The organism is Kaistella yananensis (genome assembly GCF_026107505.2).
Lineage (GTDB): Bacteria > Bacteroidota > Bacteroidia > Flavobacteriales > Weeksellaceae > Kaistella > Kaistella yananensis.
On sequence record NZ_JAPCHZ010000004.1, the window covers coordinates 230685 to 288355 of the forward strand.

Genomic DNA, 57671 nt, shown 5'->3' on the forward strand with positions numbered 1-57671 from the left:
AAAAGAGAAGGCGAAAAACTTACTTATATGCCGATTTTTGTGAAAGCAATCGTGAAGGCTATTCAGGATTTCCCATTGATCAACGTTTCGGTGGACGGTGATAAAATCATCAAAAAGAAAAACATCAACATCGGAATGGCAACTGCACTTCCGGATGGTAACCTAATTGTTCCGGTGATTAAAAATGCTGATCAGCTCTCACTTTCCGGTCTTGCTAAAGCAATCAACGATTTGGCTTACCGCGCAAGAAACAAAAAACTCAGACCTGAAGATACACAAGGTGCGACGTACACCATCTCGAATGTCGGAGGATTCGGAAACCTGATGGGAACACCGATTATTCCCCAGCCACAGGTGGCAATTCTTGCCGTTGGCGCAATCGTTAAGAAACCTGCAGTTTTGGAAACTAAAGACGGCGATGTAATTGCGATCCGCAACCTGATGTTCATGTCACATTCTTACGACCACCGTGTGGTAGATGGTTCGCTGGGCGGTATGTTCCTGAAACATGTTCACGATTATCTGCAGAACTGGGATCTGAATACCGAGATTTAAAATTAAACCTCTTCATGATAAGCAATAACCTTCGGCGTGTTCCGGAGGTTTTTTTTAGAAGTTATTTCCCGCTTTCACCACTCGTTTTTCTCTTTTGCTTCCCAATATTTCCTGATAAATGAAAGAGATATTACACAGACCGCTAAAGTGGGGCTTGGGGCAATAATTCCCTCGAAAATTCCATTAATATTAATTATTTTTGCATTTTAAAAAAATAATATGTTTAAAATCCGTAAAGCAGTTCCCAGCGACGCGCCGGTTATTTTCAATTTAATTAAAAAACTGGCGGTTTATGAAAAACTCGAAAATGATGTCATCACTTCAGTAGAAGAACTTCAGCAAAATATTTTCACGAATAATTTCGCCAAAGTTTTAATGGCAGAAGAAAATGGGAAACCAGTCGGATTTGCTTTGTATTTCTACAATTTCTCCACTTTTGTTGGAAAACCTGGGCTTTACCTGGAAGATTTGTTTGTAGAACCGGAACACCGCGGAAAAGGCTACGGAAAATCGCTGCTTATCGAATTGGCAAAAATAGCAGAAGCCGAAAATTGCGGACGTTTTGAATGGTCAGTCCTCGATTGGAATACGCCTTCCATTGAATTTTACAAAGCATTGGGAGCCAAACCGATGGATGAATGGACGGTTTTCCGTTTAGATAAAAAAGGAATTTCTGATTTGGCTGGAAAATAAGAGATTTTCAATAAAAGTAAAAAGTGTGGATCTGTTGAAAATCCACACTTTTTTTATTTCAGAATAATTCTGATTAGATAATTTTCGCAATTTCGTCGCAAAGCCATTCCAGCATTTCGCGGTCTTCGGCAGTGAAAGGATTCAACGTGTGGGAATCGATGTCGATCTGACCGATATTTTCGCCATTTTTAATGATAGGAACTACAATTTCCGCTTTCGTATCAATGGAACAGCTCAGGTAATTGTCCTGTTCATGAACATCGGGAACTACGAAAGTCTCGTTGGAAACCGCAACCTGTCCACAAATACCTTTTCCGAAAGGAATGACGGTGTGATCGGTTTCTGCACCAACGTAAGGACCGAGAATCAGTTCTTCTTTGTCGCCGTTTTTAAAGTAAAATCCGGTCCAGTTGAAATAGGGGATTTCCTGATCCAGGAGTTGACAGATCTTCTGTAGTTTAGCTTCAGTATTGTGAGTTGGGCTTTCCAAGATGGAGGAAAGTCTTTTTTTTATTTCTGACATGTTTTTTTGTTTTTTTAAGAGAACTCCTTTAGTTTTAATTCTTCTTTGTAGCCGAACATTCCGCGTTCTTTAATCATTTCTGCAACACCTTCCGGTACCTGATTTTCCCAGCCGGATTCGTGGTTTGCGATTTTGTTTAGGATTTCGCGCGAATAAATTTCGGAGTGATTCGGATTATAATCTTTTATGTCAACAATTCGTTTGTTGAGTTTGAAATATTTGTAAAGTTCCTTCAGATTATCGCTAACCCTTAAATTGTTGGATGTAAGTAATTCATGGGTTTCGGGATCTTTGTAAGGATAAAGATAAACCGTCATATCCTGTCTGAAAAATTTGCCGAAAGCTTCCAGAATTCCACCTGAAAGGTTTTTGTAATAATTTTCATCAAATACATCGAGCAAATTATTTACCCCCATGGCAACACCTATTTTACCGCTTGTGTAGTTCGCAAAATAATCGATCAGACGGAAATATTCAGAGAAGTTGGAGATAATTACCGTGTAACCCAGTTTTGCCAGAACATCGACCCTGTCCAGGAAATCGCGCTCATCAATATCTCCTGACGCTCTTAAATTTGAGATGGTGATTTCGAAAAGAACAACAGTTTCTTCAAAACTGCAGCTGGAATCTTTCATGAACATTTCAAGTCCTCTTTCGAACATGTCAATATTCACAAGGGTTACCGGCCTAAAGCTGCCTCGAACAGCAAAAATATTCTTCTTATAGAGAATGTCTGCCGGAAGCATGTTGTTTCCTTCAGGATTAAAGATTACTGCATCCGTCATTCCGTTTTTCACCAGCTGAAGACTCATCAAACGGTTATCAACATAGGTAAATGCCGGACCGCTGAAATCGATCATGTCAATCTCCACATTATCGGTAGAAATATCGTCGTAAAGCGATTCTATGAGTTTTCGCGGATTATCGGAGAGATTATAGGCACCGTAAATTAAGTTTACACCAAGACTACCCAAAGTTTCCTGCTGTAAGGTCGCGTCGTTTTCATTAAATTTTACGTGAAAAACAATTTCATTATAATCTTCCTTTTCATCAAGCTGAAATCTAATCCCAACCCAGCCGTGACCTTTAAGTGTTTTATCAAAATTAATGGTCGTTACGGTATTTGCATAAGAAAAGAATTTGCGGCCGGGATTGTTTTCACGGTTCAGGCGTTCCTCAATCAATGCCACTTCATAACGAAGCATTTTGCGAAGGCGGTTTTGCGTAACATATCTGTTTTTCGCTTCTTTACCGTAAATCGCATCACTGAAATCTTTGTCGTAGGCCGACATTGCTTTTGCAATGGTTCTGGATGCACCTCCTGCTCTGAAAAAATGACGAACTGTTTCTTGACCCGCACCAATTTCGGCAAAGGTTCCGTAAATATTAGTGTCCAGATTTATAGCTAAAGCTTTCTGTTTTGGGGTTAATTTCTGGTTGATCACAAGCAATTCTAATTTTCCGTAAAATTAAGAATTATTCGCGCAATAACATAATTTTTCTTGAAGATCAGTATAAATAGGCGCATTTTTCCCCATGAGATTTACGTTGAAACAGATGCAAAAAATATAAACTTTAGTGACCTGGATTTTTAAGCTGAACCTGAACGACGGTGAAGAAAGAACCACTGTTCATCTTGATGGCAGCGAACGGTTTGCAGGAACTCCTCATGAACATTCATGCACTATCCATGAAGGATCCGTGAATGAGCCATTAGAGAGGGTGGGGGAAGCAGACGGGTCTTTTATGTGACCTGTCCAGAAATAATGTACACGTTACTCAATTGATCATACGCGGTTTTATCAATGACATGCTCCGAGTCGTGATTCGTCGGAGACCGAGAGGAAAAAATAAGCGGTTGCTTTGCTGAAAATAGTCTTATTTAACATATAAAACAGAAAATAGATAGATTTGAATCTGCTTATTTTTATTATATTTGTTGAAATAAGCAAAATAATGAAGAATTCCCGCCTTATTCCCTCCGATAAAATTATAGAACGTTTGCAGTATGAAAACCCTTGGTGGATTACCAGGGAAATACCAATGCTGTATAAAGAGATGTCTAAACGTTTGTATTTTGATTTATTCTATCCCTTTGTACAGGAAACGGAAATCCGCAGGGCTGTAGTACTTATGGGTCCACGACGGGTAGGTAAAACCGTAATGATGTTTCATACTGTAGAACAGCTGTTGGAAGATGGCATCCATGCACAACGGATTTTCTTTGTCGGAATCGATAATCCTATTTACGTTCAATTAAGTTTACAGGATATTCTGGATTTATGTAAAGAGTCTCTTCAGTTAGAAGATTTAAAAGGGTGCTACGTGTTTTTTGATGAAATTCAGTATTTGAAAGATTGGGAAAGACATTTAAAAGTATTGGTAGACTTGTACCCCGAAACTAAATTTATAGTGTCGGGATCTGCTGCCGCAGCTTTAAGATGGCACAGTACCGAAAGTGGTGCGGGAAGATTCACAGACTTTATGCTCCCACCTCTTACCTTTCAGGAGTTTATTCATTTAAAAGATAAAAATCACTTAATTTACAAAGGGCAAATACAGTATGGAGGAAAGGAGATTCCTTACTGTCTTCCTGTCAATATTGATGAGCTTAATGACGAGTTTTTGGAATATCTGAATTTTGGGGGATATCCCGAAGTGGTGCTTTCCGAAAAAATACAGAAAGACATGGGACGTTATATCAAGAATGATATTGTAGATAAAGTATTATTACGCGATTTGCCAGGTTTATATGGCATCAAAGATGTTCAGGAACTCAACCGGTTTTTTACTTATCTTGCCTATAATACGGGAAATGAGTTTTCTTACGAAGCGATGTCTAAGGAAAGTGGCATTCAAAAGGACACTTTAAAGAAATATTTGGAATATCTGGAATCTGCATTTCTGATCAAAGTCATCCATAAAGTAGATATCACTGCAAAACGCTTGAGGCGGATCACCAGCTTTAAAGTATATCTCACCAATCCTTCCCTCCGTACCGCCTTGTTTTCGCCAATAAAGGGAACAGACGATGAGATGGGAAATATGGTAGAGACTGCAATTTTGTCACAATGGATGCACAGGGATCATCTCGATTTAACTTACGCCCGCTGGAAAGATGGTGAAGTTGATTTAGTATTGGTTGATGATAAAAAGTTTAAACCCATTTGGGGAGTTGAGATTAAATGGAGCAACCGATATTTTGAAAAACCTCAGGAATTGTCCAGCCTGATTCAATTCTGCAAAACAAATGGATTCACAAGCTCATTAGTGACCTCAATTGATAAACAGGGGACTAAAAAAACAGGAGAGCTGTCTTTCACTTTTTTACCTGCATCAGTGTATGCTTATAATATTGGTGAAAATACTTTAAGAATGAAATCAACGCTTTATTAATTTACTGACTATCCAAAAATAGCAGCTCCAAAAACCTTCTTGCGGAGCAGCGGGAAAAATATCCTGAGGTGGATGAGGTTGCGCGTACCAGCATTTTAAAGGATTTTGAATTGTCGAGTCAGGGGCTTATCGGGTAGGGGATAACTTTGCCAAAGTTTTGCTGCATATACAAATTATGGGCTAAGTGAAAATAAAACCATCTGGTTTTTTATGGTTTCCCGTATTTTATAAGAAGATATTTGTTAATTTTGGAAAGTTAGTAAGGAAAAATTATCATAATGGTTATAAATCAGTGTTTGTTTTTTCAAAATAAGTAAAGACAGTTAACTATAAAATTAAACAATTAATTAAAAAAAAAACAAAATTTATGAGTGGATCGGGTGGAGGTGGATATGTACCACCACAAAGTGCAAAATTTGATTGCAACACAGGAATTATAAATACGTCCGTTTCTTCTGTTGATTTAACTGTTCTGTCTTCTCAAAATATTGGCGATATTTTACAAGTTGAACTATCAGAAACAGAAACTGTAGTTCTATCAGATGGAAACGGCGAGATATTAGGTTCTATTATTCATACAAATACTGCTGACCTAATTGAATGTATTAAAAGCGGAAATGAATATGAAGCTGTAATTACTTCAATCAATACTCCTTCTTGTCGAGTTAAAATAGAGAGAATTTAATTATGATTACTATAATTGGCGGTACATATAGAGAAATTGATTATGACGAAATATCAATTGAAATATTTGGATCTGGCTTTAGAGGTGCTAAATTCCTTCTTGAAAATAGCTGTGAAGTTGATTTTAGAACCGCTGGCAATAATGATATATTATCATATTTAAAAGAGAACCAAAAGGTTTATAAGAACTTATATTTTAATCTGGCTCCGCATAATGAACTTATAACTTTTAAGTACACGTTTCCTCTTGATAATCCTTCAATATTCCCCAATGTTTTAAACATCTCTAAACTTAATTTAATAGATGTTAAGGAGGACAACATAATAGCTTTCGGAATGCTAGAATCAAATTATAATGTAGACGGAAAAAAGGTAGTTTATGACCCACAAACTTCGATCAAACCAACTAAATTTAGTGACTTTGGCAAAGCTGAGGAATTGATCTATATAGTTAATAGAAATGAAGCTAATGCAATAGCTGCTTCTGAAAACATTGATGATATCAAAAATTATTTTTTCGATGTAGAAAATGCTAAAGCATTTATTATTAAGGATGGTCCTTTTGGGGCCACACTATACTTTCGCAATAAAGAAGTGAAAATCCCTTCCTATATTACAGAAAACGTCTTTAAAATTGGTTCTGGGGATATTTTCACATCAAGTTTTGGATATTATTGGATGAATAAAAATCTTTCTATAGAAGTATCAGCAATTTATGCGTCAAAATCTACAGCAATATTTTGTGACAAAAAAGCATATGTTGATGTAACGGCTTATGCTGGTTTTGATTATAAAGAATTTCATCTTAAACCCCTTGATAATAAGCAGGTTTATTTGGCATCTCCATTTTTCGCGATATCGGAATTAATATTAGTTGATAAAGTAAGATCCGCTTTTCTATCTTTGGGAATAAAAGTGTTTTCTCCCTTTCATGATGTTGGGTTAGGTGATAGTGAATTAATTACAAAATACGATCTAGAGGGTATTGATAATTCAGATATAATATTTTGCTTATTCGACAATTATGATTCAGGCGCTTTGATTGAGTCAGGTTATTCATTAGCAAAAGGAAAAAAAATAATTGGTTATCATCGTACCTGTGCAGAAGATAAACTATTAATGTTAAAGGGCTCCTCTATTGAGTACTACAATCATTTAACTACAGCTATTTACAAGACGATATGGAATCTATAAAAAGAGGAATTTTACTTTCAGGAGGAATCGATTCAATATCACTTGCGTATAATTTAAAACCGCAAATTGCTTATACGATTGATTATGGTCAAACAGTTGCTAAACGAGAAATTTATGTTTCAAAATACATAGCTAAAAAACTAGGAATTGTACATAAGGTTATTACAGTTGATTGTAGAAATCTTGGGTCTGGAACATTAGCAAATAAAGAAATTATCGATCTTTCGCCATCAGATGAATGGTGGCCATATAGAAATCAGTTATTGATAACATTATCTGCAATGCAAGCAATTAAAGATGGTGTTTCTGAATTATATTTAGCATCGGTAAAGTCAGATAATTTTCATTCTGATGGCACCAATATGTTTTATGAGCTGATTAATGAACTAGTTAATTTTCAAGAAGGTAATATTAAAATAATTTGCCCAACATTAGAATATTATAGCCACGAGCTGGTTAAAAATTATAACGTTCCTCTTGATCTACTCAGCTTAGCTCATTCTTGTCATATCTCGAACTTAGCTTGTGGTAAGTGTTCTGGATGTATTAAACAATTGAAAGTTAGACATGAAGTAGGGCTGTAATTAAAATCCTCTGCAGCTACATGATTTTCTAACTTTTAGACAAAAAATAAAAGTCCATACGAAGGATTTGTTGAAAGGATTAAGCGTGAATAAAATACTGCACTGAGATGGATAACCTAAATTTATTAGACAAATTAGAAAATGCCAGGTTAAAATATAAGCCGGAGAAAATTAAACTGCTGTTAATTGCTGAAGCTCCACCTGACTCTTTAAACAGATTTTTTTATTTTGAAAATGTTAAGGAAAAAGATTTTCTGTTTTTAGCTATATCCGAATATTTTTATCCTGCATTGAAAGAAAAATTCCTTATATCACATAGAAGTGAAAAGATCAAGGCAATAATTTTATCTCATTTAAAAAAAGATGGAATATTTCTTATAGATCTATATGAATTGCCTCTGTCAGTTTGTTACGAGACCGAAAACAAAGCCGTAGAAAAAGCTCTTGCAAAAGTTGATGATTTAGTAAATTCCAAGACAAAAATCATAACAATAAAGTCTAATGTTTATGATGCTCTTAAAAGCAAGCTCAAAAAATATAACCATGTAGATGTAAGAATCCCTTTTCCCTCATCTGGACAGCAATCGAATTTTAAAGTTAAATTTGATGAAGCGATGGTTAAGGCCAGCTTTTAGACCGGAAAATCTTTGTATAACAGTTATTTTCCAGTATAATACACAAACAGCTTTTATATTCACCTGTCTAACACCATTCAACAGTGCAATAATTCATTATTGAACATCATACATTGGAAAAGCAGTTTTTCCCATAAACTAAGTTCTACACACGATAACTCATAAAATTTATCGTATTTTTGAGAGATTACTAAATAAACATGACCATTCAACAATATATTGATAATCTGAACAGATTATATCAAACCGGAAACTCGAGAGAACATTCTTATAGAGGAGATTTACAAAATCTTCTGTCGACTTTACTTCCCGAAATATTAGTAACCAATGAACCTGCTCGAATCGAATGTGGTGCTCCGGATTATGTGCTTACCAAAGGGAAAAATAATATTCCGGTGGGTTATATAGAAGCCAAAGATATTGGTGTTAAACTCGATTCCAAATTACTGAAAGAACAGTTTGACCGTTACCGGCTGGGGTTAAGCAATCTGATCATCACAGATTATCTCACTTTCGAGTTTTACCGTGACGGCGAAAAATATAAAACGATCACCATCGCAGGCAATATTGAGGGTAAGATCATCAGTCAGCCTGAACATTTTTCTGAATTTGAAAGCCTGATTAAAAACTTCGTCCAGACCGTCTCTCAAACCATACAAAATCCGCAACGGTTGGCAGAAATGCTCGCCGGGAAAGCGAGGTTGATGGCGGATATTATTGAGAAATCACTGAATGCGGATGATGAACACGAACGTTCTTCTGATTTAAAAAATCAAATGATCACGTTCAAGAAAATGTTGATTCATGACATTGATAATAAGGCATTCTCCGACATTTATGCACAGACCATAGCATATGGGATGTTTGCTGCGCGATACAATGATCCGACTTTGGAAACTTTTTCCCGTTTAGAAGCAGCGAACTTAATTCCGAAATCCAATCCTTTTCTCAGAAAACTGTTTCAGGATATTGCAGGTTTCGATTTAGATGACCGTTTGGTATGGATTGTAGAAGAACTGGTTCAGATATTTTTGGCGACAGATGTTGAAAAGATCATGAAGAACTTCGGGAAGTCTACCAAAATGGAAGATCCGATCATCCACTTTTATGAAACTTTCCTTGCTCAATATGATAAGGACCTCCGGAAAGTACGTGGGGTCTGGTACACGCCGCAGCCCGTTGTCAATTTTATTGTAAGGGCAGTAGATGATATTCTGAAAGATGAATTCGGTTTATCACAGGGACTTGCCGATACGTCTAAAACGAAGATTAAAGTAGAATCTCAGATTCCTGATGCCCGTTCCGCGACTGGATTCCGATTGGTTGAAAAGGAAGTTCACCGGGTTCAGATTTTAGATCCTGCTACCGGCACAGGAACTTTCCTGGCTGAAACGGTGAAACACATTCATTCCAAATTTAAAGGCATGGAAGGCCTGTGGTCCAAATATGTGAAGAATGATCTCATTCCAAGGCTGAATGGCTTTGAACTTCTCATGGCTTCGTATGCCATGGCGCATCTGAAAATGGATATGCTCCTGAAAGAAACAGGTTATAAGGCGAATGATGACCAAAGATTCAGAATATTTTTAACCAATTCCTTAGAGGAGGCGCATCCCGATTCCGGAACGTTGTTCAGTTCGTGGTTATCGGACGAAAGTACACAGGCCAATAAAATTAAAAAAGAAACACCGGTGATGGTAGTCATGGGTAATCCTCCGTATAGCGGTGAAAGTGCCAATAAAGGAAAATGGATTATGGACCTTATGGAAGATTACAAAAAGGAGCCCGGAGGAAAAGAAAAATTGAAAGAACGTAATCCTAAATGGATTAATGATGATTATGTGAAATTTATCCGTTTTGCACAGTATTTCATTAATAAGAATGGAAATGGTATTTTAGCTTTTATTAATCCTCATGGTTTCCTAGACAATCCCACTTTCCGCGGAATGCGCTGGAACCTTTTAAAGGAGTTTGACAAAATTTATACGATCGATCTACACGGAAACTCTAAGAAAAAAGAAATTTCCCCCGATGGTTCTGTAGATCAGAATGTTTTTGATATTATGCAGGGAGTTTCTATTAATCTTTTTGTAAAAACAGGCAATAAAAAAGCAGGTGTATTAGGGCAAGTTTTTCATCATGATTTATATGGAAAACGGGATTTTAAATATGAGTTTTTAAAAGAAAATAACATCAGCAAAATACCCTTTAATTTATTGGAGAATATTGCCCCCAATTATTTTATGGTGCAAAAGGATTTTGGGGTTCAAAAAGTTTATGATAATGGATTTAAAGTAAATGAAATATTTTCACTGAAGAATGTGGGAATTGTTACTTCGAGAGATTCATTTGTAATTGATATAAATCAAAAAGTACTCGAAGATAGAGTTAAGGATTTTTTTATTTTATCAAAAAATGAAATTGTGTACAAATATAAATTGAAAGAAAATTCCTCTTGGAAGATAGATGAAGTTAAACTAAAAGCTTTGGAATTTGACGCTGATTCGATTGTACCGATTTCATACCGGCCTTTTGATAAAAGATATTTATATTACAATGATTTATTTATAGAAAGGAATAGGAGAGATATTATGAAGCATCTGCTTAATGATAATCTCGCACTTAATATTTGTCGACAATTAGTATCTGAATCGTACTCGCATGTTTTTATTACAAATAAAATTGTGGACGACTCATATGTTTCAAATAAATCGAGAGAAAGAGGTTATGTTATTCCACTCTATCTCTACACCAAAACTTCTTCCCAAACAACATTAGAAGAAAACCCTGTAAGAGTACCCAATCTCAACATGGAAATCGTGGAGAAAATGGAGGAGCAGCTTAGACTTGCTTTCATTCCTGAAGAAAATTTAGTGGTAGATCTTGCTGAAGGATATGACGGAACTTTTGCACCGATCGATTTGCTCGATTACATCTACGCTGTTTTACATTCCCCAAGATACCGGGAAACCTACAAAGAATTTCTAAAAATAGATTTCCCCAGAGTGCCTTACCCAACGGATCAGAAACAATTCTGGGATTTGGTGGCTTTAGGAAAACAAATTAGAGAACTCCATTTATTGGAATCGGAAAAAGTTAATGATTTTATTTCAACTTATCCGGAAGATGGATATAATGTGATAACAAAACCTGTCTACAAAAACGGCAAGGTTTATATCAACGAATCACAATATTTCGCGAACGTCCCGGAAATCGCCTGGAATTTTTATATCGGCGGCTACCAACCGGCCCAGAAATGGCTCAAAGACCGGAAGGACAGGGAACTGTCTTATGAGGATATTTTTCACTATAACAAGATGATTGTGGCGCTGACGGAGACTGACAAGTTGATGAAGGAGATTGATAGGGTTTTAGTATTTTAGTAATTATTAGTATTTTTGAGTTATTTTGAAAATAGTGGAGCAAAAAAAACGATGAAAAATAATCTCCCTAAAATATGTTATTGGTGCGGAATAGAACTTACACCATCAGCTATCAAGAGAGAGCATGTTCCGCCACAAGGATTTTTCCCAAAAGGCTATAGAAAAGATTTGATGACAGTGCCTTCTTGTGAAAAACACAATAATAATTTTTCCCAAATAGATGAAAAATTTCAATTTTATCTAAAGTCGCATAGAAGTAATAGTGTCGCAGAAAAGGATTTTCTAGATACTGTGGTAAGAAGTTTGAAGCGGAAAGAAAAGCAAGGTTTTGTGAATTCATTTAACAAAAATACAGCTATTGGATTCATTAATGAAAAACCCACCATCTTCAGCAAATTAGAACCTTTTGAAGCTGACTCATTTATTGAAAAAATAATGCGTGCATTATATTTTTATCACAAAGAAGAACCTGCTGAAGGAATGATTCAATGGTTTTCAAAACACATTCACTTTAGAGGAATTGATTCTAATTCTCTTGTGGATTCTTTTAAAGAGGATTTAGATGAAAGAATACTTACTAGAGGAGAATTTAGTAATCCTGAAGTTTTTCAGTATAGGTACATTGATGTTCAAGGTACTTTTGGTTTATTTTTAGACTTCTACGAAGGTATTGAATTCATTGGCTGGGTTTTATCAAAAGGTTTCACATATGATAATTTCAACTCCGAAAAATATGGTTACACCGAAAAACAATTACACGAAATCAATAATAGAAACAATATCATTTATCCCAACTTTTAGATGATAGAGTTGAGTAATTGTATTTCAGAATATACACACTTTGATAAAAAATAAATATGAGTAAAAAATACCTTTTCATAAATGGTCATAAATCAGTAGCTGTAGAATACGATGGCGATACCGTTTCAGAAGTTTATATTGATGGCAATCGTTACGATTTTGGAGACGAAGTAAATCCCAATAAATTAGATTTTGCAAATGCTATAAAACGGAAAAAATATGCAGAACTCTTAAATAACCAGTTTGAAAATTTGGTAATCCTCTCAGGTGCTGGATCTTCAGTTGGCATAGGGCAAAATATTATAGATGATGTTTTAGAAATTGAGATTGAAAGAACAGGTAAAATAATGTCTGATCTCTGGGATGCTGTTGAAGCAAAATTGACAACACCTTTATTAGAGAAATTCTGTGATTTAGTCACTTATACAAAATTTGAATTAGAAGAAGGAAATCACAGAAGGTATGATAAGAATCTTGAAAAACTATTATCTCTTGCTACCATTGCCAAAAATTTTGTAGTTGATCCAATAGTAGAGACTGATGAAATCAAAAAAATAGATATTGACAAAACCATTAAGATTATTGAGCAGCTTATTAAAGAAAATTGTACTTTAAAACTTCCTGATGACGCTCCTCATTTACTATTCATCGAAAAAATAACTAAAAGGAAAGTTACACTACCAAGGGTAAAGGTATTCACGTTAAATTATGATACTTTATTTGAGCAAGCTGGTAGAAAGAAAAATTTCACAATTATAGACGGTTTTTCATTTTCACATCCTCGCACCTTCAGCGGAAGAAATTTTGATTTAGATATTGTTTCCAGAAATTCAAGTAGAGTAAAAGAGGAAGACAACTTTGTTCAGAAAGTTTTTCATCTTTACAAACCACATGGATCTGTGGACTGGACAAAAGAAAATAATGAAATAATACAAAGGGAAAACGTTGAAAATCCTTTAATGATATTTCCTAAGGACAGTAAATATGAAAGTTCCTATGAACAACCTTATTTTGAAATGATGTCTCGCTTTCAACAGAACTTAAGAAATGAAAATGTTCTACTGGTGTGTATTGGCTTTAGTTTCAATGACAAACATTTGGTGACTGCTATTATAGAGGCATTAGAACAAAATCCTAGTTTTCAATTAGTGGTAGTTAACCGGAGTATTGATCAAACATCACCGACATTTAGACCTATTTTCGAAGCATCAAAAAAACATAGTATTATTACCTTAGTTTCAGAATTATTTAAAGATTTCGCAGACAATTATCCAGATCTTAAATCTTACAATCAAGAAGATGTAAAAAAGATTATTCTCAATTTAAATTCTAATACTGATGAGCAATAATCCCTTTAATCATAGTCATTTCATTGGCTATATAAATCAAGTTTTACCACATTATGTAAAAGTTCACTTTCCATCGTCAGTTTTAATGAAATCTTTCACTTTTTATGGTGAAGAGCTAAAAGGAGGATTAGTGGGTAATTATGTGGTAATCGAAGGTGAAAATTATGGATTCTTAGGTAAAATACTTGAGTTAAGTTTACCTGAAAAGGAACGTCTTGAATTAAGTGAAAAATCTTTTAGTACTAAAGACTTCCATCCAACTGGTAAAATCGAAATACTATTATCATTTGAGTTATTTCATCCTACAAGAATTGATAAAGGCTTGAATTCTCTACCAATGATTGGATCAAAGGTATTTATATGTTCATCCGAGTTTATTAAAGGTTATTTCAAAAATTTTGGAGTTAAAGATGATTATGTTGGTACTCCTCCAACCATTAATTTGGGGCATTTAACTTATGACAAATCAACTGTTGTCGAGTTATCTCAACAAGCTTTATTTGGAAGACACTGTGCTATTGTAGGAACTACTGGAGGTGGTAAAAGCTACACAGTAAGTCGATTGCTGCAAGGAATAATAGAAAATAAAAACAAAGCGATTATTATTGATCCAACAGGAGAATATTCTAATTTTGATAACATAGCCGATAAAACTTGCAAGCCTTTAATATTGTCCAGAGATTCTTTTTTTCATTATTCAAATTTGACAGTTACGGATTTATTTGTTTTGCTTAGACCCTCAGGACAAGTTCAAGCACCTAAATTAATGGAGGCAATAAAATCTTTAAAAGTTTTACGAATCTTAGAAAATAATATTGATGGCGACTTTATAATCAAGTCTAACGACAATACTTTTTCTATTAAAATTACAGAGGAAATAAGAGAAGATATAATTGTTAGAGATGGAACAATTTTTAAAGCAGGAAAATTAATACGACCATTTAATAGAGTCTATTCAACATTTATAAGCCAAATAGAGGGTTTAAATTCAAACTTTAATATTGAAAAATTATCACATCAAATAGCAAAAGAATGTATCAACGATGTAGATTTTAACGATCATCATAAATGGGGAACTCAAAATAACAATCATGCTACAAATTGTATTAGTTTAATACTTAGGATTAATAATCTGGTAAACAATACTGAATTTAATAAAGTATTTGGGTTTGATAAGCAAAAAAATGATGATGGCGAACTAATAGATGGTATTAACAAATTTATTGAAAGTGATCTTAGTTTATTGAGAATAAGTTTTGAGTCTGTTAGTTTTGATTTTCAAGCTCGAGAAATATTAGCAAATGCTGTCGGCAAGTTTTTACTTGATTTAGCTAGAAAAGAAAAATTTAAAACTAAGCCCTTGGTATTATTTATTGATGAAGCTCACCAATATTTAAACAAAAAGGTAAAAGATGAATATTTTGAATCTACAGATTTAAGCGCATTTGACAGTATAGCAAAAGAATGTAGAAAATATGGTTTGTTTCTTTGTTTAGCTACACAAATGCCGAGAGATATTCCAAATGGCACATTAAGCCAAATCGGTACATTCATAGCACATAGATTAATAAATTATCAAGATAAAGAAGCAATCGCTAATGCTTGTTCTTCAGCAAATAGAGATACTTTAGCTTTTTTACCTGTACTAGGTTCTGGAGAAGCTATTTTAATGGGCGTTGATTTTCCAATGCCCGTAATGTTGAAAATTGAAAGCCCTCAAATAACACCAAATTCTGAGACACCTTTATTTTGATAAGAGAATTATTAAAAATTACAGAAAGCTGAAATCAGTCCTTTCATAATCTACGAAAAAGTAAAAATCACACTTCTATGATTACTTTAATTGAGCAAAAATTGTCAAGTTGTAATCCTGATAAGTTTGCGAACTTATGTAGACTTTATCTTTCCTATAAATATGAAATTATAAATTCGACAGGCTTTGTTTTAGGTAAAGAAAAATCTAAAAAGGGAACTCCTGATAATTTTATTCCGATTAAAGATTTTTACATATTCAATGAAATCACAACTACTGGGATCAAAGGATTAATTCCAAAATTAAAACAAGATATTGAGCATTGTTTTAATCAGGCTGATGTTCCTTCGGGGAAAATTCTCAAAATAATTCTTATCTGTAATGACAAAATTACAACGGCCATTCAAGAAGAGTTAAATCAACACAAAAAATCTTTCAGCTCTAGTGTTGGCTTAGAAGTTATAGGAATTGATGCACTTGCCACTATAATATTTAAAGAGTATCCGTCATTAGCTAAGGAGTTAGGTTTAGCGATTGATACAGGTCAAATACTTGAAGTTGATGAATTTGTTTCTCAATACCAAAAGTCAAAATTTTCAACTCCACTGTCCAATCATTTTTTTAATAGAGATAGAGAATTAATCGAAGGAGGTTCTTTGATTCAAAATAATGATATTCTAATTATTTCAGGACAGGCTGGCGTAGGAAAAACAAAATTTTCATTAGAATTGGTAAAAGAATTCAAAAAAAATAATTCTGATTGTAAGGCAAAATATATCAGAGCCAACGGAATTCTTGATATTTGGGAAGATTTAAAAATTCAGATTATAAAGGAGAAAAAATATATTGTCGTAATTGATGATGCTAACAAATTAAAAAACAATCTTGACCTTATCATAAATTTTAAAAATAGTTTTAAAAGTGGTACAATAAAGTTAATCTTTACTGTCCGAAATTATGTAAAAGAAGAAATTCAGGGTAAACTTAAAAATTACCAACTAATTGAACTTAAAAATTTTGAGAGAGATGAATTAAAAAAAATTTTACAATCCTCAGACTTTAATATTACAGAGTATTATTCAGATAAAATTTATTCCATATCGAAAGGGAATCCAAGAATAGCAATAATGGCAGCGCTTGCTGGCATCAATGGAGAAATTGAAAAGCTCAATAATGCTTCATTGATATTGGAAGAATATTTTTCGTCAGTTAATCTACAACTAAATGTAAAGAGTCAACTTATTAAAACTGCCGGAATTTTATCATTATTCAGAACTATAGATTTTAGCAATACCAAGTCTATAGATGAAATCGAAAAATATTTTGAAATTTCAAAAAATGAATTAATTGAAAATCTAGAATTGCTTTTCAAATATGAAATTGCAGATGAATTCAATGGATCATATAAAGTTGCAGACCAAATTTTAGGGGAATATATTTTTTATTTGGTTTTTATTAAGCAAAAACAAATTTCATTCAGATTACTTCTTGATTTGTATGTAGATGAAAATAAATTTTCTTTGATTAAGCTACTTACACCAATTGTAAATAATTATGGTTTTGAAGAAATAAAACTTCTTATCATTGATGACATAAAAGGCAAGTGGAATATTCTAAGTGATGATACTAAGTGCTTGAAATTCCTAACGGATTTTTGGTTTTATTTGCCAACTGAATCGTTAATTTTTGTAAATAAATTTATTTCCACAGAAAATATTAGTCATTTACATAGTCTTCCTTTTGAAATTTACAATGATAATCACATAGAATCCTATGATGATAAAATTGTAGAAATTTTAGTGAATTTTCAACAGTTTCCTGAAAGATTTATACTTTCATTAGATTTACTTGTGAAATATGGGTTGTTAAGTTCTCGTAATTTTACAAAATTGCTTAAAGTATTTACCCAGTCATTCACTTATGGAAAATATGATCACAATCTGAATTATGCTAATCAAATAAAATTATTTGAATTTTTGTACAATAAAGTTCAAGACGAAGACAATATTTTTTATTCTAAAATTATACTTTTCATTGCACCTAAATATTTGATTGATAGTTTTCAATCCTCAGTTTGGGATGGAAATACAATTTATACTAGTCAGATTCCGACATATTTATCTGAAGAACAAAAAGAATTTAGAATTAAATTATGGAATTTCATTTTTAACTGTTATAAAAATGAAATTTTAAAAGTATTCGTTTTGGATTTCTTTGAGAAACATAGATATGAGCATCACTATCTTCAATATGATGTGATCATCAAGTTTGATGAAAAACTAGTTATTGATTTTTTTGTGAACAACTTTTTACCAAATCCTAATTTTCGAGAAACAAAAATTGTCCATAGATTCTTTAGAAGTTTAGATTCTTACAAAGTAAAATTCAATAAAAAATTAAACGATAAATTTAGAAATAAAGAAGTAGATTTATGGCATTTACTCAATGAAAGAGCGGAAGATAAAAGAGAATTACTATATCTATATGTAGAAAATTTTGATTTCCTCAAATATCAAGTTTTCCTGAAGCAGATTGATTTAATTAGTAAACATAAAAAAGGGTTTCTTGAGGGATATTCAATAAGCAAGGAGTCTATTTCGCATATACTCATAAAACTTTCAAACGTAGATTTTAAATTATTTATCGAAGTTCTCGAAGAACTTTTTAAGTATGAATATTCAGAGCATCTATATTTGGGAATGGTATTTAGAGATATTAGTTATGATGATTTTAAATCAAAAAAAATACGGGGTTTAATTGCTGAAAGTAAAATTCCGCAGAGTTGTTGTGTGCCTTTTTTATCCCACTTACCAGTTGATTTTATTACATATCAAGATTATTTTATATTACTGAAATTTTTCAAAGAGGAAAAAACGGTTTGGATAAATTTTATTGAAGATATTTTTGTAAAATTAAAAAAATTAGATATTGACCTTGAAAAAGAACTTGATGGTGTGGTGGATTATCTGGTTTTAAAATCTCATTCGCAAAACTTATTTGTCCACCACGATTTCTTCAAATATTTATATAATGAATACAACAATATTTTTTTAAATAGATTAAAAGATATAGAACGCATTTATCTTGCTATGAATTCAGAAGGTAGACGTTTCGATTATGATTTGGGAACTTTAAAGTTAATTCTTGTAAACAATCCAAAATTTATCAATGAGTTTTTAGAATCAACCTTTAATGATAAAACATATATCAGTACAACAGATTTTTTAGAATATGATTTTAAACGGTTGTGGGATTTAGAAAATAGAAATGAAATAATGGAATATGTAATCATATTTTCGAGCAAATTTCCTTTCTTCTTCAAAAATGTACGATCAGAAGTTTCGACGGTATTTCAAGAAAGCGGAGAAAATGGCGTGAATTTTCTCTATTATTTAATTAATAAAACTTTCGATGAAAGAATAATGAGATTAATATTCAATATAGTGCTATCCATATTTAGTGAATTAAAATATAGCTTTTTAGATATTATTCTAAAGAAAAACTCAGATATAGAATTTTTCAAAAAATTAGATTTTTATGCAGGAGATAGTTTAACTGTCAACAGCAGAATTCCAAAAGTCAGGGGTGAGATTACTGTTTATGAGGAGCTGAAGAAGTATATACAAGCATTAAATAAAATAGAATACTTGGAACATCTTAATTTTATTGAAAATCAAATCAATTCTTATAAGGCAGAAATAGAATGGGAAAGGAAGCGCGAATTTTTGAGTGAATGGAGTAATATCTAATAATTTATTTCAGTGCTTCTCAATCAAGTTCTCTAATCTGGTCATCATCTCGTCCTTCTCCTTCAGCATTCTTTCATAGAGCGCGATCTTTTCGTCGTGAAGTTTCAGCAATTGATCAATAGGTTGAAACACCGGATGATGGTTGTAAACGGCTCCGTTATCATTATTGGTGATTGTATTAGCAATAATATTTATGGCAGACTGTTCATCAAAATTCTGAAAAGCCTCCACGGGAATTTTCAATACCTCAGATATTTTCTGAAGCAACGGATCTTCGATGACGTCTTTCTGTTCGAGCAGGGAGATTTTCTTCTGGTTCCAGTCTTCGCCCAGGTCAAAAGCCAAAGCTTCCTGCTTAATGCCCAACATTTCTCTAAAGCGTTTCACGTTGCGTCCCTGATGTATTTTCTGTTCCATGCGTATTGTTTTTTCTGAGCCCTAAAGATAAGACTATCCGTTGAAAAGTAAAGTTAAAAAATTTGAGGTAAAAATCCTAATGCCGCGGATATATTATCCCTTTTCGGAATAGAACATCCCTTTGCAATCCAGGAACTTCGCTTCATCATAAAATCCTACCTCATGAAAAATAAAAAAATTCCTTTAGAACCGGGCTTTTGGACGGACGACAGTATTACAGACCCATTCGAACTGATCGATGCTTTTTTCGATTTCCACCACCATGACGGATATAAAAAAGTACTTCAGGAAATGATGGTATTCACGCAGAAAAAAGAAATCTGCCGCAAAGAATATCCCGGTCAGATTTTCGTCCTTTACACCGCTTTCCGTTCCTTCCTGCGATCCTGCTACAGATTGCAGTTCAAAGGAGATCAATGGAAAATGAAAGAGACTGAACCTGTGGAAGCTGGTGCTAAGCTTTACCTCGCCTCACTGACGATAAAGGAGTTTCAGGATCCCTTCTCCGTTTTTAGAAATGCATTCATCGAAAAAAGTTTAGACGAATACGATTTTTTTCTCTGCGAAACAGTTCATCTGGCTTTGTCTCCTTATATAGATCCTTCAGGCATGGATGTGATGACGCCTTTTTTCCAGTTCATCAAGATGCTGGACGCTGCGCATCTTTTGAAGGAAAGGGGAATAGAGAAGATTACCACAAAAGATGACAGATGAGGGACGGGGATGAGATTCTTCCTTCGTCAGAATGACAGCGCGTGGGCGATGTTAAAGCGGCTAGAAGAGCAAAAGTAAGATATCATAGTCAGGTTGAGGAATATAATATCCCTTTTCAAACTTGAATAGCTCCTGTACCCTGAAGAAATTTGTGTCATAACCTTTAAAAATACAACACGATGGAAACGAAACAGAAATTCAGCATTCCTTTACCGCATGAGGTCATCAGAAATCAGATCTCTCAAGCCCTTCATGAATTTTCAGTGCTTCAGCTGCATTTGTTAAAGCCTGAAAACACTTCATCAATAGAAGTACTGATCCTGATGAAAGACCCTAAAGAGGCAGAAACCCTGCGCGCCAGAAAATGGATCGCCAAGGCTGCAGCTGCTCAGATCAATATCCATATTGCTTATCACCACAAAGCAGAATTTCAGTTGAAATGCGGCAATCCTTTTTATCAGTATTACGCTGATCCCTCAGCAATGGTCTGGATGAATGAGGAAGTTGGTGTACCGCTGAAAACGTACCCCACAAAGAAAGCGTTTAAGAAAAAGCTGAATATTTTTAAGGAGAAGTTTTACCACGACCATGACCTCCTGATGACAGAAGCCAATAAATTTCACGCCGGTCAAATGTATGCGGCTGCCTTTCAAAGCTACCTGACCGTATTTGAGCATCATGTGGAATACCTCGAAAACTTATACATGGGCTGTAATTTCTTTGACAGAAACCTTCACACAAGACTTACACAGCTGATCCGCTATATTCCGGAAATTCAGAGAGTTTTTGTGATGAAAAATGAACATGCTTTTTACCTGATCAGCAAAATGGAGGAATCAGTAAGTGAAGCGGAAGGCGGTGGAGAATCTGATATGTATTCAGAGCTTTATGGTGCAGTAAAATCAGCAGAAGCACAGCTGTATAAGATGGTTGCTGATAGATTTTCAAAATTCAGCCATATCATTCGTTTCAAAAAATCATCACCAATGATGAATCATCCTGTGAAAGATTCTGAAAGTAAGGGTCCTCTTTTTGAAAAGGTGTTAAAAACGGTGATCACGAAACTTGCACCGGAAGAAATTTACTTATTTCAAACAAAAGAATTATCTTCTCCAAACCCTGAAGAAAAGCAATGCATCTATTATCTGCTGGTCATTGGTGACGCTATTGGAAACAGTGCCATTGAGGATATTCAGCACTCAGTGTCGGACACCTCGAATGGCAGGACAAATGTTGTGATATTGGGTCACAGCAGAATATATCTCCAGAATCATCTGAATAAACATCAACAGCTGATGAAGCGGATCATCACCCATGAAAATAAAGTGTATCAGTCCACTGATTTCCACCCAGCCATTCATTGGCAGGATTCTGTATGGGCCAGTGATTGGGAATTCAACATGCAGTATCGTACCGTGAAAGACTTTGTAGAACAGTATTTTAATCTTCGGGATCACCTGCAGCATGATAATCATTGCGGACTTGTACAGTTGTTTTCAAACAGCATCATGCGCCTTTTACGCATCTACATTAATGCTGCGTTTCCCTATTATATGCCACACTACTTAAACGCATACAGTATATGGAAACTTTGTGTTTACGCAGATCCGTCTCTGGAAAAAACCGAATTTTTATTTGAAAAACTTTCCACTGCTTTTTATAAATTAATTGATTACTATATTAAATATTCAGACAGCAGGGGAAAGTCATCCGCGGAAGAATTAATTATTATGGATGAAATCCTGAACGTTCTGACCAAAAAATTAGATCATCTGGTTAAGGAGAAAAATCTTACAGCGCAAACCACCTGAAAATTGCAAAGTCCCCGTTAAATAGATCGGGATTTCTTCATGGTACAGTTACATCACGATTTATTGAGTAATTGGTATAGTGAGTTCAGGACAGGCAATAACCGGCATCAGAGATAGTGCATTCTGGGATGCTCCATAGATGCTTCATGGATGCTTCATGGATACTTCATGGATACTTCATGAGGAGTTCATGAAACACCACCGAAAAAATAAATGAAAATAAAAGAAAGTCTCTTACCTGCCAATGCACCTTAAAAGACGTTATCCCGTAAAGTGTGTGAATAAGAAAGTTGAGGATTAGATTTTATAATTCGTACCTTTCTTTCCTGCGGGTAACGTATTTGCAATCGTTTTGCAGCAAATAAATAAAGTTCTTTTGCATTCCTCACGTTAACGCAACACCTATGGAAGAGGTAAGCAAACACAAAAATATACCGATCCGCCGTACTGCTTATTTGCGCTTTAATCATATCGCCATAAGAAAAAAGTTGTGTTCCTCTGGTGTTTAAGTGAGACCAGGCCTTTCTTCTTACCAATGTTATCTGGTGCATGGCTGTGTTTTTCACATGGATCAGTATGCGGACCTGAAATATTTAATAACAGTTTTTATTTACCGTAACGGAACACGAAAGCCTGCAATTGCTGTCCAAAAAAAATACCTACCTTTAAATTTAACTTTATTCATCTATCATGGGCGAAATAATCAAAGGAATATGCAAATGTGGTTACCAAACCAAAGAACTTAAATTCGGTGCAGGCATGGCAGATTTTGAGCATTCACGAACGGTACCCGCAATCAGTATGATGACCGCGGAAATCGTGGAGCTGGATATTTTATCAAAATCCCCGAATCCCCAACTGGTGCCCTATACCGATCCCAGATTACATGACCAGTATTGTACCTGCACTCGCTTGGAGGCATGGGACACCCTTTTGCCCACCGAAGGAAACTACTGCCCGGGATGCCATCAGTTCAGGCTGCGGTTTGAATCTCTGGCCCTTTATGATTAGCAGTTCCGGATAATCCTTGTTGATCAATTACAGTACAAATGATGAGTTGAAATTAGTCTGTCTAACCTGTACCGGTGGTCAACTTTCAGTAATTTGTTAAAAGGATAAACGCTGATTTTAGTATTTTTACCCCTAAAATACCCTCACCAAAAAATGAAGTTGAAATTTTTAGGAAGCGGAACCTCGCAGGGAGTTCCTGTGATTGGCTGCCATTGCGAAGTCTGTACTTCCCAAAATCCCAAAGACCGGCGGTTTCGCTCTTCGGCTTTGATTACTACAGATGCCGGTAAAAAGATCCTGATCGATTGCGGTCCGGATTTCAGGATGCAGATGCTCGAAAACAACGAAGAGCATGTGGATGCTTTGCTGCTGACCCATGAGCATAACGATCATGTGATTGGTCTTGATGATATGCGGCCGCTGATCTTCCGAAGCCGAAAAGATATCCCCATTTACTGTTCAAAAAGGGTAGGAGACGAAATTAAGCAGCGTTTTCCCTACGCATTTGCAGAGATAAAATATCCCGGCGCGCCGTCTTTTGAACTGCATGAGATTTCCGGGCCCTTTACTTTATTTGATGCGTACGTGACTCCGGTAGAAGTTTTGCACCATAAATTGGCGATTTTTGGATTTAGGTTTAAAAATCTTGTGTATATTACTGATGCGAGTGCGATTCCTTATGAAGAGATGGAAAAATTAAAGGACCTGGATTATCTTATACTCAACTGCATCAGGAAGGAAGAACCACATCCTGCCCATTTTATTTTACCTCAGATTTTGGAACTGTTCAAAATTCTGAAGCCGAAAAAAATGTTTCTCACCCATATTTCCCATCACATGGGAATGCATCAAGATGTTGAGAATGAGTTGCCTGAGAATGTACATCTTGCCTATGATCAGTTAGAAATTGATTTCTGATTTCGAATATGTGATTAAAAAAAGCCTTTATTCAGGTGCAAACCCTGAAAAAATTCTGATAAATAATTTTTCAGAATTAAAAAAAAATCTATATTTGCACACCCAATTACGAGCCCAGTTGGCGGAATTGGTAGACGCGCTAGACTCAAACTCTAGTACCGCAAGGTGTGCCGGTTCGATTCCGGCACTGGGTACAAACCTCTGAAATCATTGATTTTCAGAGGTTTTTTTATGTCTGTTTCATAATGCCTTCTCTGGAAATTATTCGCTTTCAAGTCAATATAACAATATTTTTCTACGTGATTAATTTTATTATCTATGATTTCTATCAGTCATTTTAAATGGGTGTTTAAGTTTGTTTAAATAAAATCTAATTTTTAAAGAGATTTGTTATTTAATAATACGCTAAATAATATTATTGTTGCTTATTTAATTAAAATAATCATTTTTATTTTATAAATTTTTAATAAAAACTGAAATTAGGATATATGTCATGTTAATATTTCTAAATTTATTATTGATTTAATAAATATCGTTTTACCTTTGTTATACAAAATAAGAGAAGATTTATTAAGAATATTAAAATTAGAAACAATGAAAAATTTATCCAATTTCAAAATCTTGCTCTTAGCCTTCGGACTTTTCTCCGGAATGGCAAGCGCCCAGGCGATCAGCAGCAAAACGGTGAAGACTACTGTTTCAGGAACATCTACGATGCACGACTGGACGATGACCTCAACTTCCGGGACTTTTTCAGGTACAGTAGCAGGAAATGCCATCAACAACATTCAGTATAATCTTGGAGCTAAGACCCTGAAAAGTGGAAAAGGTGCGATGGACAGCAATGCGTACAAAGCGATGAAAGCGGATAAATTCCCGAACATCACCTTTACAGCAACTTCTGTGAATATTGGTAAAGGTACCATCACAGGAAAATTAAAAGTAACTGATGTTACCAAAACCGTAAGTTTCCCGGTTACCGTAGCAAAATCAGGCAACTCTTATACGATTACCGGTACTGAAACTATTAAAATGAGCGATTACGGGGTTACTCCGCCTTCTTTTATGATGAATACAGTGAAAACCGGAAATGAAATTAAAATCACGGTTAATGTAACAGCCAACTAAAAATAAAATGATACTAATATATCTAAATTTTAAAAATATGAAAACTATGTTAATGAGAGCTTCAATGCTTGCAGTACTGTTCTCCGGAGTAATTAGTGCACAAGATACTACCACTTCTATGAGAGATTATTTAGCTCCTGAAAAAGCCAGCAGAAATGTATTTGAAGATCCAAAAGGAGCTTCTCCAGAATTCGATGGTGTGAAAGTTTCCGTTGGTGGCGATTTCGCTTTACAGTTCCAGTCGCTTGATCACTCTACAGAAGCACCTTCTTTAGGTACCGTAGGTACTACAACAACTCCTAACACTTTACAGGTGATGGGTAGTGATTTCAACCTTCCTACAGCGAACTTAGATTTGAATGCATACCTTGCTAAAGGGGTAAAAATGCACTTAAGAACATATCTTTCTGCACGTCACCACAACGAAGCCTGGGTTAAAGGTGGATACATCCAAATCGATGATCTTGATTTTATTAAAGAAGGTTTCGCAGCAAATATCATGAAACACGCAAGAGTAAAAGTGGGTATGGATGAAATTAACTACGGTGATTACCATTTCAGAAGAAGTGATAACGCGGAAACCATCAATAACCCATTCGTAGGAAACTTTATCATGGATAATTTCTCTACAGAAGCTTTCGGTGAAGGTTATTTATTCTATAACAACTTTATCGGTATGGTGGGTATTTCTAATGGTAAACTTAACCAGACTGCTGTAAAAGGAACCAACTGGAACTCACCTTCAGTATATGCTAAATTAGGATTCGACAAACAGATCAGCGAAGACCTCAGGGTAAGATTAACAGGATCTTTCATCCAGACTAACGGATTGTCTACAGGTGGTTATCTTTACAGTGCAGACCGTGCAGGTGGTAGATATTACTACGTGCTTTTAACTCAAAACGATTTAATGGGAACCAATAACTACGCAACCGGTAGATTCAACCCAGGATTCAAAAAAATGAAAGCTTTCCAGGTAAACCCATTCGTTAAATATCAAGGTCTTGAATTCTTTGGAGCTTACGAATATGTAACCGGTAACAAAGCGAGTGGTTTAACTGAAAGACCTACAGATGGCGATTACACACAGCTTGCAGCAGAATTGCTTTACAGATTCGGTAACAAAGAACAGTTCTATTTTGGTGGACGTTATAACTCGATCAGCGGCCAGGATGATGACGTTTCCGCAGAAAGAAAAATCGACAGATTCAATATCGCAGGTGGTTGGTTCATGACCAAAAATATCCTTGCTAAAGTAGAATATGTGAATCAGAAATACAACAACGATCCTGTTTGGGGTGCAACAAGCGCACTGAGAGGTGGTAAATTTAATGGGTTGATGTTTGAAGCAACCATAGGTTTCTAATTTTTAATATTTTTTCTGAAAAGGGATTGCTTTCAATCCCTTTTCTATCTTTAATATCATGAAAAATACAATCGCTATACTGCTCCTCATTATCTCTCCAGTAATGTTTTTCGCTCAACAAAACGGAGTGGAAATTAACGGATGGACGAATGTAAATACATTTAAATGCACCAATATTAATTTTAAAAATTCGCCCACGATTTATTCTTTTACAGGAAATCAGCTTCCGAATTTACAGTTACAGGTCAACGATTTCGACTGTAAAAACAGAATGATGACTGCGGATTTCCGTAAAACATTACATTCCGACAAATATCCGGTGCTTACCATTAAATTTTTAAATTTTACCAAAACAGGAGCCAACAGATTTTCGGCAAATGTAGAAGTAAAGATGATGACTGTTACCAGAAAGTATAATATCGAATTCAGCGAATACAAAAACAGTTTGGTAGGCAATAAGAGACTCAAATTTTCAGATTTCAATATCGTGCCTCCTAAGAAAATGGGTGGGATGGTGTATGTGAAAGACGAACTCGATTTATTGTTCAGTCTTGCGATTAAGGATTAAAAAAAATCATATTAAAGACATCAGTACTTTTTTCATCATACATGATATTTTAATGATAACTCTCCGGAAACGGGGAGTTTTTTTTATTGGTAATGCTGAAAAATGCCCCGGTCACTCGGCGTCCAAAGTGCGGCTTTTTGTCCTGCAGCTTTCAGTCCGTTGTTTGTCCACGTATTGCAGGTATTAAGAAAGCTGTAGCGGCCTCTTGCATCATAAAATGCATCGTTGTTGCCGTAAACAGCGTCTGTTTTTATAAGAATTGGTTTCCCTGTCGGATTCCTGTCGAATTTATCCCGGATGAAACCTATTAAATCTAAATACTGTTGTTGTGTTAAAGTAATTTTTTTGCAGTCTTCACCTTCCGTCATCGATTCGTAAAAAGTGCAGTGCATGGCAGATTCGCTCATCCAGAAGGCAGCTTTCACAGCGGTAGAAGGTTTTAGCTCAGCCCACGTCGGGGTGTCCAGATAAAAACCTTTATCTCCCCAACCGATCGATAAATATTTGAAATCGGTTCTTTTAGAGCGGGTATTTTCAAAGGGAATTTCTTTGCTCCAGTCCATCTCCGCCGATTTTACAGGAACCACCAAATCGGTATGAACACCGTTGGTGAGAATGTAAATATCAATATACTTAGGTTGTGTTACAGATTTTGCAGGAACTTCAATGTAAGGGATCAAAAATCCGCAGAGCAGATAAACTCCTATAATGCCGATGATGGCCCAAAATGTTTTTAGAATCGTGAGAACAAATTTCTTCATTCTCAAATGTAAAATAAATTTATCATTAAATTATTCTTTAAATATTCGTCTTTTTGAAAAATATTTTTAAATTTATTAGCGTAAATATTATCATTTATGCCAAAAAAATCTAAATCACCGAAGAAATTAAAAATTCGTGTAAAAGTAGCACCAAAAAGAACACAGAAAAGACACTGATCTTTATGGAAAATTTATTTTCCGGAAGATCATTTTTTTTTTCTTTTAACTTTTTATCAGAATTCAATTCAATCATGTGAAATCATGGTTGCAGAAGTATCTTCTCACTAATTCGGAGTTTTATTGTTCCGAAAAAGCTTTATTCACTCAAAAAATCAATATTTCTTTTCAAGCCTGCGAACTTCGTTCTTTTAACAGGAGATTTACGGAAAATTTCAGAGAATATTTCCTGTGAAAGTTCTTGCCAGTCCTGTTTTCTGTAGTTTTTGAGATGATCATTTGGTTTGAATTTTTCCTGATGATGCGGTACGGAAAACCGGTTCCAGGGGCAAACATCCTGACAGATATCGCACCCGAACATCCAGTCCTCCATCTTATTTTTAAAACTTTCAGGAATTTCGTTTTTCAGTTCAATAGTCGCGTACGAAATGCATTTGCTGCCGTCAATAATTTTATCAGAAACGATGGCCTCCGTAGGGCAGGCATCGATGCATTTTCTGCAGGTACCGCAATGATCGGTGGTTGGCTTATCTTCAGTAAGATCCAGATCGCAGATAATTTCCGCCAGAAAATAAAACGAACCACTTTGTTTGGTGATAAGGTTTGCATTTTTCCCTACCCAGCCAATTCCGGATTTTCTTGCCCAGCTTCTCTCCAGAACAGGAGCCGAATCGGTAAAAACGCGGCAATGGAAATCACCAATTTCTTCTTTCAGCTCCGCCACCATTTCCTCCAGAATTGCTTTTATAATTTCGTGATAATCCTGCCCGTAAGCATATTTTGAGATTTTAAAGGTATCAAAATCTGAAATTTTTTCCTCCGGAAAGTAATTGTAGGAAAGAGAAATTACCGATTTAGAACCTTCCACAAGTAGCGTTGGATCCAGCCTTTTGTCAAAATAATTCTCCATGTACTGCATTTGCCCGTGATAATTATTCTGAAGCCAGTTTTCGAAAGGCCTGGCATCTTCTTCCAGAAATCCCGCTTTTGAAATCCCACAGTTCTGAAAACCAAATTTTTTGGCTTTGGCTTTAATCAGTGCAGAATATTTTTGCGGTAATGTGCTCATTTTTTCTAGTGCAAAACTAACATTATTTCATAAATTTGCTGTGAATCACAGTAAGTAAATCGTAACCAAATCATTTTACATTCACCCTTAAAATTTAATTTATGTCATTAGTAGAAGTATTACAATCAAAAAACTATCATTTAATAGACGTGCGCGAACCTATGGAACTGGAAATGGACGGTCATATTGAAGAAGCACAGAATATTCCTTTAGGCGAGATTGAGGACCGTAAACAAGAGATTCTTAATCTCAGTGGAACAAAAGTCTTTTTCTGCAGAAGTGGTAACAGAAGCGGAAAAGCAATGGAATATTTCAAATCGCAGGGAATGACTGATGTTTATAACGGAGGTGGATATGCAGAGGTGAAGGCAGCTTTAGAAAGTCTTTCATAATCTTTAAAAAATTATAAATGGGCCAGGTTCTAAGACTTGGCTCATTTTTTTTTGCCAAAATGTACGTGTTTGGTAATAAATGACAGAATTTCTATCGTAAAAATATAAACGAATGTTTAAATTTTTAAGTACTGTAACGATTTGTATTTCAGTTAAATGCATATTTGGCGATCGTTTGCAAAGCGCAATGTTATTCAATTTGGCACGATTTTGACAAGTAGAATCCATGTAAAATTAAAATTTGAAATTATGAAATCAATTAAGAAAACAATCCTTGCATTAGGATTAATGACCGCAGGTTTAGTGAGTGCACAAAGTGCTGATATGAGAAACATGCTTAAAGTAGGAGTTAACGGTGGTATCGCTGTTCCTGCTGAAAATGCTGGAGGAACTGTAGGAGTAGATCTTTCTTACCAAAATTTAGTAACTCCTGGTTTCGGTTTAGGTATTGCAACTGGGTACAGCCATTTCTTTGGTAGAGAAAACGGCACCATCGATAACAACGATTTTGGAGTTGTTCCTGTAGCAGCTTTAATCAGAGTTTATCCAAAGCAGACAGGTTTCTATTTAGGAACTGATTTGGGTTACGGTTTCATCGTTGGTGATGATAAGGTAGCTGCAAACAATGCTACTGAAAGACCTGACGGTGGTTTCTACATTAAACCTGAAATCGGATACCACAACAAAGACTGGAATTTCTCCCTTCAGTATCAGAAAACATTTACAGGAGACAAAGGACAGATTGGTGATCAAAAATACAATGCCGGTGCAATCGGTGTAGGTGTTGGTTACAACATTCCTTTAGGAAAATAAAGCCTTAACGCACAGCAATTAATAAAACCTTCTTAAATTTTTTGTTTTAAGAAGGTTTTTTTTTAAGTTTTCTAAAAACTATTATTATCTTTGGTTGATACATTAAAAAGATGGAATCTAAAAATAACTTCAAATTATACCTACCCGCTCTGAATGCTGATTGTAACGCAGATATTTCGCTTGTTGTAGCTGATATTCGTCAGGACATAACCTATGTTGCGCACTACATAACCCAAAACAAAAAGGTTGCCGTGCAGAAAGAAACTGCTTATAACACAAAGGATTTTGCGTCTTTTTCGGAAATTGTCAACCGGTTTATAACTGAATATTCTATCACAAGCATTGATAAGATTGCAGTAGCGGTTCCTGGCCCTGTAATTGCCGGTAAAAGCGAACCACAGCGTCTTTCCTGGACTCTTGACGCAGAAAAAATTAAGGCTGAAACCAATGTAAACAAGGTTTATCTGATCAACGATCTGGAGGCTTCGGCTTATGGGTTGGATAATGATGATGAAAGTGGTTTTCTTACGATTCATCAGTCGGATGATTTTGTACCCGGTAATGTGGCAGTGCTTTCTCCCGGAGCCGGTTTAGGTGAGGCCGGTTTGTTCTGGGATGGTGAATGCCTGCGCCCTTTCGCAACCGAAGGCGGACACTGCGAATTTTCGCCTCGTACCAGCGATGAGGTAGAATTTTACCAGTTTCTGCAGAAAATCTACGGAATTGTAACCTGGGAATCTGTACTATCAACTTCAGGATTGTTTAATATTTACAGATTTTTGCGAGATCTAAAACAGCAAAAGCAGCCAGACTGGTTAACGAAAGAAATCGAAGCAGGAAACTTTACAGAGGCAATTATAAATGGCGCACTGGAAAAACGTGACAGAATCTGTAATATGACCATCGATACTTTTCTTATTTTCCTTGCCCGCGAAGCAAACAGTTTGGTTCTGAAACTGAAGGCAACCGGTGGTTTATATTTAACCGGCGATATTCCTGTAATGCTTCAGAAATATCTCAGCAACGATAAATTTTACAAAAACTTTATCGTAAGCGATAAAATGGAAGTTGTTCTTAAGGATATCCCGATTTATCTCGTGAAAGACCAAAAGACAATAATCAACGGAGCGGCATTGTACGCAGCGTTTTTTACAGAATAAAAATTTTTTCAAATAATATCGATATGCTGGTGAAAGTTACCGCAAAATAATACTTAAAAAATTGAAAGTTAAAGAGCAGATTTACCTGCTCTTTTTTTATTTTTACCTCATGAAAATTTACGTAATTAGTGGACTTGGTGCCGATTTCAAAGTACTCGAAAAACTGAAATTCCCAAAACATCTGGAAGTGGTTTTTCTTGATTGGTTAATGCCGGAAAGAGGCGAAAGTTTTCATCATTATGTAGAACGTATGGCCGAAAAAATCGATGATTCGCAGCCTTTTTATCTGCTCGGATATTCTTTTGGCGGAATCATGGTTCAGGAAATCGATAAAATTAAACCTGCTGAAAAAATCGTGATTCTGGGAAGCATAAAATCCGACAGGGAGAAATCACGATTCATTAAAGTTGGCGAAATCACCAAAATACCAAAATATCTTCCTGAAAATATTTTTACCGAAAAATCAGCTCTTGCCTATGCTTTTATCAGGAGGTTTTTCGATCCGAAAAATCCAAAACTGATGGATTATTTTACGGTTCGTGACCCCTATTATCTAAAATGGAGCATTGAAAAAATTGCAGAATGGAAGTTTAAAGAAAACCCAAAAGTCATTCAGATTTGTGCTGATAAAGACATCGTATTTCCAATAAAATATTCGAAACCAAACTATGTGATTGAAAACGGGACGCATCTTTTTCCGGCAACCAAGCACCGCGAAGTTTCCGAACTTTTAAGCAAAATTTTCAGCTGATTATTTTTTCAGATTTAAATCTTCGTCTTTCATCATCATCCGCAGCACCAGCCAAAGCCCAATAACAGCGGCTGTACAGAAAAAAATCATCGCCAATCCCGGATATCCCAAAATGGTAAAGGTTGATGGAATCCGCATCAGCAGGGCAGCACCAATAATCAGCGCAGCGATGATAACGCCAATTGATATTCTGTTCGCTACTTTCTGAAAACCGTCCGTCAGTCGCTGTTCATCAATCGCGTCTATTTTAATTTCAAATTCGTTATTGGCAAGTTTTTCTGTAATAATGTTAAGTCTTTCCGGCAGTTTTTCGGTGAGCTTTTTTGCTTCCAAAGCTTCTGCGAAGAAGTTGTCGGGTTTCAGTTCCTGAAGCATTTTTTTCTGCATCAGTTTTTCCACATTCCGTTCAATGGCACGCTGTAAATCGTAATCAGGAGTAAGTACCGCCACAATCTGATCCATATTCATCAGTATTTTCCCAAGAATATTAAGCTCCACCGGAAGTTTAATGCTTTTTTCCGCGGCAATTTTATTCATCTGAATCAGCAGTCTTCCTGTCTGTAAGTCTTTTGCAGTTTTGTTCTGTGAATCTAAAACGAGGCGGTTAATTTCTTTTCTGAATCCGGCAAGGTCCGCATTTTTATCGTAATCGCTCATTTTAAGCAGCGTATTGGCTGTTTCCTCTCCATTATATTTACTGATGGCAATAAGTAACTTTAAAATATTTTCGCGCAAATCCGGGCTGAACTTAGCCACCATGCCCAAATCCATGAGGGCAATTTTGTTGTCTTTGGTAAGATGAACATTTCCCGGATGTGGGTCAGCATGGGCAAATCCGTCGAAAATGATCTGTTTCAGATAAGCGGCAACCAGTTCATCAACCAACGGTTTGTAATTGGTTTCTATTCTGGAAATAGGAGAAATTGAGGTTATTTTCTGCCCGTCGATATAATCCATCGTCAGGATTTTCGAGGTAGAGTAGCCTTCAACAGGCTGAGGAATGACGATTTTAGGATACTTCCTGGTATTTTCTCCCAAGGCGATAAGGTTTTCCGCTTCTTTTACATAATCGAGCTCATTAAGCAGAATGAAACGCAATTCATCTAATATCTCATCAACCGCATATTTCTTTGCTGTTTTGCTGTGTTTTACCGCAACGTCTGTAAGCTCTTTTAAGGTATCGAGATCTTCGATGAAATTTTTTCTAACGCCCGGTCTTTGAATTTTTACAGCAACTTTCTTTCCGGAACGCAGAACCGCAAGGTGAACCTGGCCGATAGAAGCACTTGCGAGTGGCTGCACCTCGAAATTTTCAAAAGCTTTAGAAATGCGCTGCCCAATTTCTTCTTCTACAATTTTCTGAACTTCGCTGTACGGAATTTCTTCTACATCATCCTGCAACGATTCCAGTGCCTTCAGATAAGGTTCGGGAATCAGATCTGGCCGTGTGGAAAGCAACTGCCCCAACTTAACGTACGTAGGACCCATATTTTTGAGGTCTTCGGCAAGTTCCTCTGGGTTTTTGTAATCGTGTTCAGAATCATCGAAATTTTCATTGTTTAGTGCATTTTCACTTGCTGCTTTGAAAACATCGCTATTCCAGTATTTCAAAATGAACGAAATAAATTTGGTATAACTGCTGAATTTTTCGGGGATTGTAGACATAATTTATTTTTTGAAATTACCGTTACAAAAACCGTGCTTATTGGGGTTGATTTGTTTTCTGCTTTTCAAGTTTTCTGAAGTATCCTTTGAGAAAAATCTTTTGTTTCACTCACCAATTTCTACAAAAAATGATTTTAGGGGATAATTTATGCGGTCGAAAGCGAACATGCTGCACTACAAAACGATTAGTTCATCGAATTATCTCTATCGAATCTACTCATAATTTGACGAAAATAATGCATTTACGGTGCTGGTTTCTTTTTGTATTTTGGTATCGAATAAAAGGTTATTTTTGCAGCATTATGCAGTCAATAAGTGTTTTTGAAATTATCAAAGTCGGCATCGGTCCATCAAGTTCCCACACGATGGGACCTTGGAACGCGGCTGAAAGTTTTTTAAACTTAATCCGAAGAAGCCATCATATTTCTGAGGTTAAGGAAGTCTTTGTGGAATTTTTCGGTTCTCTGGCAAAAACCGGAATCGGTCACGGAACCGATATTGCCGGAATGCTTGGCCTTTCAGGTGAAAATTTTAAAATGATTGACACCACACTGATAGATTCGAAGATCGAAGACATTAAATCCTCAAACCAGATTAATCTGGGTGGAGAAAAGGTGATTCCCTTTGTTTACGGACATCATTTAATTCTCAATAAACAGCGTTCATTGGATTTTCATCCGAACGGAATGATTTTTAAAGCAGTTTTCGAAAACGGTGAAGAGATTACTCAGGATTATTATTCAATTGGCGGAGGCTTTATTGCGACTCAGGAAGAAAATTCCTATGAGACCCATTGTGTGAGAACACTTTATCCTTGCCATAATGGTGATGATCTTATGAGGAATATTCAAAAATTAGGTCTTAAAAAAATTTCAGATTTAATTTTCATGAATGAAGAATCCTGGCGCCCCAAAGAAGAAACAGAGCAGGAAGCGCTTTATATCTGGCAGCAAATTAAAGAATGCATTTATAAAGGCGTGACGAGAGAAGGTATTTTGCCGGGAGGATTAAATGTTACCCGCCGTGCAGCCGGCTTAAATCAGAAACTTCTGGGCGAAAAAAAATACAGCAACATTAACGAATGGTTTACCCATGTTGTTGAAGCTGAAGAAACATTTACAAATATCAACAAATGGGTTTCGTGCTTTGCTTTGGCGGTAAACGAGGAAAATGCCAGTTTCGGCAGAATTATTACTGCGCCAACTAATGGCGCCAGTGGTGTAATTCCTGCGGTTCTTATGTATTCTCAGGCTTTTACGGCGCACCGCACTGAAGAAGATATTATCCGTTTTCTTTTGGTAGCGGGAGAAATCGGGACTTTATTCAAAAAAAATTCAACCATATCCGCAGCGATGGGCGGTTGCCAGGCAGAAGTAGGCGTGTCATCGGCAATGGCAGCGGCCGGACTTACCGAAATCATGGGCGGAAGTCCAGGACAGGTGTTAATGGCAGCAGAAATCGCCATGGAACACCATTTGGGAATGACCTGTGATCCAATCGCCGGATTGGTTCAGATTCCGTGTATTGAAAGAAATTCGATGGGTGCGATTAAGGCAATTACCGCGGCCAATATTGCGATAGAATCTGATCCCACCAAAGCAAAAGTTTCGCTTGACCAAGTAATACAGTCGATGTGGGATACGGCACAAAGTATGAGCGACCGTTTTAAGGAAACATCAGAAGGCGGTTTGGCGATTGCAGTGAATGTGGCTGAATGTTAAGTTCAGAGAATTATTTATCTAAAATTCCGCGGATTTTATTGGCATTTCGAATGAGATCTTCCAGAAGATCGTAATTCTCTTTTTCCAGGGCTGATTTAAATTTTCGGAGCTGGGAGATATGTTCGTTCAGCACATCCAGCACATTTTCTTTATTCTGTTTAAAGATGGGGACCCACATTTCCGGATGCGATTGTGCCAGACGCACGGTACTCGAAAAACCGGTACTCGCCAATTGGAAAATGGTGTCTTCTTCGCGCTCTTTTTCTAAAACCGTATTGGCAAGCGCATAAGAAGTGATGTGCGAAATATGCGAAATATAAGCAGTGTGAATGTCGTGATCTTCCGCAGACATATAAATCAGATGCATATCCAGATTTTCTGCCGTATTTTCTACTGTTTTCAGCGCGTCTTGCGCGGAATGTTCGCGGTCACATATTACCGCTGCGCGACCTGAAAAACTTTCGGATAATGCATTCTGAGGTCCGGAATTTTCGGTTCCCCACATGGGGTGAAACGCGACGAAACGGTTTCTGTTGACGTGATTTGTTACTGAATTTACAATTCCTGATTTTGTGGAACCTGCATCCATAACGGTTTGCTGCTGTGTCACAAGATCTAGAACTTCTGGCAACAGTTTTTTTGCAGCATCAACCGGAATCGCAATAATAATTAAATCTGAATTTTTCACCGCTTTTTCAAGTGAAGCAATTTCATCGATAATCCCGAGCTTTTTCGCTTCGTGAAGGTGATTTTCGTTCTGGTCAACTCCATAAATGTGTGAAGCAAAACCTTTTGCTTTTAATTTCAGCGCCATAGAACCGCCGATTAATCCGACACCGATAATCGAAATTTTCATCTTTAAATAAGAATATTATGCGTAAGAATTATAAAACTATCTGAGTTTTTTTAGCGTATTGAACGTGTTCTGCTCCTTACATTTTTCGTAACTGATCTCAAACCTTGGATTCTTCTTTGGATAAACCAGAATGTAAGAAGGACAGGGCTTCTTTTGTGCCTCACTACGCTCGAAATCTACTTCACCATGCGTAATGATGCTGTCTTTCAGGAACTTTTCGTCAACGTTATTGAGTTTCATCTCTTCGGAAAATGTCGGACTGTAAACCATTTCCTTGGAAAGTGTCTCTGCAATCACCCGGGAATTGGGAAGATAACCGCTGCAACTTGCCCCTTTTTTATTTAGAATGAAAAATACGAGCAGTAATCCCGGAATAAGGCCGATAAGGAAGAATTTTAATTTTCTCATCTAAAAAATTAAAAGATTGATGTCATGATAAGTAAGGTCGAATCGGTCGCAGATGAGTTTTTTGGTGTGTCGGCCTTTGTACATGTAAAGCGACTGCTTCATTTCATTTTTGCGGACCAGCATATTTTCGAAACCACCCTCTTCATCGTAATTCAGAAGATAACTCAAAAAGAAATTAGAAACCGCCTTGGTCGTAGTTCGCGGCATTTTTGACGTAAGATTTGGTAAGCCACAGTGAATGACGCCGTGTTTAATGATGTAAGGATCTTCCATATCCGTTAACTCGGAGGTTTCGATTACCTTGCCATTGTCGATGGTTACGTCGATAATAACGCTCCCTTTTTTCATTTTCGAAACCATTTCTTCGGTAACGATAGGGCAGAGGCTGATTTTAGAAAGCGCACCAATTACCACATCGGCTCTTTTCAAACTTTTCGAAAGTTCCTTTGGATCAATGATTGAAGTGGGAACCCTTCCGTCAACCATCATGTGAAGTCTGCGGAGTTTTGAAAGTGAATTATCGAAAACTTTTACACTTGCTCCTAAACCTAAAGCTGCTTTTGTGGCAAACTCACCAACAATTCCGGCTCCAAGGATCACAACTTCTGTTGGGCGAACACCTGTAATTCCTCCCAGCATTAAACCGTTGGAAAGTGCAAGAAGTTCTGCGGCATAAAGAATTGAAATATTGCCTGCAATCTCACCAATCAAGCGCACGAGAGAAAGCTGCTTGTACTCATCAACAATAAATTCAAATGCGATGGCGTTAACTTTCTTTTCGGCAAGTTTTTTAAAATATTCCTGATCGCGTAAATTGATTTGAAGCGCCGAAATAAGGTAGGTGCATGGCTTTAAAAATTCAATCTCTTCAATGGTTGGAGGATTTATTTTTAGAACCAGATCCTGCTGAAAAGCTTCGCGCGGATCATGGGTGATCTGAGCGCCGGCTTCTGAATATTGCAGATCGGTGAAAAATGATCCCTCGCCGGCTCCTGATTCTACTACAATCTGGTGACCGTGTTCTACTAAAACCTGAACGGCATCAGGCGTTAGGCAAGTTCTGCGTTCATTAAGACAGGTTTCTTTCGGAACTCCGATAGCAAACTGTTTTCCTTTTTTTACCACTTCCAGTTTTTCTTCCTGCGGCATCAGTTCCTGCTCAGAAAACGGGGTGAAAATATTTGTACTGCTCATTAGTTACGATTTGCGTATACAAAGATTAAGTTATTGATAGTCGAGAAATAAAGCTACAAAGATACAATGATTTACCGACTAAAAAATAAAATTTACCTGAAAGTAACTGTCCGTTTTTCTTCGCTATTGCTAATCGTTATTTCGTGGTGAGGAAAACCTTGCAGTTCTTCTTCGTAAATTTCGGGCCATTCGATGATACAGAGTTGGGCATTATCCAGATATTCATCCATTCCGATATCGTATACTTCACCAATATTTTTCATGCGGTAAAGATCGAAGTGAAAAACCTTTCCTTTCGGTGTATGATACTCGTTTACAATGGCATATGTCGGCGAAGAAACTTCGTCTTTGCTTCCCAAATTTTTCAGGAGAAATTTGGTGAATGTTGTTTTTCCGGCGCCAAGATTTCCTTTTAAAAGCAGAATGTTATGTTTGAAATGAGGCATGATTTCATTAACCACATTTTGCCAGTCTTCAATTTTATTGATTTTAAATTCCATTGATTTTGAGTCTATTTATAGATTTCGATTTCAATTTCTCCGTTTTCGGTAACCGCGCCACGATACATTCCGGCAGTGTTGAAAGGCATTGCAATGTTTCCGTCTTTGTCTAAAGCGATTAAGCCTCCATCTCCGCCCATTTTTTCGATCTGGTCGATGGTTTCCTGAGCGGCGGTTTTAAGGTCTTTATTTTGATATTCCATTTTTGCGGCAATGGTTCTTGCAGCTGTAGAACGGATGAAAAATTCGCCCCAACCGGTTCCTGAAATCCCAACCTGAGCATTGGCGTAAGTTCCTGCTCCGATAATTGGGGAATCGCCGATCCTGCCAAACTTTTTATTGCTCATTCCACCAGTGGAAGTTCCTGCGGCGATATTTCCGTTCTTATCCAGCGCAACTGCGCCCACGGTACCGAATTTCTGATCGATGAGATAAGAATCTTCAATGCTGTTCTGTGAAATTTTCGGGGTTTTTTCGGTTTCTTTCTTTTTGAGTTTTTGTAGTCCATCCCAACGGTCTTTGGTCCAGAAATATTTTGGATCTACGATTTCGAGTCCGCTTTCTTTTGCGAAAATTTCAGCGCCGTTTCCGGACAGCATGACGTGCGCGGATTTCTGCATCACAGCAATCGCTGCTTTTATGGGATTTTTTATGGTGTGAACTCCCGCAATGGCCCCTGCAGAAAGATCTTTCCCGTACATGATGGAGGCATCGAGTTCATTTTTTCCGTCGGATGTGAAAACGGCACCTTTTCCTGCATTGAAAAGTGGCGAATCTTCCATGATCACTATTGCAGCAGCTACAGCGTCAACAGAAGAGCTTCCTTTCTTAATTTCAGCGTAACCTGCGGTCAAAGCTTCCGTAAGTTTTGCGCGGTAGGCTTTTTCTTTTTCTGCAGTCATGTTTTCGCGGGTAATGGTTCCTGCGCCGCCATGAATCACCAGAACATATTTTTTCTGTGCGGAACTGAAGATAAATGTGAATAATAACAGTAGAACGGAAAAGTTTTTCATGAGGTTAAAAATTTCATCAAAAATATGAAATTTGATGGTGACAACGATCTGGGTTGGTAAAACTTTATCATGCGCGTAAGGGATAGCAATGAAAAGCCCGGAATGCAGCAATGCGGAATGAGGACTTGTAATGAATAGCCCGACCCGGGCGGCTGGAAAAAATCGTTATTTTGATAAGCGCAGGCGAGGGTTACGCCCAAATAAATTGAAAAAACAAAAACTTATTTCCTATTTTTACCGAATGATTTCTAAAGCGACTATTGATAAAATATTTTCCACGATTCGGGTGGAAGAAATCATTGGCGAATATGTGCAACTGAAAAGAGCAGGCTCTAATTTTAAAGGGCTGAGTCCTTTTCATGAGGAAAAATCGCCGAGCTTTATCGTATCGCCAAGCAAACAGATTTGGAAAGATTTTTCGAGCGGAAAGGGTGGAACCGCCATTTCTTTCCTCATGGAAATTGAAAACTTTACCTATCCTGAAGCCCTTCGCCACGCTGCCAAGAAATACGGAATCGAAATCGAGGAAGACCGGCGGGAACTGAGCGAAGATGAAAAGAAGTCGCAAACAGACAAGGAAATTCTGTATAAAATTCATGAGATAGCCAATGATTTTTTTCAGCAGCAGCTTTTTGAAACTGAAGAAGGCAAGTCTGTAGGATATTCTTATTTTAAAGAGCGGGACCTGCGCGATGATATTATCAGGAAATTTCAGTTGGGTTATTCGCCGGAGCAGAAAGACAGTTTTACGAAGTTTGCTTTAGACAAAAATTATTCTAAAGAAATTTTAGAGAAATCAGGACTTTCGATTTTTCCGGAAAATACGCCTACGGGAGTTGACCGATTTCGGGAACGCGTGATGTTTCCGATCCACAGTTTTTCGGGCAGGGTTTTAGGTTTTGGCGGAAGAATCCTCAGAAATAATGTTAAAACCGCGAAATATCTGAATTCTCCAGAAACAGAAATCTACCATAAATCGAATGTTCTTTACGGTTTAAATCAAAGTAAACAGGCTATTTCGAAAAATAATCTGTGCCTTCTTGTGGAAGGTTATATGGATGTAATCGCCCTTCATCAGGCAGGAATTGAAAATGTAGTTTCAAGTTCGGGCACAGCGCTTACGGTGGAACAGATAAAACTCATCAAGCGTCTTACCGAAAATGTCACTATTCTTTTTGACGGTGACTCTGCCGGAATTAAGGCGAGTTTCCGCAGTATCGATATGTTGCTTTCGGAAGCGATGAACATCCGTGTTTTGCTTTTTCCTGATGGTGATGACCCGGATTCGTTTTCGAGGAAACATCCGCAGGAATTTGTGGAGAATTTCATTAAAAATGAGGCGAAAGATTTTATCGATTTCAAAGCAGAAATCTTACTGAAAGATGCCGGCAGCGATCCCATAAAAAAGGCAGAATCGATCCGCGATATCGTGAAATCAGTGGCTTTTGTTCAGAATTCGCTGAAGCAGGAAGTGTATTTAAAGGAAGTTTCAGCCAAATTCGGTATTTCAGAACAGTCACTTTTTAATGAACTCAACGTTCAGAAACAGGTTCAGAAACAACAGATTTCTCCGCAGCAGAGACAGGAAAAATCGGCTTCGGTAAAGCTGGAAAAAGTTCCTGAAGCTATTGAAAGCCTTGATCCTCTTTTAGAACTGGAAGAAAAATTGGTGAGCCATGTTCTTAATTTTGGTGATTATATTTTAAATAAGGTGAACTCGGATAACGAACCTTATCAGATATCGGTTTTGGAAGAAATTTTAAACCATCTGGAGGAAGATGATTACGAAATACAGTCGGCCGTTAATAAACTTATTGTTGATGAATTAAAGAGCGGAATCGCAAACAATAAAATTATTAAGGGAGATTTTTTCTTAACATTAATGGACCAAAATATCGTTATGAAAGTTTCGGACGCTATTTTGGAGCCTTACCAGCTAAGCAACTGGGAAAAAAGCAATATTTTCCCACCGAAATTGGGAGATAAAATCGCTGCCCAGATTGAAGATGATATTCTGATTCATAAAGGTCATTTCATTGAGAAAATTATTTATCAATACCGCAACGTTTTAAATGAACACCGAAACGATAACGAGGCAGAATATTATGAAACCATAAAAAAAATACAAACTTTAAAATCGCTTTTAGACCAAATCAACCAAACGCTGAACCGATTAGTGACAAAAGGGCATATTTTTTTTAGGGAACAGAAATTGTAATTTAAAAAAGCAGAAAATAAAAATATTAATATGGACATAAAAAAAGATTTCAGAGATTTCTCTGTAAAGCATTTAGGGAACAGCGGATTGGCAACAGACCAATATATGAGCATGTACGGACCAACGAACCTTACGCCATACATTATGGAAGAAAGACGTTTGAACGTTGCTCAAATGGACGTTTTTTCCCGTTTGATGATGGACCGAATTATTTTTCTGGGAACAGGAATCGACGATCAGGTAGCCAATATCGTAACAGCGCAGCTTTTGTTTTTAGAAAGTTCTGATGCTTCCAAAGATATCCAGATTTACATCAACTCTCCGGGCGGAAGTGTTTATGCAGGATTGGGAATTTATGATACGATGCAGATCATTAAGCCTGATGTTTCTACCATCTGTACCGGTATGGCGGCTTCTATGGGCGCAGTATTATTGGTAGCTGGTGAGAAAGGAAAGCGTTCGGCCCTGAAACACTCCAGAGTGATGATTCACCAACCTTCAGGCGGTGCACAGGGTGTAGCTTCCGATATGGAAATTAATCTGAGAGAAATGCTGAAGCTTAAAAAAGAGCTTTACGATATTATCGCAAATCATTCCGGGCAAACCTACGAATGGGTTGAAAAAGCATCAGACCGTGATTACTGGATGACTTCATCTGAAGCGAAAGAATACGGAATGGTAGATGAAGTTCTGGAAAGAAAATTAGATAAGTAAATTAAGGAATAAGGAATAAAAAAAGAACGCAATTTGCGTTCTTTTTTGTTTATCCAATTAAAATTTCATTTTAATCCCTACACCGTCACCGTTTGTAACCACAAAATATTCATTGGCAGGTTTTAAAATGAAAGCAGAATTATTTTTAATCTTTTTCATTTGAGAATTTCCTGAAATTTTCATCACTAATCCGGCACCCATTCCAGCCAATCCAATGATTAGCGGAATCGGGCTGCCTTGGGATTCAGCTTTTTGGTTTACTTCATTCACTGTTTGTCCTGAACCTGAAGATAAATTCAGAATACCACCAACCAGAAAACAGGCGCCGCCACCTACCAGAAATCCGGTACCTAACTGGCTCAGTTTTTTGGCTTTAATATAATCTGAGTTATTAATGAAATTATTTTTCGCTGAAGAACTTTCCGAAGACTGTTTTAATATCGTATGGGCAACTGCGGATTCAGCTTTTGGAAATGCGGTTTCATTAACTGTTTCTGCATCATAAATCATACTTTTTATAGAACTGTCGTAAAGAAATTCCTCTTTTCCGGTTTCAGAATTAATGAAGGTTACCTTTCCTTTTTCATAAACCAGATGAGTGTAATTTATATTTAAGTCTGTGGATGTTGTTATCGTTCCTTTGGATGAGTTTTTTGGGATTTTCACCTGCGAAAACAAAAGTCCTCCGATCAGAACCGAGGCAAGAATAATTACTTTTTTCATTTGGAAATTAAGCATTAAATCCTTCAATAATCTTCGCAAAATCTTCAATTTTTAAAGCTGCGCCACCAATCAAACCACCGTCGATATCGGGTTGAGAAAAGATTTCTTTCGCGTTATCAGGTTTCACAGAACCGCCATATAAAATCGAAATTTCGTCGGCAACTTCCTGACCGTATTTTGCAGCAATTAAACTTCTGATATGCGCGTGGATTTCCTGAGCTTGTTCAGGAGATGCAGTTTCGCCGGTTCCGATGGCCCAAACGGGTTCGTAAGCGATCACAACTTTCTTAATTTCTTCTGCAGAAAGCGTAAACAACGCAACTTCGGTCTGGTTTTTTACCACTTCTAAATGTTGTCCGGATTTTCTTTGTTCCAAAGTTTCCCCGTTGCAATAAATTGGAGTTAAACCTTTATCCAAAGCCAATTTCACTTTTCTGTTGCAGTGGGAATCGGTTTCACCGTGGTATTGTCTGCGTTCGGAATGACCGATAATTGCGCCGGTTGCATCAATGGATTCCAGCATATCAGCAGAAATTTCTCCGGTATAAGCTCCGCTTTCGTGTTCACTCATGTCCTGTGCGAAAACGCCGATTTCATCCTGCTCATACAGATCTTTAGCCATCATCAGATAAAGTGAAGGTGGCGCGATCCAGACTTCGCAGTTGGTGGCGTTATTTTTTTTGTACTCGAGTAACTGAAACATGAGTTGTTGTGCTTCAATTACATTTTTATTCATTTTCCAGTTTCCTGCAACGATATTTTTTCTCATAGTTTTTCTTTTTAATTTTCACAAAAATCCGAAATATTCGGTGATAAAAAAAATAAAGCGGAATGATTACAATCAGTCCGCTTTGGATAATTTAAGTTATTTAGTTATTCCCTCCAGTTTAAGAAGAAACGCATAGTCCCAAGCCACATCTTTCAGGTAATCGAACCTTCCTGAAGCTCCGCCATGACCATAAGCCATTTCGGTTTTAAGCAGTACGGCGTTTTTATCAGTTTTCAGATCTCTTAGTTTAGCTGCCCATTTTGCAGGCTCAAAATACTGTACCTGAGAATCGTGTAATCCTGTAGTAATCAAAATATTCGGATAATTCTTTTTCTGGATATTTTCATAAGGAGAGTAAGATTTCATGTAAAAATATGCATCCTTATTGTTTGGATTTCCCCATTCGTCGTATTCATTTGTAGTTAATGGAATGCTTTCGTCGAGCATGGTATTCACAACATCCACGAAAGGAACTTGTGCAATAACACCCTTCCAAAGCTCGGGTTTCATATTTACCACTGCACCCATCAGCAAACCACCTGCGGAACCTCCCTGTGCGTAAAGATGTTCCGGTGAAGTGTATTTTTCTTTCACTAAAAATTCTCCTGCATCAATAAAATCCGTGAAAGTATTGATTTTTTTCATCATTTTTCCGTCTTCATACCATTGTCGGCCCATTTCCTGTCCGCCGCGGATGTGTGCAATCGCAAAAGCAAAACCTCGGTCGAGCAAACTCAGTCTTGTAGAGCTGAAGGTAGCTTCCATCGAGTTTCCGTAGGAACCGTAACCGTAAAGCAACAGCGGATTTTTTCCGTTTTTCTCAAATCCTTTTTTATAAACCATAGAAATTGGGATTTTGGTTCCGTCTTTTGCGGTGGCAAAAACCCGTTCTGTGGTGTACAGGTTTTTATCATATCCGCCCAAAACTTCCTGTTGTTTCAGCAATGTTCTTTTACCAGTTACGAGATTCTGTTCATATTGCGAACTGGGTGTAATCATCGAAGTATATGCAAAACGGAAATTATCGGTATTGTATTCCGGATTGTTCATGCTTCGGATCATGTAAGTGGGTTCATCGAACTTCAGAAATTCTTTTTTCTGTGTTTTTCTGTCCTGAATGACAAGCTGCGAAAGCCCGTTCTGTCTCTCAGAAAATACAAGGAAATTTTTAAACTCATCAATTCCCAACATCAGCACATCTTTGCGGTGCGGAATTAAATCTTTCCAGTTTTCAACACCCGTTTTGTTGATGGGCGTTTCCATTACTTTGAAATTTAAAGCGTCTTTGTTGGTGGTAATCAGAAATTTATCTTCCAAAGGAGTAATGTCATATAGAACATCTTTCATCCGGGGCTGGAAAACTTTGAAACCTCCGTTAGGATTATCGGCCGGCAGATAGCGAACCTCTGAACTGGTAGTCGCTGAAGAATAAATCATGATGTATTTTTCGTTCTTCGATTTACCGACTCCAATATAGTTGGTGTTGTCTTTTTCTTCGTAAACCACCGCATCTTTTGATGGATCGGTTCCTAAAGTGTGTCTTTTAATTTTTTCAGATAAAAGGGTGACATCATTTTTAGCCGTATAAAAAATTGTTTGGTTGTCGGCAGCCCAAACTGCGTTGCCTTCGGTGTTTTTAATTCCTAAATCAGTGATTTTTCCTGTTTTTAAATCCTTTAAAAACAAACTGTACTGTCGGCGCGAAACATCATCAACCCCGAAGATTAATTTGGAATTATCGGGCGAAATGCTGAAGCCGGTGGCGGCATAATAAGCTTTTCCTTCGGCCAGTTGGTCTACATCGAGCAGAATTTCTTCCGGAGCGGAAAGGCTTCCTTTTTTGCGGCAATATTTGAAATACTGCTTGCCAGTTTCGGTGCGCGAATAGTAATAATAACCATTTTTGAAAACCGGAACACTTTCGTCTTTTTCCTTAATCCTTGCCTTCATTTCCTGATAAAGTTTGTCGCGCAGCTGTTTGGTATCCGCCATCATCGTTTCGAGGTAGGCATTTTCGGCGGTAAGGTAGTTTACAACTTTGGTAGAATCTTTTCCTTTTTTGAAATAATCGATCATCCAGTAATACGGATCGTTCACTTTTTCACCGTGAATTTCTCGGATGTGATTTTGCTTTTCGGCAATGGGAGGCTTGGCATCGGGCCAGATTTGGGCATTCATCATACACGTAATGGTAAGTAATGATGTGGTAATTGTTTTTTTCATGGCTATTTTCTGAGTTTTATGATCCTGAATTTATGACGGAAACCACATGTTTTTCAGCAACCTGTAGAAATGGTGCTCGCGCTCGGTAACTTCGTCGTCAGCTTTTATTAAAGACTTCGAGAAATGCAGAAAATCTTTTCTTTCTTTCTCTGTAGAATCATCAAAAAAGCATCGTGCATGAAACTCGAAATGGTCTTTCCACTGTTCAGGCTGCAAAACCGCAATTGCATCCAGTTCGTTATCAAGGTTCATTTTAAAAGGAAATTCTTCCGCTAAATATTCCTGAATTTTAAGACCTTCAGCGGGTGCAAATTCACCATCAACTGATGATAAGATCATTAAAAGATGGTAACCTGCGATTGATTTATTAGACTTTTGCATTGTTGATATTGTATTTAAATTTTTAAGGTTTGATATAATCGTTGGCCGGAATTTTATCCACGATTTTGCCGTTTTGTAAAATTAATACAAAAGGATTGCTTCTCGCGATTGTTTTTATCGCAGTACCGTCCATCACTGCATTTTGTATAGTTTTAAAAGTCGTAGGATTGGTAGATATTCCCAGGATTAGAGCGTCTTTTTGGGCGTTTGCTTTCGCTTCAGATTTAGTAAGAATATTTTTATCAGCCTCCATGGGTTTGTAAGAAAAAATAAGGATGGCTTTATTTGCCTTTAAAATTTCGGGGGTTAAATCAATACCCTCCACAGATTCAGGTTTGAATTTTGAAATCTCAGATTTGTATCCCTGTTTTACAATTTTAGAAGTCGTTTTTGCTTGTTCAATTTTCCATGGAGAGCCTTCTTCCCAATATTTTTTATCTGCAACATAAAGATCCTGGTTCAGTTCCACACTTTCACCGGTAGTATCATTTTTAAGGCTGTAAAAAGTTTTATATTCTGAGGGATTTTTCTCAATATTGGCTTTTTCAGTATTCAAATCCGTGCCAATTTTGTAATCGCGGAAATCGATTAAAGGTTCATGTAGAATGCCATGAAGTGTAATAAGCCCCATTGCAAGTACAAAAACTGAAAGCGCAATATACTTGGTCTGTCTTTTTGCCTGAAGCAGCTGAAACTGATTTCTGTACATGAACCAAAGCATCAGCAACCAAAACAGAAGGATTAAATCCTTCACAAAACTTTCCCACGGAGTAAAGGTAATAGCGTCACCAAAGCACCCGCAATCCGTCACTTTATTGAAATAAGCCGAATAAAAAGTCAAATATCCGAAGAACACGCAAAGCGCAATAAGTGCGGTAAGTGTAAACTTCAAACGTATTTTCAGTAAGAGCATGAAGCCTAAAATAAGTTCCAAAGCAACGACAAAAATGGCAATAGGCAAGGCCTGGCTCTCAAAAAAAGGCATGTTGAAAACCGACGGCGAAAAATATTCTTCAAGCTTAAAGGAAAAACCCACCACATCTACCGCTTTCACAAAACCGGAAGCAATAAAAATCGATGCAACAACAATTCGTAAAATATGTTTCATTTTAAATGATTTGTGGTTTAAATTTCTCTTGCTGTTCAGAAAACTTAATCAGACAGAACACTGCATAATTCAGCATGTCGAAATAATTTGCATCAATTCCTTCGGAAACCAGAGTTTCGCCGGCGTTATCCTCGATCTGTTTGGTTCTCAGTACTTTCTGATAAATTAAATCGGTGATCGAAGAAATTCTCATTTCGCGCCACGCTTCCCCGTAATCGTGGTTTTTCCGCATCATCAATTCTTTTGCTTCGTTAGCAAATCTGTCGTAAAGTGCCAGAATTTCAGCTTTATCCTGCTTAAAATCATCGGCAAACCCCTTTTCAAGCTGAATTAAACCAATGATGGAATAATTGACGATGGCAATGAAATTTTCTTCCTCGGATTCACCAACTTTCGAGATTCCTGTGGTCTGAAAATTCCTTAAACTTTTTACTTTGATGAAAATCTGGTCGGTGAGTGAAGGAGTTCTCAGCACCCGGAACGAAGCGCCGTAATCGGTGAGTTTTTTACTAAATAAATCGCGGCAAACGCGGATGACTTCGTCGAACTGTTTTGATGTTTTCTGCATAAAATTTCTAAACTTTTCAAAGATAAGAATTTTGGAGGGAAGAGGGAAGCCGAAAGTTTGAAGTTTCATCGACATATTCCTTAAATTTGCGCGTATGAAAACTCAATCTGCTAACCATAAAAATTCTCATTTTTCTATAAACTGCCGTGGAACACTGATCGATTTGTCGGTCCCGAAAGTCATGGGAATCCTCAACCTTACGCCCGATTCTTTTTCTGATGGCGGAAAATTCAATGAAGAAAAAGAAGCTTTGAAACAGGCTGAAAAAATGCTGAAAGAAGGCGCAGAAATTATTGACATCGGTCCGCAGTCTACAAGACCTAATGCACAGTTTTTGTCGGCTCAGGAAGAGATTTCACGGATTGGAAACATGATTTCTCTGATAAAAAAAGAATTTCCTGAAACCTTAATTTCCCTCGATACTTTTTATGCAGAAACCGTAAAATTCGGTTTTAATGAAGGTTTAGATATTATCAACGATATTTCCGGCGGAATGTTTGATGAGAAAATGGTCGAAACTGTTGGAAAAACCGGACTTCCTTACATTCTGATGCACGTAAATCCGACTTACCAATCGATGCATGAAAAAATAATTGAAGACGACATCATCTTAAACATCAATCAATATTTTTCAGAAAAAATATTGGGATTAAAGAAGTTTGGGGTGAAAGATATTATTCTGGATCCGGGCTTCGGATTCGGAAAAACAGTCGAGCAACAGCTTCAGATGATTGATGAGCTTCAGTACATCGGTTTTGGAAAACATCCGTTGCTGGTTGGTATTTCCAGAAAATCTTTTATTTATAAACCGTTAGGAAAACAGCCGCTCGAAATTAATGAAGAGACGCAGAAACTTCATTTTCAAATGCTCGAAAAAGGAGCCAAAATACTCCGTGTACATGATGTTGCCCAGGCGAAAAAAACGGTTGATGAATTCCTGAAAATTAATTAAGGCTGGAGAGTTTTTCGGCGTATTCTTTTGCAAACTGTTCGCGGTCTTTGTTAAGTTGTTCGAGGTTTTTAGGCAAAATATAATTGAAAAGTATTTTTTCTTCGTCATCTAAAAAGATAAGTTCTTTTTCTTCGCCATCGATCATCTGTGCAAAGATTTCCCACATTGAAGTGTCTTTCATTTTCAGCAGTTCGAAAAACTGAGATGCTTTGATCTGAATAATTTTCATGATTAATCCTGATTTTTATTGCTGCAAAAATAGTGTTTTACAACGCTTCCCGCGTAAGCGATGGGAGAGGAAATCCTTTTTTTGTTGCGGCGGCGAAGCCGCCGCAACAAAAAAAGATTGTAACGGACGTAGCGACCCGAGTCGTGGGAAAAGCATTGGCGAGGGTTACGCCCAAATTAAAATCCTAAGAAATTGAATTTCAGCTGAACTGCAAAATTTTCTTTAAACGGTAAAGTCGAGTAGTGACCAACCCTGTAGAAAAAACCAAGATTGAAAGGCGTGCCGAGAAAATGATTGCTCTCGAGCCCGATTTCCTGATAAAGATGATCGAGTTTCTGGAATTCGAAACCGTGATACTCAGGATTTTTCATGTCGCCAATAATTCCGCGGTACACCACATCGAAACTCGAGGTGTTTTTTCCAAAAGTTTTGAAATACCACGGAATCCTGTGCGTAAAGTAGAATCCGGCAAACTTGTCGTTATAATATTTTCCGCCCTCCATGGTTGCAAAACCGAGGAAAGACGTGAGATTGAAGTTAAAACTGTCTTTCCCGCTGCCCAAACCATTCATCGCGAAATGATGCCAAATGGGTGCGTCGCCAGTGAGTAATCCTCCGTAAACCCGGATTCCGGTAACGCCTGCTTTTGTCTTAAAATTATGCTGTGCAAGTGCATCCCACCGGCTGTATTTGAAATCGCCTCCAAGAGCCTGCATTCCCTGTTCGTAATTGATGTAAAACTCCGGAAAGCTTTGCTCGTAAGTAAATTTTCCGGAAGGCGTCATGATGTTTTTAGATTTTGGCGCATATTTCAGGGTGATTTTGGAAGCGAAATTTTCAAATTTCTGTCCGAGATTCATGAAATTATAATCGAAAGTGGTTTCTTCAATATCTTTTTTAGCCGAAATATTGAATGTTAAAGCATTGCTTAAATCATTTTCAAAGGCGATTTTAAAACCTTCGTAACGGTAAAACCTGTCGTTTTTAAGATCGATTCCGGAGTTCATGATTTTCATTTTGAAATTCCAGAGATTTTCGCTGAAACGTCCTGCAGCCATTACATCATTATAATATTCTGCGCGGAAAAACGAGTTTTTGTTCAGTGTTGTTTTTACATCGATTCCGGCACCGTACTTCCAGCCTTCGTCTTTGAAACCGTATGCAAGGTACGCATCTGGCGAGAGATAAGGATGGAAGCGTTCATTTAGTTTGGCGGCAATTCCTAACCGCGCTCCTTCGTATTTATTATATTTAAGAAGCTGCGCTGCATCCAGATCTACTTTGCCAAGCCTGAGTTTTCCTTTGATTAATCCCGTGAATGCGTTTAATTTCTGGTCGAGTTTGTATTTTTTACCTACACTGTCGATTTTTTCGTAGGTTATTTTTTCGCGGGCGCTTAACGAATCTGTACGGAATGTATCCAAAATTTTACCGTCGGAATTTTTCACGCTCATGGTGTAGCCTGCGAAATCTTTTTTGTTTTCACTGATTTGGGTTTTAAAATCGAAATAATCGGCAACCATAAAGACATAATTCCCAAATTTCTGAAGGTTTTTGTTTACAGAATCTTTGTCCTTTTTTTCATCGGTTTTTGTGTTGCCGAAAACCGTGGAACCCATTTTTATCTTCAAATTTTCTTTGCTGAGAAACCATTTGTTATCAATCGGTTTCCAGATGCTGGTGATGCTTCCTTCACTTTTTTTCTTGCTGTTGCTTTCAATTTTTTTTAGCCCAAAAGTTTGGGTGTCAACATACAGGTAACCATTGAATTTTCGTTTATTCACCGGCTGTTTGTAATCAACCTGCCGGAATCGGATAACATAATTCTGTCGTCCTTCAATTTCGATGGTATCTGTTAAAAAGAAGCGGTAAAGTGTGCGGTTTTCTTCGCGTATTTCTCTTGGGATTCGGTTTCTGTTGGAGCGCAGGGTCATCATTTCATAAATCGGCTCTTTCAGCCCTGCAACGCGGTTGTCGAGAATATTAATTTTTTCACCATATTTTTTAGAGAATAGAAATTCGGATGCTCTTTCCCACAGGAAAAGTTTACTCGAACTCATCAGTTTCATCACATTTACACTTTCTGTGGAGTCCTTTTTCTTCTCTGCAGTCTGTATTTTTTCAGGAAGTTTTTTTAAAGAATCAAGTCTTTTTTCGAGATAGGCATTGTAATGTTTGATGCTGTCTTCATCAATATCTAAAGAAATCTTTTCGTATGATTTAAAAGAGTAGGAGTCCAGGCTTTGGGGGGAATTGTTCTGGTAGTTGTCATTTACTTTCTGAAGAATTTCCAGGGCTAAAGGATCGCTTTTGTCATTAATAACCACGGCTTCAATCGACTGGGTTTTCGGATCTGTTTTTGAAAGCGCGATTTCCATCACCTGATCCACAACAGCTTCATCTTCATAATAACCAGGAGCTTCTACATCCACTTTCTTACATTTTGTGCGGAACTGAAGAACGCCTTGCGCATTGGTTTTTCCTAAAATTTTCTTGTTGCAGGAAACTGTTGCATTAGTAATTGGCGTGCCTTCACCGGCTTTCAGAACGGTAATTTTCGACTGTGCGGCAACGTTCAGAAAAAGAAACGATAAAAGGAAGGATAGAAGTTTATTCATGAAAACAAAAGTATTTAATTTTTTTAGATATTCGGAAAGTTATATTCGCTGGTAATGTATAATTTAAAAAGTAATGCTGTCGGTAAAATAATTTGTAATTTAGTTCGATGAAAAATATAGTTACATTCGCTGTTTTACTACTGCCTTTCGCCCTTTTTTCGCAGCAGAAAGCTTTAACTGAAGAGGGTAAGGAGGTCGTACTTTTTGATAACGGAACCTGGAAGTTTGTAAATGAAAGCGACGCAAAAGTTCTGGAAACAATCGTTACCAACAATGATGTGTTTGAAAAACCCAAAACCGCAAGTTTCTTGATCAAAAGTAAAAAAATGGATGTAGGCGTATATTTCGATCCTAAAAAATGGAAACTTGCCACACAGAATATCAGTCCGCATGTAGAATATTTCTTTGCTGAAAGAAACAGTAACGATGGATATTTTGGTTTTATGATTACTGAAAAAGTGCAGATCGCCACTTTGAAAAACCTGAAGGATCTTATCATCGAAAATGTTAACAGGAATGTAGATTATTTCCGCTTAAAAGAATCGGAATACCGTACTGTAAACGGAATGAAAGTACTCTACATTCGCTACGCAGCCAATACAAAAGGTATGGATTTCGAGTATGCCGGAAATTATTCTATCAACAGCGACGGTTATGCCGGCGTGGTAGGATTCGCTTCGCAGAAGGTTTTTGAACAGAGTTTCGGTGCTGTTCAGGAACTGATAAACGGAATTTCAGTTACTCCAAAAGAAGATATTAAAGAGACTGTGGAATATAAATCTCCGCCACCACCAATGATTTCAAAGTAAACGTTAAGAGATCCGGCTCCACTTGTTTTTTCCTTTATAAAGTTTAAGGTAGTAGTTCTTTAAACCGGCATTTTCCGGATTCTGAAGATGCGGGTCTTTTTTCAGAAGATGGTCTACTGCGGCTTTAGAAGCTTTAATGATTTTTCCGTCGGCGGTTAAATCGAGTTTTTTAAAATCTACAACGCCGCTTTGCTGTGTTCCCAAAATATCACCTGGACCGCGCAATTGCATATCGACTTCAGAAATTTTAAACCCATCGTTGGTTTCTGTCATTGTTTTAATCCGCGTCCGGCTTTCTGTAGAAAGTTTATCCGAAGTCATGAGAATACAGAAGCTTTGTTCAGCACCACGTCCGACTCTCCCACGCAGCTGGTGAAGTTGCGAAAGACCGAATCTTTCAGCACTTTCAATAATCATTACCGATGCATTCGGGACATTTACTCCGACTTCAATTACCGTTGTCGCCACCATAATTTCGGCTTTTCCGGAAGCGAAATAACTCATTGCAGCTTCTTTTTCAGCGGGTTTCATCCTGCCGTGGAGCATCGTGACATTTTTTCCTTCGAAAAACGCGACAATATGGTCGAAATTTTCCATCAGATTTTTATAATCGAGTGTTTCAGATTCTTCAATTAAAGGATAAACGAAGTAAATCTGTCTTCCTTTTTCAATTTCATCTTTCGCAAAACGGAAGACCGAAAGCCTGTCTTTTTCCCGTCTGTGAGCGGTAATGATGGGTTTTCTGCCCACCGGCATTTCATCGATTACGGAAACATCAAGATCACTGTAAAAACTCATTGCCAAAGTTCTGGGAATCGGTGTTGCAGTCATCACCAGAATATGCGGTGGAATTTTATTTTTTGCCCAAAGTTTTGCCCGCTGCGCAACACCAAACCGGTGCTGTTCATCAATAATAGCAAGACCAAGATTTTTGAACTGAACAATATCTTCGAGTACTGCGTGGGTTCCTACAAGAATTGAAAGTTCACCACTAAGCAGTTCCGCGTGAATGATCTTTCTTTCTGCAGTTTTTGTGGAACCGGTGAGAAGCCGCACATTAATGTCTGTATTTACGAGCAGTTCTCTAATGGAATTGAAGTGTTGCTGCGCAAGAATTTCTGTAGGAGCCATCATGCAGCTCTGGAAACCGTTGTCCATTGCTATCAGCATGGCAAGAAGCGCAACCATTGTTTTTCCCGAACCTACGTCACCCTGCAAAAGACGGTTCATCTGGATTGGTTTTTTCATGTCGGTGCGTATTTCCTTCAGCACTCTTTTTTGGGCGTTTGTTAGTTCAAAAGGCAGGTTGTGACTGTAAAATTTATTGAAGTTTTCACCGATTTTAGGGAATGGATTTCCTATGACAGATATTTTCTGATATTGTTTTTTTAATCCGTAACCCAGCTGAAAAAAGAAGGCTTCCTCGAACTTCAGTCTGCGGTTTGCGTGTTCGAAATGATGAAAATCTTTAGGGAAATGAATATGATAAAAAGCGGGAATTCTGCCGATTAATTTTAATGATTTTATTAAAGAATCAGGCATATTTTCCTGCATTAACGATGGTAAATTAAGCGTGATTTCTGAAAGAACCGTTTGGAAAAATTTATTGTTGATCCCTCTTTTTGCGAGTTTTTCACTGCCAGGATAAATAGGCAATAGTGAACCCGAAAGCGCTTTTTTTTCATCCGTTTCAATTTCCGGATGTGCCATTGAAAAGATCCCGTTAAATAAACTCACCTTTCCGAAAATAAAGATTTCCCTGTTCAGCGGGATCTGCTCTTTCATCCATTTTGAATAACGGAACCAAACGAGTTCTAATGTTCCTGTCTGATCACGGAATTTGGCTGACATCCGGTTTTTTCCATTACCGTAAGATATTTCCTGAATTTCAGTGATTTTTCCTTTCAGTTGAATGTCGGCTTCGGGTTCTTCAGCAAGATCGCCAATATTGTAAATTTTACTTTTATCAATGTAGCGCAACGGATAAAAAGTGAGTAAATCCTCCACAGTGGAAATTCCCAAGACATTTTTAATGAATTTGGCTCGTTCAGGACCGATTCCTTTTAAGAATTCTATGGAAGTTTCTAATGTCAGATCTTAATTTTTTTTCTCTTTTGAGGATTGAGATGTTCGTTGGCGAGCGAATTTCGGTAAAATAAAAAAGACTTCCAAAAAATTTCTGAAAGTCTTTAATCTTCAATATCTAAATCAGTTTTTAATGCTCGATCTAAATTTTTTTTGATAATTTTCCCACTGCTCACGCGTTGTAATCTTTTTATAGTCGTCGTTCGCGATAAACTGAATGTAGGGCTCCAGTTCTTTTGCCGTGAGCGCACCCTGCAGAATGGTAATCGGCATGCTTTGCTCATCCAGAAAAACCGTTGTGGGAACAGCAACAACATTCATAAACTTGGTGAATTCGTGCATTGAATTTTTTCTTTTTCCGGTTTCGAATCCTGGATTTGAAAATGTTCTGCCAAAAAGAGTAATATTTTCTTTATTTTCTGCATCAAACTTTACGGCGTAGTAATTCTCCTTAAGAGATTTTGCGATGACGGGGTGATTAAAGGTTTCTTTTTCCATGATTTTACATGGGCCGCACCAGTCTGCATAAAAATCGATCAGAATTTTTTTTGGCGTTGTTTTCTGTGCTTCCACCGCTTCTTCGAGCGTCATCCACTTAACCTGTGCTGAGGCAAAAGAAATGGCTAAAACGAAAAATAAAAAGTTTAATTTTTTCATCAGTGGTTTGATTGAAAATATAGAGGTTTGTTAAAGCACTATCTCACTTCCTGCATTAGTTTTTTCACGAGCGGTGAGATAATGATGAGTACAACACCCGCGATTACGGCATAAAGCCCTAACTGTTTGTAACCCTCTGTATAGGCTAAAAGTGCATCCATATTGGTGGAACCTTCTTTGGCGGTTGCCATGTTTGCACCGATAATTCCGGCTACATACTGCCCGTAAGCGGAAGCAAGGAACCACATTCCCATCATCATTCCCTGCAGTTTTTCGGTGGAAAGTTTGGTCATGATTGAAAGTCCGATCGGAGACAAACATAATTCCCCAAAAGTTATCACAAGCAATGCGATGGTAAAAATATTTAAAGAAGTAACTCCTTGCAAATCAGCAAAAAATCTGGTAGCAAATAATACGTAATATCCTAAACCGAGGAATATAAAACCGAGTCCGAACTTAATAATCGTGTTTGGTTCCAGTCTCTTTTTACTTAGCCAAATCCAGAACAGTCCGACAAGTGGGGCAAGAAAAATAATGAAAAATGCACCTCCGGAATTGTTTACTCCGTTAGGATCCAAGCCAAGCAAATCTTTATTCAGATTATTTGCTGCGAAAATACTTAAGGAACCTCCCGACTGCTCATAAATTCCCCAAAATATAATAGAAAATATAATGAAAACGAGGGCTGCAATTAGCTTTTTTCTTTCTGCAACATTCACTTTCGTCATTTCATAAAACAGGTAAATAAGGGTCAACGGACCGACGGTCCACATAAAATAATCGGTGTATTGCGGCACAGAAACCATGGTCATAATCAACGGAACAAAAACTAAAGTAAGAGCGTAAACTCCGTAAACTTTCCATTTTTCCATAGAAACTACAGTTCCGTCTGCAAGTTTTCGCTCGGGCATCAGACCAATAGGACCTAAACTTCGCTGGGTGAAAACAAAATTGATCAAGCTGATTACCATTACGATTGCTGCTAAACCAAATGCAACATTCCATCTTTTATCTTCAGGAATAAAACCTGAAAGCATTTCGCCTTTTCCAATCGCGATACACAAATATCCGCCGAGCAGGGCACCAAGGTTAATTCCTGCATAAAACAGCGAAAAACCAGCGTCGGTACGGGAATCTCCGGCTTTGTAAAGTTTCCCAACCATGGTTGATATATTAGGTTTAAAGAATCCGGTTCCTACCACGGTGAAAGAGATTCCGAGAAAGAAAAAATCATGAGGATTAGTCGCGAGAATCAAACTCCCTACAATCATTAAAACCCCACCCCAGAACAGGGATTTACGGAAACCAAGGATTTTATCCGCAAAAAGACCACCTACAAAAGTGAATGCATACACAAATGCCTGGGTTGCCCCGTATTGAAGATTTGCCTGCTCGTCACCGAATTTCAACTGAGAAATCATGAAGAAAACGAGCATTCCGCGCATTCCGTAGAAGCAGAATCGTTCCCACATTTCCGAGAAAAAAAGTGACCAGATTTGTTTGGGATATTTTCCTTTGAAATCCTGAATTTGTTCTAACGTAAGATTCATTTTAGAATAATTTTTAACGAAAATAGAAAAAACCACCGAATAATCGGTGGTTTAGTATAATTAAATGCGCTTAGTTCTAGTTTACTCCGTGCATTTTTTTCTCTAACCAACGGCTCATTGCAAACAAAATTAAAGCGGCAGCTCCACACATCACAATAAATACAAGGAAGAAATCGAAAAGGTTGGTGATTTCAAATCCTAAGAAATAAGTGATTTTCGCGCCTTGGCCCTCTTCACCACTTCCTGGAATTAGTGCTGATAAAGTTCCTGCAAATTTGTTTGCAGCAGCATTAGCCAGGAACCATGTTCCCATTAACAGAGACGAGAAACGCAGTGGTGAAAGTTTTGACACCAT

General features: G+C 37.1%; 51 protein-coding genes and 1 tRNA gene (2 of these 52 cut by a window edge). 29 read left to right on the top strand and 23 right to left on the bottom strand.

Annotation, left to right across the window (positions count from 1 at the left end):
• On the top strand, positions 1-555 hold the final stretch of the coding sequence (locus OK344_RS08070; protein ID WP_265144314.1) for a dihydrolipoamide acetyltransferase family protein. The gene continues 783 nt to the left of window position 1, outside the view; 555 of the gene's 1338 nt are visible here — the last part of the coding sequence; the start codon falls outside the window, past its left edge; the stop codon is at positions 553-555.
• Between the two features lie 219 nt (positions 556-774).
• A complete protein-coding gene (locus OK344_RS08075; protein WP_265144315.1) occupies positions 775-1248 on the top strand; it encodes a GNAT family N-acetyltransferase in 474 nt (157 codons plus the stop codon).
• Between the two features lie 73 nt (positions 1249-1321).
• Here OK344_RS08075 and OK344_RS08080 read toward each other — a convergent pair whose 3' ends face one another.
• Positions 1322-1771, bottom strand: coding sequence for an XrtF-associated fRMsr-like GAF protein (locus OK344_RS08080; RefSeq protein ID WP_265144316.1), 450 nt, complete (start codon positions 1769-1771; stop codon positions 1322-1324).
• Positions 1772-1785: 14 nt separating this feature from the next.
• Entirely contained in the window at positions 1786-3213 is a 1428-nt protein-coding gene (locus OK344_RS08085) for a TonB-dependent receptor (protein WP_407936705.1), read from the bottom strand.
• Positions 3214-3727: 514 nt separating this feature from the next.
• Between OK344_RS08085 and OK344_RS08090 the strand changes: the two genes are divergently transcribed.
• The 10 genes from OK344_RS08090 to OK344_RS08135 all read left to right on the top strand — a co-directional run bounded on the left by OK344_RS08090 (position 3728) and on the right by OK344_RS08135 (position 19299).
• A complete protein-coding gene (locus OK344_RS08090; protein WP_265144318.1) occupies positions 3728-5167 on the top strand; it encodes an ATP-binding protein in 1440 nt (479 codons plus the stop codon).
• Positions 5168-5534: 367 nt separating this feature from the next.
• Positions 5535-5852: a hypothetical protein gene (locus tag OK344_RS08095; protein ID WP_265144319.1), complete on the top strand. Its 318-nt coding sequence runs from the start codon at positions 5535-5537 to the stop codon at positions 5850-5852.
• Between the two features lie 2 nt (positions 5853-5854).
• Positions 5855-7045: a PfkB family carbohydrate kinase gene (locus OK344_RS08100; RefSeq protein WP_265144320.1), complete on the top strand. Its 1191-nt coding sequence runs from the start codon at positions 5855-5857 to the stop codon at positions 7043-7045.
• Positions 7033-7629: a 7-cyano-7-deazaguanine synthase gene (locus OK344_RS08105; protein ID WP_265144321.1), complete on the top strand. Its 597-nt coding sequence runs from the start codon at positions 7033-7035 to the stop codon at positions 7627-7629. The genes OK344_RS08100 and OK344_RS08105 overlap by 13 nt, the downstream gene beginning before the upstream one ends.
• A gap of 107 nt (positions 7630-7736) precedes the next feature.
• Positions 7737-8264: a hypothetical protein gene (locus tag OK344_RS08110; protein WP_265144322.1), complete on the top strand. Its 528-nt coding sequence runs from the start codon at positions 7737-7739 to the stop codon at positions 8262-8264.
• Between the two features lie 200 nt (positions 8265-8464).
• Positions 8465-11647 carry a type ISP restriction/modification enzyme gene (locus OK344_RS08115; protein WP_265144323.1) on the top strand — a complete coding sequence of 1061 codons (3183 nt, stop codon included), beginning with the start codon at positions 8465-8467 and terminating at the stop codon, positions 11645-11647.
• Between the two features lie 51 nt (positions 11648-11698).
• The gene (locus OK344_RS08120) at positions 11699-12448 is read left to right on the top strand and encodes an HNH endonuclease (RefSeq protein ID WP_265144324.1); all 750 of its coding nucleotides are present in this window, start codon (positions 11699-11701) and stop codon (positions 12446-12448) included.
• A 56-nt stretch (positions 12449-12504) separates the two neighbouring features.
• The gene (locus OK344_RS08125; protein ID WP_265144325.1) at positions 12505-13797 is read left to right on the top strand and encodes an SIR2 family protein; all 1293 of its coding nucleotides are present in this window, start codon (positions 12505-12507) and stop codon (positions 13795-13797) included.
• On the top strand, positions 13787-15550 hold the full coding sequence (locus OK344_RS08130; RefSeq protein WP_265144326.1) for an ATP-binding protein: 1764 nt from the start codon (positions 13787-13789) through the stop codon (positions 15548-15550). The genes OK344_RS08125 and OK344_RS08130 overlap by 11 nt, the downstream gene beginning before the upstream one ends.
• Before the next feature lie 77 nt (positions 15551-15627).
• On the top strand, positions 15628-19299 hold the full coding sequence (locus OK344_RS08135; RefSeq protein ID WP_265144327.1) for an nSTAND3 domain-containing NTPase: 3672 nt from the start codon (positions 15628-15630) through the stop codon (positions 19297-19299).
• Positions 19300-19308: 9 nt separating this feature from the next.
• Here the strand turns inward: OK344_RS08135 and OK344_RS08140 are convergent, their stop codons facing one another.
• A complete protein-coding gene (locus tag OK344_RS08140) occupies positions 19309-19716 on the bottom strand; it encodes a helix-turn-helix domain-containing protein (RefSeq protein WP_265144328.1) in 408 nt (135 codons plus the stop codon).
• A gap of 162 nt (positions 19717-19878) precedes the next feature.
• Here OK344_RS08140 and OK344_RS08145 point away from each other — a divergent pair, with 162 nt between their 5' ends.
• The 8 genes from OK344_RS08145 to OK344_RS08180 all read left to right on the top strand — a co-directional run bounded on the left by OK344_RS08145 (position 19879) and on the right by OK344_RS08180 (position 27232).
• Positions 19879-20430, top strand: coding sequence for a hypothetical protein (locus tag OK344_RS08145; protein ID WP_265144329.1), 552 nt, complete (start codon positions 19879-19881; stop codon positions 20428-20430).
• A 179-nt stretch (positions 20431-20609) separates the two neighbouring features.
• Positions 20610-22241: a hypothetical protein gene (locus tag OK344_RS08150; protein ID WP_265144330.1), complete on the top strand. Its 1632-nt coding sequence runs from the start codon at positions 20610-20612 to the stop codon at positions 22239-22241.
• A gap of 690 nt (positions 22242-22931) precedes the next feature.
• Complete coding sequence (locus tag OK344_RS08155; RefSeq protein ID WP_265144332.1) at positions 22932-23252, top strand: hypothetical protein; 321 nt, start codon at positions 22932-22934, stop codon at positions 23250-23252.
• Between the two features lie 153 nt (positions 23253-23405).
• A complete protein-coding gene (locus tag OK344_RS08160; protein WP_265144333.1) occupies positions 23406-24170 on the top strand; it encodes an MBL fold metallo-hydrolase in 765 nt (254 codons plus the stop codon).
• 112 nt (positions 24171-24282) lie between these two features.
• A tRNA-Leu gene (locus tag OK344_RS08165) sits at positions 24283-24364 on the top strand.
• A gap of 400 nt (positions 24365-24764) precedes the next feature.
• The gene (locus tag OK344_RS08170; protein ID WP_265144334.1) at positions 24765-25298 is read left to right on the top strand and encodes a YceI family protein; all 534 of its coding nucleotides are present in this window, start codon (positions 24765-24767) and stop codon (positions 25296-25298) included.
• Between the two features lie 37 nt (positions 25299-25335).
• Entirely contained in the window at positions 25336-26664 is a 1329-nt protein-coding gene (locus OK344_RS08175; RefSeq protein WP_265144335.1) for a hypothetical protein, read from the top strand.
• A gap of 58 nt (positions 26665-26722) precedes the next feature.
• Positions 26723-27232 carry a YceI family protein gene (locus OK344_RS08180; RefSeq protein ID WP_265144336.1) on the top strand — a complete coding sequence of 170 codons (510 nt, stop codon included), beginning with the start codon at positions 26723-26725 and terminating at the stop codon, positions 27230-27232.
• An 83-nt stretch (positions 27233-27315) separates the two neighbouring features.
• Here OK344_RS08180 and OK344_RS08185 read toward each other — a convergent pair whose 3' ends face one another.
• Positions 27316-27993, bottom strand: a complete 678-nt coding sequence (locus OK344_RS08185; protein ID WP_265144337.1) for a TIGR02117 family protein — start codon at positions 27991-27993, stop codon at positions 27316-27318.
• Between the two features lie 316 nt (positions 27994-28309).
• Positions 28310-29239 carry a tRNA epoxyqueuosine(34) reductase QueG gene (gene queG, locus OK344_RS08190; RefSeq protein ID WP_265144338.1) on the bottom strand — a complete coding sequence of 310 codons (930 nt, stop codon included), beginning with the start codon at positions 29237-29239 and terminating at the stop codon, positions 28310-28312.
• A 101-nt stretch (positions 29240-29340) separates the two neighbouring features.
• On the opposite strand from queG, the gene OK344_RS08195 reads away from it, so the two are divergent.
• From OK344_RS08195 to OK344_RS08210, 4 genes are all read left to right on the top strand, one after another.
• A complete protein-coding gene (locus OK344_RS08195; RefSeq protein WP_265144339.1) occupies positions 29341-29631 on the top strand; it encodes a rhodanese-like domain-containing protein in 291 nt (96 codons plus the stop codon).
• A gap of 249 nt (positions 29632-29880) precedes the next feature.
• A complete protein-coding gene (locus tag OK344_RS08200; RefSeq protein ID WP_265144340.1) occupies positions 29881-30444 on the top strand; it encodes a putative outer membrane beta-barrel protein in 564 nt (187 codons plus the stop codon).
• 110 nt (positions 30445-30554) lie between these two features.
• Positions 30555-31604 (top strand): glucokinase, encoded by a 1050-nt coding sequence (locus tag OK344_RS08205; protein ID WP_265144341.1) that lies wholly within the window; start codon positions 30555-30557, stop codon positions 31602-31604.
• Between the two features lie 109 nt (positions 31605-31713).
• On the top strand, positions 31714-32355 hold the full coding sequence (locus OK344_RS08210) for an alpha/beta hydrolase (RefSeq protein ID WP_265144342.1): 642 nt from the start codon (positions 31714-31716) through the stop codon (positions 32353-32355).
• Here OK344_RS08210 and OK344_RS08215 read toward each other — a convergent pair whose 3' ends face one another.
• Complete coding sequence (locus OK344_RS08215; RefSeq protein WP_265144343.1) at positions 32356-34020, bottom strand: ABC1 kinase family protein; 1665 nt, start codon at positions 34018-34020, stop codon at positions 32356-32358. It lies immediately after the preceding gene.
• Between the two features lie 302 nt (positions 34021-34322).
• Between OK344_RS08215 and OK344_RS08220 the strand changes: the two genes are divergently transcribed.
• A complete protein-coding gene (locus OK344_RS08220; RefSeq protein ID WP_265144344.1) occupies positions 34323-35741 on the top strand; it encodes an L-serine ammonia-lyase in 1419 nt (472 codons plus the stop codon).
• Positions 35742-35751: 10 nt separating this feature from the next.
• Here the strand turns inward: OK344_RS08220 and OK344_RS08225 are convergent, their stop codons facing one another.
• The 5 genes from OK344_RS08225 to OK344_RS08245 form a co-directional block, all read right to left on the bottom strand.
• Positions 35752-36597: a prephenate dehydrogenase gene (locus OK344_RS08225; protein WP_265144345.1), complete on the bottom strand. Its 846-nt coding sequence runs from the start codon at positions 36595-36597 to the stop codon at positions 35752-35754.
• Between the two features lie 36 nt (positions 36598-36633).
• Positions 36634-37005, bottom strand: coding sequence for a hypothetical protein (locus tag OK344_RS08230; protein ID WP_265144346.1), 372 nt, complete (start codon positions 37003-37005; stop codon positions 36634-36636).
• On the bottom strand, positions 37006-38199 hold the full coding sequence (locus tag OK344_RS08235) for an alanine dehydrogenase (protein WP_088469270.1): 1194 nt from the start codon (positions 38197-38199) through the stop codon (positions 37006-37008). It lies immediately after the preceding gene.
• A 92-nt stretch (positions 38200-38291) separates the two neighbouring features.
• A complete protein-coding gene (gene tsaE, locus OK344_RS08240) occupies positions 38292-38699 on the bottom strand; it encodes a tRNA (adenosine(37)-N6)-threonylcarbamoyltransferase complex ATPase subunit type 1 TsaE (protein ID WP_265144347.1) in 408 nt (135 codons plus the stop codon).
• 11 nt (positions 38700-38710) lie between these two features.
• Positions 38711-39712 (bottom strand): isoaspartyl peptidase/L-asparaginase family protein, encoded by a 1002-nt coding sequence (locus OK344_RS08245; RefSeq protein WP_265144348.1) that lies wholly within the window; start codon positions 39710-39712, stop codon positions 38711-38713.
• 241 nt (positions 39713-39953) lie between these two features.
• Between OK344_RS08245 and dnaG the strand changes: the two genes are divergently transcribed.
• Both dnaG and clpP read left to right on the top strand, forming a co-directional pair.
• Positions 39954-41930 carry a DNA primase gene (gene dnaG, locus OK344_RS08250; RefSeq protein WP_265144514.1) on the top strand — a complete coding sequence of 659 codons (1977 nt, stop codon included), beginning with the start codon at positions 39954-39956 and terminating at the stop codon, positions 41928-41930.
• A 30-nt stretch (positions 41931-41960) separates the two neighbouring features.
• Positions 41961-42644 (top strand): ATP-dependent Clp endopeptidase proteolytic subunit ClpP, encoded by a 684-nt coding sequence (clpP, locus tag OK344_RS08255; RefSeq protein WP_088469268.1) that lies wholly within the window; start codon positions 41961-41963, stop codon positions 42642-42644.
• Positions 42645-42701: 57 nt separating this feature from the next.
• Here the strand turns inward: clpP and OK344_RS08260 are convergent, their stop codons facing one another.
• The 6 genes from OK344_RS08260 to OK344_RS08285 form a co-directional block, all read right to left on the bottom strand.
• Positions 42702-43367 (bottom strand): hypothetical protein, encoded by a 666-nt coding sequence (locus tag OK344_RS08260; RefSeq protein ID WP_265144349.1) that lies wholly within the window; start codon positions 43365-43367, stop codon positions 42702-42704.
• A 7-nt stretch (positions 43368-43374) separates the two neighbouring features.
• A complete protein-coding gene (tpiA, locus tag OK344_RS08265; RefSeq protein ID WP_265144350.1) occupies positions 43375-44136 on the bottom strand; it encodes a triose-phosphate isomerase in 762 nt (253 codons plus the stop codon).
• 96 nt (positions 44137-44232) lie between these two features.
• Complete coding sequence (locus OK344_RS08270) at positions 44233-46359, bottom strand: S9 family peptidase (RefSeq protein ID WP_265144351.1); 2127 nt, start codon at positions 46357-46359, stop codon at positions 44233-44235.
• 30 nt (positions 46360-46389) lie between these two features.
• Positions 46390-46740: a tellurite resistance TerB family protein gene (locus OK344_RS08275; RefSeq protein ID WP_088469265.1), complete on the bottom strand. Its 351-nt coding sequence runs from the start codon at positions 46738-46740 to the stop codon at positions 46390-46392.
• A gap of 22 nt (positions 46741-46762) precedes the next feature.
• Positions 46763-47848 carry a BT_3928 family protein gene (locus OK344_RS08280; protein WP_265144352.1) on the bottom strand — a complete coding sequence of 362 codons (1086 nt, stop codon included), beginning with the start codon at positions 47846-47848 and terminating at the stop codon, positions 46763-46765.
• Between the two features lies 1 nt (position 47849).
• Positions 47850-48416: a DUF1599 domain-containing protein gene (locus OK344_RS08285; RefSeq protein WP_265144515.1), complete on the bottom strand. Its 567-nt coding sequence runs from the start codon at positions 48414-48416 to the stop codon at positions 47850-47852.
• 94 nt (positions 48417-48510) lie between these two features.
• Between OK344_RS08285 and folP the strand changes: the two genes are divergently transcribed.
• Positions 48511-49368, top strand: a complete 858-nt coding sequence (gene folP / locus OK344_RS08290; protein WP_265144353.1) for a dihydropteroate synthase — start codon at positions 48511-48513, stop codon at positions 49366-49368.
• On the opposite strand, the gene OK344_RS08295 is transcribed toward folP, so the two are convergent.
• Complete coding sequence (locus OK344_RS08295) at positions 49361-49597, bottom strand: hypothetical protein (RefSeq protein WP_265144354.1); 237 nt, start codon at positions 49595-49597, stop codon at positions 49361-49363. The two genes, folP and OK344_RS08295, sit on opposite strands and share 8 nt — an antisense overlap.
• A 176-nt stretch (positions 49598-49773) precedes the next feature.
• Complete coding sequence (locus OK344_RS08300) at positions 49774-52215, bottom strand: DUF5686 family protein (protein WP_265144355.1); 2442 nt, start codon at positions 52213-52215, stop codon at positions 49774-49776.
• Between the two features lie 107 nt (positions 52216-52322).
• On the opposite strand from OK344_RS08300, the gene OK344_RS08305 reads away from it, so the two are divergent.
• Complete coding sequence (locus OK344_RS08305; RefSeq protein WP_265144356.1) at positions 52323-53024, top strand: hypothetical protein; 702 nt, start codon at positions 52323-52325, stop codon at positions 53022-53024.
• 3 nt (positions 53025-53027) lie between these two features.
• Here the strand turns inward: OK344_RS08305 and recG are convergent, their stop codons facing one another.
• The 4 genes from recG to OK344_RS08325 form a co-directional block, all read right to left on the bottom strand.
• A complete protein-coding gene (recG, locus tag OK344_RS08310) occupies positions 53028-55118 on the bottom strand; it encodes an ATP-dependent DNA helicase RecG (RefSeq protein WP_265144516.1) in 2091 nt (696 codons plus the stop codon).
• A 114-nt stretch (positions 55119-55232) separates the two neighbouring features.
• Positions 55233-55766 carry a thioredoxin family protein gene (locus OK344_RS08315; RefSeq protein ID WP_265144357.1) on the bottom strand — a complete coding sequence of 178 codons (534 nt, stop codon included), beginning with the start codon at positions 55764-55766 and terminating at the stop codon, positions 55233-55235.
• 38 nt (positions 55767-55804) lie between these two features.
• Positions 55805-57316, bottom strand: a complete 1512-nt coding sequence (locus OK344_RS08320; protein WP_265144358.1) for a peptide MFS transporter — start codon at positions 57314-57316, stop codon at positions 55805-55807.
• Between the two features lie 76 nt (positions 57317-57392).
• Positions 57393-57671: the final stretch of a peptide MFS transporter gene (locus OK344_RS08325; RefSeq protein WP_265144359.1), read on the bottom strand. 1227 nt of this gene lie beyond the right edge of the window; only the last 279 of its 1506 coding nucleotides appear in the window; the start codon falls outside the window, past its right edge — the gene reads right to left on this strand; its stop codon occupies positions 57393-57395.

Bases quoted from the DNA above. Each gene is read 5' to 3' on its own strand.
- OK344_RS08075 (WP_265144315.1), top strand. From the start codon at position 775: ATGTTTAAAATCCGTAAAGCAGTTCCCAGCGACGCGCCGGTTATTTTC.
- OK344_RS08080 (WP_265144316.1), bottom strand. From the start codon at position 1,771: ATGTCAGAAATAAAAAAAAGACTTTCCTCCATCTTGGAAAGCCCAACT.
- OK344_RS08090 (WP_265144318.1), top strand. From the start codon at position 3,728: ATGAAGAATTCCCGCCTTATTCCCTCCGATAAAATTATAGAACGTTTG.
- OK344_RS08095 (WP_265144319.1), top strand. From the start codon at position 5,535: ATGAGTGGATCGGGTGGAGGTGGATATGTACCACCACAAAGTGCAAAA.
- OK344_RS08100 (WP_265144320.1), top strand. From the start codon at position 5,855: ATGATTACTATAATTGGCGGTACATATAGAGAAATTGATTATGACGAA.
- OK344_RS08105 (WP_265144321.1), top strand. From the start codon at position 7,033: ATGGAATCTATAAAAAGAGGAATTTTACTTTCAGGAGGAATCGATTCA.
- OK344_RS08110 (WP_265144322.1), top strand. From the start codon at position 7,737: ATGGATAACCTAAATTTATTAGACAAATTAGAAAATGCCAGGTTAAAA.
- OK344_RS08115 (WP_265144323.1), top strand. From the start codon at position 8,465: ATGACCATTCAACAATATATTGATAATCTGAACAGATTATATCAAACC.
- OK344_RS08120 (WP_265144324.1), top strand. From the start codon at position 11,699: ATGAAAAATAATCTCCCTAAAATATGTTATTGGTGCGGAATAGAACTT.
- OK344_RS08125 (WP_265144325.1), top strand. From the start codon at position 12,505: ATGAGTAAAAAATACCTTTTCATAAATGGTCATAAATCAGTAGCTGTA.
- OK344_RS08130 (WP_265144326.1), top strand. From the start codon at position 13,787: ATGAGCAATAATCCCTTTAATCATAGTCATTTCATTGGCTATATAAAT.
- OK344_RS08135 (WP_265144327.1), top strand. From the start codon at position 15,628: ATGATTACTTTAATTGAGCAAAAATTGTCAAGTTGTAATCCTGATAAG.
- OK344_RS08140 (WP_265144328.1), bottom strand. From the start codon at position 19,716: ATGGAACAGAAAATACATCAGGGACGCAACGTGAAACGCTTTAGAGAA.
- OK344_RS08145 (WP_265144329.1), top strand. From the start codon at position 19,879: ATGAAAAATAAAAAAATTCCTTTAGAACCGGGCTTTTGGACGGACGAC.
- OK344_RS08150 (WP_265144330.1), top strand. From the start codon at position 20,610: ATGGAAACGAAACAGAAATTCAGCATTCCTTTACCGCATGAGGTCATC.
- OK344_RS08155 (WP_265144332.1), top strand. From the start codon at position 22,932: ATGGGCGAAATAATCAAAGGAATATGCAAATGTGGTTACCAAACCAAA.
- OK344_RS08160 (WP_265144333.1), top strand. From the start codon at position 23,406: ATGAAGTTGAAATTTTTAGGAAGCGGAACCTCGCAGGGAGTTCCTGTG.
- OK344_RS08170 (WP_265144334.1), top strand. From the start codon at position 24,765: ATGAAAAATTTATCCAATTTCAAAATCTTGCTCTTAGCCTTCGGACTT.
- OK344_RS08175 (WP_265144335.1), top strand. From the start codon at position 25,336: ATGAAAACTATGTTAATGAGAGCTTCAATGCTTGCAGTACTGTTCTCC.
- OK344_RS08180 (WP_265144336.1), top strand. From the start codon at position 26,723: ATGAAAAATACAATCGCTATACTGCTCCTCATTATCTCTCCAGTAATG.
- OK344_RS08185 (WP_265144337.1), bottom strand. From the start codon at position 27,993: ATGAAGAAATTTGTTCTCACGATTCTAAAAACATTTTGGGCCATCATC.
- queG (WP_265144338.1), bottom strand. From the start codon at position 29,239: ATGAGCACATTACCGCAAAAATATTCTGCACTGATTAAAGCCAAAGCC.
- OK344_RS08195 (WP_265144339.1), top strand. From the start codon at position 29,341: ATGTCATTAGTAGAAGTATTACAATCAAAAAACTATCATTTAATAGAC.
- OK344_RS08200 (WP_265144340.1), top strand. From the start codon at position 29,881: ATGAAATCAATTAAGAAAACAATCCTTGCATTAGGATTAATGACCGCA.
- OK344_RS08205 (WP_265144341.1), top strand. From the start codon at position 30,555: ATGGAATCTAAAAATAACTTCAAATTATACCTACCCGCTCTGAATGCT.
- OK344_RS08210 (WP_265144342.1), top strand. From the start codon at position 31,714: ATGAAAATTTACGTAATTAGTGGACTTGGTGCCGATTTCAAAGTACTC.
- OK344_RS08215 (WP_265144343.1), bottom strand. From the start codon at position 34,020: ATGTCTACAATCCCCGAAAAATTCAGCAGTTATACCAAATTTATTTCG.
- OK344_RS08220 (WP_265144344.1), top strand. From the start codon at position 34,323: ATGCAGTCAATAAGTGTTTTTGAAATTATCAAAGTCGGCATCGGTCCA.
- OK344_RS08225 (WP_265144345.1), bottom strand. From the start codon at position 36,597: ATGAAAATTTCGATTATCGGTGTCGGATTAATCGGCGGTTCTATGGCG.
- OK344_RS08230 (WP_265144346.1), bottom strand. From the start codon at position 37,005: ATGAGAAAATTAAAATTCTTCCTTATCGGCCTTATTCCGGGATTACTG.
- OK344_RS08235 (WP_088469270.1), bottom strand. From the start codon at position 38,199: ATGAGCAGTACAAATATTTTCACCCCGTTTTCTGAGCAGGAACTGATG.
- tsaE (WP_265144347.1), bottom strand. From the start codon at position 38,699: ATGGAATTTAAAATCAATAAAATTGAAGACTGGCAAAATGTGGTTAAT.
- OK344_RS08245 (WP_265144348.1), bottom strand. From the start codon at position 39,712: ATGAAAAACTTTTCCGTTCTACTGTTATTATTCACATTTATCTTCAGT.
- dnaG (WP_265144514.1), top strand. From the start codon at position 39,954: ATGATTTCTAAAGCGACTATTGATAAAATATTTTCCACGATTCGGGTG.
- clpP (WP_088469268.1), top strand. From the start codon at position 41,961: ATGGACATAAAAAAAGATTTCAGAGATTTCTCTGTAAAGCATTTAGGG.
- OK344_RS08260 (WP_265144349.1), bottom strand. From the start codon at position 43,367: ATGAAAAAAGTAATTATTCTTGCCTCGGTTCTGATCGGAGGACTTTTG.
- tpiA (WP_265144350.1), bottom strand. From the start codon at position 44,136: ATGAGAAAAAATATCGTTGCAGGAAACTGGAAAATGAATAAAAATGTA.
- OK344_RS08270 (WP_265144351.1), bottom strand. From the start codon at position 46,359: ATGAAAAAAACAATTACCACATCATTACTTACCATTACGTGTATGATG.
- OK344_RS08275 (WP_088469265.1), bottom strand. From the start codon at position 46,740: ATGCAAAAGTCTAATAAATCAATCGCAGGTTACCATCTTTTAATGATC.
- OK344_RS08280 (WP_265144352.1), bottom strand. From the start codon at position 47,848: ATGAAACATATTTTACGAATTGTTGTTGCATCGATTTTTATTGCTTCC.
- OK344_RS08285 (WP_265144515.1), bottom strand. From the start codon at position 48,416: ATGCAGAAAACATCAAAACAGTTCGACGAAGTCATCCGCGTTTGCCGC.
- folP (WP_265144353.1), top strand. From the start codon at position 48,511: ATGAAAACTCAATCTGCTAACCATAAAAATTCTCATTTTTCTATAAAC.
- OK344_RS08295 (WP_265144354.1), bottom strand. From the start codon at position 49,597: ATGAAAATTATTCAGATCAAAGCATCTCAGTTTTTCGAACTGCTGAAA.
- OK344_RS08300 (WP_265144355.1), bottom strand. From the start codon at position 52,215: ATGAATAAACTTCTATCCTTCCTTTTATCGTTTCTTTTTCTGAACGTT.
- OK344_RS08305 (WP_265144356.1), top strand. From the start codon at position 52,323: ATGAAAAATATAGTTACATTCGCTGTTTTACTACTGCCTTTCGCCCTT.
- OK344_RS08315 (WP_265144357.1), bottom strand. From the start codon at position 55,766: ATGAAAAAATTAAACTTTTTATTTTTCGTTTTAGCCATTTCTTTTGCC.
- OK344_RS08320 (WP_265144358.1), bottom strand. From the start codon at position 57,316: ATGAATCTTACGTTAGAACAAATTCAGGATTTCAAAGGAAAATATCCC.